The organism is Paenibacillus taichungensis, assembly GCF_013359905.1.
GTDB classification, from domain to species: Bacteria; Bacillota; Bacilli; order Paenibacillales; family Paenibacillaceae; genus Paenibacillus; species Paenibacillus taichungensis.
In genome coordinates this window covers 288,358-346,028 of the sequence record NZ_JABMCC010000111.1, presented here as the reverse complement: position 1 = coordinate 346,028, position 57,671 = coordinate 288,358, and the positions used below count along the sequence as shown (strand labels likewise).

Genomic DNA, 57,671 nt, shown 5'->3' with positions numbered 1-57,671 from the left:
TGATACATAATGGCGCTGTGCGGCAATCCCACATAGCGGAAATGCCATGGTTCGAATTGGATGCCGGTGATGTCCACTTTATCCTTCGGGTAACGCAAGATGAATCCGAATTTCCATGCATTCTTTTCAAGCCAGGCTCCTTCGGGTGCTTCACTCATAGCAGCCAGCGTAGAGCCAATATCCATGGACAAGCCCAGGTTATGTTCACTATGTCCCGCGGGAAGCGCATAGTCCGATCCCTTTTCCTCATACAGTTGCTCCTGTTTCGTAAAGTCCCGATAGCCACTGCTAATAATGAAGTATCGTACGTCATCTTTCCCAGCAGCTTCAACCATCTTCTGGAACGCTTGCGCTACGTACTTTGACAACATAATATTCTGATCCAGCAATCCGTATCCCCGGATTAGTTCATGTTGTTCAGCCAGATTGACAATATCGGTTCTAATCCCCTCCGCATGAACGGGATACTCCGAATTGACGAGCAATAAATTCCCTTTATGTACTTGATTCTGCATATCCACATGAATTGTTTTGGTATAGCCTGCACGAATTTCACCCGTATCCTGAACTTCCAGATTCGCCTCTTCCTTCTGTTCAAACAGGGCGGGTGACTTGGAAAAGATATATCCCAGTACAATGATACATATCAAAAATCCCCACTTTTTCATTCCATGCTCCTCCTTTACCTCGTCATTCAAGGATAGAGAAAACTAGTTAAAAAAAAGCAGGGCAATTCTAAAGTTTTTCTTAAATTCAGTCTTTTACTTCATTCTAGTGCTGGCAACCGCACTTCAAATACGGTTCGTACGATATCACTTTGGACCGAAATAGACCCATCATGCTGCTCCACAATATTTTTGGCGATAAATAGCCCCAGACCTGTTCCACCTTCCTGAGGTGTCCGTGCACGATCTCCGGTATAGTACATATCAAAAATATGAGGCAGATCATCCGGATGAATATGTCCCCCATAGTTCATGACCTGAATGATAACCTGTCCTGCATCACGGTGCCCATGGATATCCACATAAAGACCATCTGTACCATGACGCGCTGCATTGATCAACAGGTTCTCAAACACGCGGGCAAGCACCTCACCATCGCCGAAAATGGTTAACTCGGAATCGATATGCAGTCGGGTGACCAGGTGGTTCTTTTCAAAAACAGGGTACAGCTCTTCGTTCATCTGCCTTAGCAGTTCACTAAGATCAAGTTTCTTTTTTTCAATCGACAACATACCATAATTCATCCGTGTAATCTCAAACAAATCATCGATCAGTTTCTCAAGACGCTGGGATTTGGCAAAAGCAATCGCTGTAAAGTGTCTGACCTGCTCCTCCGTCAGCTGATCATCCTTCATCAACAGATCCAGATAACCCAATACTGATGTTAGCGGCGTACGTAAATCATGCGCCAAGTTTACAACCAGTTGGTCCTTGCTGCTCTCCGCAAAATCTCCCCGTTCTACCGCTTCCCTCAGTTTCAGGCTCGCCAGATTGATATCCTCAGCAATCGCGCCCAGCTCGTCCTTCGTCGAAATTTGCACACGGTGCTGGAAATCACCATTTGCGAGTTGCCGGATACCTGTGGAGATATTTTTGAAGTAGGTAACATACGGCTTGGTAAACCAGAAGAAAAACAGGATGGCAAGCGGTATAAACAAGATGAGGAAAAAGTAAATATCTCCTATACTTCTCATAAAGTGACGATATTCCGCTAACTGATCTTCCGCACGCACACCAGTGTAATAGTATTGCATCACTTTATATACTCCAAAGGTAATCGCACCAGATGCCAACATGCTTAAACCAAGCAACAGAATCATGGTCGTTCGAAAACTTCTGCGTTTATTCATTAAACGTGTACCCCACACCCCAGATCGTTTTGATAAACTTGTTCTTGCCCACATCTTCGCCCAGTTTCTTGCGAAGGGTCCGAATATGAACCATTACGGTATTGCCGCTCTCATAATAAGCCTCTCCCCACACTTGTTCAAAGATGCTCTCCGCACTAAATACCTGTTTGGGATGACTTGCGAGCAGATACAGGATGTCAAACTCCTTCGGTGTTAACTCTACTGGCTTGCCATAAAGAGTGACACTATGTTGATCTGGCGAAATAATGAGCCCGCCTTTCTCCAGAATGGAGCGCTGAATCGGTACAGACTGGCTGAATTGAAGTGAACGACGCAGCTGGGAATTGACCCGCGCAACCAGCTCCATCGGGTTAAATGGTTTCGTCATGTAATCGTCTGCGCCCAGCACGAGCCCGGTGATTTTGTCCATATCCGAGGTTTTGGCGCTTAGAAAAATGATAGGCAGGTGATACTGCTCCCGAATTTTGCGGGTTACCTCATATCCGTCCATACCAGGCATCATAATATCCAAGATGGCCAAATCTATTGCTTGTGTCTGAACGGCTTGGACCGCCGCTTTCCCATCAAATGCCTTGATGATGTGATAACCTTCTTTTTGCAAGTGCAATGCAACCAGATCAGCGATCTCAACTTCATCATCTGCGATCAAAATCGTAATACGCTTCATTGCTTATTCCACTCCTATATGTGATGCTCAACAATATAACATATCTGAATCCAACTTATAAATGATTGAAGGGAATCCAATATATGAAACTCGACCGTTTATTAGCCATTGTTGTGCTGTTAATCAATCGTGGCCGGGTACAGGCAAAGGATCTGGCTGATACGTTTGAAGTATCCATCCGTACTATCTACCGAGATATAGACACGCTGGGCCAGGCAGGTATTCCTGTCGTCACCTATCAGGGCGCAAGCGGTGGTATTGGCCTGGCAGAGGGCTACCGGCTTGATCGAAACGTACTGACCGACAAGGATCTGGCCTCTATTGTCACTGCGCTGCGCAGTGTCTCCACCTCCCATACGAATGTAGCACGGGATCTGTTAATGGAGAAACTCAGCAGTATCGTGCCTGAAGCCAAAAATGAGGATTTCCAGGCCAATACCAGCCGCTTTATTGTAGATTATTCGATGTGGACCCATCCCGAAGAACTGCAAATGAAACTTCAACTCATTGAACAGGGCATGGATCAACTGCGGCCCATTACATTTACCTATTGTAGTGCAGAAGGTACTCAAACTCATAGAACGACCGATCCGCATACCCTTGTGCTCAAAAAGCATTCCTGGTATCTCTATGCGTTCTGTCACGAACGCAACAATTTCCGCATGTTCAAGCTAGTCCGCATGCGAGATGTCGTCCTTGCCCAAGGAAGCTTCGAACGCAAGCCGATCAACCTGCAGGACAGGCCCTGGCAGCAAGAGTGGGCAACTCCAGATAATAAAGTGGCCCTGAGCCTGAGATTCCATGCTCGTATCCGTCACATCGCAGAGGAATGGTTTGGCATAGAGAACGTCATTTCTGATGGTGAGGGGTATTATATGAGCCAAGTCGCATTCCCGGAGGACAACTGGTTGTATGGGTTCATTCTTGGATTTGGCGCGGATGTCGAAGTGCTGGAGCCTCTGCATATTCGGGAAGAGATTCTTAGAATTGCTGAACAAATTGTACAAAATTATAAAGCCCCACCCCTAACCTGACAGACAGGTGTCCAGTTCCTCACGTTATACTTCTACTATATTCAAGTTGTACATAACGAGGAGGAATTGATGATGAACGTCACAGTATGCCAAAGCTGCGGAATGCCACTTACTACCCCTGCTCAATTCGGAACAGAAACGGATGGTACTACAACCCGCGAATACTGTATCTATTGTTATAAAGAAGGCAAGTTCGAGCAGCCCGATATTACGCTGGAGGGCATGATTGAAATGTGCACTGCCATCTTGAATCAGGAAGGTATGGACGAGGAATCAGCAAGGGCGATGCTACGTAACCAGCTTCCTTTTTTGAAAAGATGGAATGCCTCCGGCTCAGAACGGAACGTGACATTTGGGGCAGAAAATTCGGATGAGTCCGTTGAATTTAATCAAGAAACTCGTGACAATCGACTTTCCACAAAGCCCATTCGGTACGTCACATTGCCAGGAAAGCGCCTTGCAGGTGTGTCCGCCAGAACAACCAATGCCATTGAGATGAGTGGCAAAGGCTGTATTCAGGGACTCTGGAACAGCTACTTCGCCTCAGATCATCAGCCTGCCCCTGAAGCGAACCGCTATGGCTGTTACGCTAATTATACAGATGGCATAAATGGAGAATACACCATACTGGTGGGTCATGAGGTGGGTCTGGATGAAGCGTTGCCTGAGGGAGTGAGTTCCGTTGACCTGCCGCCTGCAACATATGCGGTGTTCACCTCCAGAAAGGGCCCGATGGGCGAGGTTGTAGGTGAGGCCTGGGGTGCGGTGTGGGCCTGGAACAATCAGGGGGAGCGCACGTTTACCGGAGATTTCGAATTGTATGATGAACGAAGCCTCGATCCTGAGAACGTACAAGTGGACTTGTATATCGCTGTTCGCCAAGAAAAATAAGAAAAAAAGTGATTATGGTCATTTCTTAATTCCAATTGGACCGTTTCGATCTATATCTCAGCAATGGAATAATGCTCACGGATTTATACAAAATGCTGTTAGGCTGTCAGGTTTTCCTGACGGCTTTTTGGCGTTTCACCTTTGTCTATCCATCGAAAAATGCCCTAATATGCACCCGACAACCGACCATGGTACCAAGTTAGCTAGCTTGCGCCGTACCTATACAACCAGACAATATGTCTTAATTTCGACACAATTGGCATTCCCAAAACTGGGTCTATTCACTTAACAACCGCTTCTATCCTCCCATACGAAACCTCACATATGCGGTCCTTTTCTCCTGAATTTACTTAAAAACGTTTACATCTCCTGAATACGGGGTAAAATCACTACAATCCAATTGGAATTACACCTTAAAGTTGCTTGATTCGTCTAACAAGTCACATATACCTATTTGCGTAACAGAGACGATAACCCGTCGGAATACATAACCTATTAATAATCACATATGCATATTCAAAAATGCATTAAAGGAGGAACCAAGATGATCCGCATGCCTATTCAGCAAATGATCCCGTACCACCATCAATATCCGCGCAACACGGCGACCACTGCTCCCAAAAAGGAGAATGAGAACACTCAAGGTCTATCCTTTCATGAAATTTTGCAACAAAAAATGGCTAAAAAGAATGCTGCCCCTTCTATGCGATAAATGAAATGACGTGCGAATTGAGAATCGCTTACGTGGTTTGCACCGTTCCTCTGCGAAGTTGTGGATGAACGGTTATTCGCGTTTTCACGATAAATGTTGCTACCTCCGTATTTTAAATATGTACAGTCTATTGTCACATCCCTATAATGGGTTAAATATCTGCGGAACTTATATGAGAGATAATCCATTTCAGGGGGCAAGTATGATGATGACCATTGGCTGTTTTCACGCTCACTATTCCAATATTGCACTAATTGAAGAAACTCTCGCTCCTTATGAGGTTGAACTTGTACATTATGTCGATCCGGGTCTGGATCGCCTCAAACATGATGCGGATTTCACCGAGGCAGTTACACATGAGAAAGTATCACAGACGCTGCAATGGATCGCACATTGTCATGCAGATGCCATCCTCGTCACCTGTACTCTGTTTGCGGCCGTACTTGAGCAGGAGGCACAGCATGTTCCCGTGCCCGTGATTGGAATTGATGATCCATTACTTCAGGAAATGCAGCAGAATCCTGGCAAGTACATCCTAGCGTTTACCAACCCCGCAACGATTGAAGGAACGATGGCGCGGGTGAATCTGGCTTTGCAGCAAGAGGATGCGGATGGGCAGCGACACGAGGCCGTGACCGTAGAGACTGAAGCAGTACTGATCCCGGGCACATTCGAGTTAATTATGCGAGGCGATAAGGAAGGTTATCTTGCAGCGGTGAGCACCGGATTACAGCAACTTGCTGAGCAGTATCCAGATAGCACTGTCGTAGCCGCTCAATTGTCGATGGCTCCCACAGCAGCACGGGTCAAATCAGATACAGGCATGGCGATCTATAGCCCGCTGGCATCGCTTGCGGCGTATTTGGAGAAGAAGTTGAGCTTGAAGCAGTGTTGAGTGTTGAACTCATGAAGCAAAATAAAAAGACTCTCGAATGAGAGACTTTCGAATGGTATAATTATTTTGTACAGCCAATTTGTGGTGGGAAATAGGTTGCCTCCGGTGGGAGGTGATTCTATGAACTTCTCTTTCAACGACGTAATCGTGTTCGCAATGTTAATTATTGCGCTCCTGACATACATCGACCGTAAAAAGAAGTGACCCGCCACAGGTTGACGGCCTGACGGGTCACTTCGTCCGAACTATGCTGCACTTGGAGGAATACCCACCGCAAATGCTGTGCAGGAGTAGCCATTGGCCTGGCTACTCTTATTTGTTTTTACTTATATTCATTTTATTAAACATCTGCGAGACAATCAACCTACAACTGATAAAATATGTTGTGTCGTTATCCTTGTCCTTCGAAGTTAAGTGTGCGCACCGCATACCAAGTAAGAGGCCGTTCCTCTCCGCAATCACGGAGAGGAACGGCTTTTCACCATGTCAGGCCGCCCAGATTACGCTGTAACGACGCCTAAGAGCGTGTCCGGTATTCCTCAGCCTTTTCCTGCATACCCGCTGCCACGGCCTCATTTTCGGACAAACCTTTGTCTGCGGCAAAAGCACGAATATCCTGCGTAATGCGCATGCTGCAAAATTTCGGCCCACACATGGAGCAGAAATGGGCTTCCTTGGCCCCTTCCGCCGGCAACGTCTCATCGTGGTAGGATAGCGCACGTTCCGGATCCAGCGAAAGGTTGAACTGATCGCGCCAGCGGAACTCAAAGCGTGCTTTGGACAGCGCATCGTCCCGCCGCTGGGCACGCGGGTGACCTTTCGCCAGATCAGCGGCATGAGCAGCGATCTTGTAGGCGATAACACCTTCCCGCACATCATCCTTATTGGGCAGGCCCAGATGTTCTTTTGGCGTAACATAACAGAGCATGGAGGTACCAAACCAACCGATCATCGCTGCTCCAATTGCCGAGGTAATATGGTCATATCCTGGTGCAATATCGGTCGTCAGCGGTCCCAGCGTATAGAACGGCGCCTCTTTACATATCTCCATTTGCAGATCGACATTCTCCTTGATCTTGTGCATCGGCACATGCCCTGGACCTTCAATCATCACCTGCACATCATACTTCCAGGCGATTTGTGTTAGTTCTCCAAGCGTAACCAGTTCAGCCATCTGAGCTTCATCATTGGCATCGTAGATGCTTCCTGGGCGAAGTCCGTCTCCGAGCGAGAACGCCACGTCATACTTTTTCATAATCTCGCAGATTTCTTCAAAATGGGTATACAAAAAATTCTCCTGATGATGTGCAAGGCACCATGCTGCCATGATGGACCCGCCCCGTGACACAATGCCTGTCATACGCTTGGCGGTGAGCGGAATATATCGGAGCAGCACGCCTGCATGGATCGTAAAGTAGTCCACACCCTGCTCTGCCTGCTCAATGAGCGTGTCACGATACAACTCCCAGGTTAGTGCTTCGGCTTCTCCATTGACCTTCTCCAGCGCCTGATAGAGCGGTACTGTTCCAATCGGTACAGGTGAATTGCGGATAATCCATTCGCGGGTCGTATGAATGTCCTTGCCTGTGGACAGATCCATCACCGTATCCGATCCCCAGCGTACGGCCCAAGTCATCTTCTCCACCTCTTCCTCGATGGAGGAGGATACCGCAGAGTTTCCGATGTTCGCATTGATCTTCACATGAAAATGACGCCCGATCAGCATTGGCTCACTCTCCGGGTGATTAATGTTCGACGGTAGGATGGCCCTGCCACTCGCCAGCTCCTGCCGTACAAATTCCGGTTCCACACCCTCACGAATGGCGGCGAACTCCATCTCCGGCGTGATGATTCCCTGCCGTGCATAATGCATCTGGGTCACGCAGCGCCCTGCCTGTGCCCGCAATGGTTTACCACGCAAGCCTGGATACTTCTCGGCTCCAGCTCGCTTTCCTCCAGGTTTCAATCCGTTATCCTCCGGTTTTACCGTTCGTCCCTGGTAGGCTTCAACATCTTCACGCTCCGTAATCCAGCGGGTACGCAGTGCTGGCAGCCCTGCCCGGATATCGGCATGAAATCCGGGGTCGGTCATCGGTCCGCTCGTATCGTAGACACGCAGCGGTTCGTTATACTCCACTCCTTGAGGAGTATTGGTGTCATGAAGGGCAATTTCACGCTCCGGTACTGCAATGTCAGGTCGTGAGCCATGAATGTAAATTTTGCGGCTGCCCGGGAAGGGCTGAACCCGTCCTGCCGTACCTTTTTCCTTTGCCAACTGCTGATCCTGCTTGTCCTGTCCCATCGTTCGGTTTCCTGTACTCATCGCTCTTGTCTCCTCCTCATTAGTGTTTGCCTGGATTGAAATACTTGCACACGGCTCCAAACCATCCACAACATAGAAAAAGAAAGAGCGACCCTACAACACAAAATAGAGACATACAATTCAAGTAATACAGACATACGAGGCAAAAGATATCGGAACCCAATGCTCGCCAATGCTCCCAGCTCTTTATCCAAAAGCAGCTCTGACACCAGCTTTCGCCTGTTTACTGTATAAAAAAAGCCGGTTCCCAAGGGAACCGGCTTATCTCCATCACCAATAACACACCTTATAGAGACTCCTTAGTGGAGCCTATCTATAGGTTAAATTATATGGTGTTCGTGATCGTATCGCCGATTACTTCCCTACGCTGGTATGATCCAGATCAGGTGCAAAGGGTCCGGAATCTCATGCGATTCCGTCTCAGTCCGGACAATTCGGACTCCCCCAGTAACGTTAACAAGTTGCAGCATCTAGGCCGCAGATTCATATTCAATTATGCTGACCCTGTTGGGCCATCCATTACAGAGTAGCGCAACCGAATCATAAAAACAACCTTTAAATTCCAGAAAATAAGATCAGGATAGCATAAGCCCCATCTGCGTAGCAGCTTCCTTCAACACAGGTGCGTATTCATGCAACGTTTCTTGCGAGAGACGGCTAACAGGCCCGGATACCGACAGGGCAGCAGCGATGTTGCCTTTCCGATCCATTATGGGTACAGATACTGCTGCGGCTCCCGGTTCACGTTCCTCATAACTTGTTGCGTAGCCGTATTCCAGAATGTCTTTCATCTGTGCCAAATATACTTTGGGATCGATAAATACCGGCCATTCCGGTCCATTCATCAGATCTTCGCGGTCCTCTTCGGTGGCAAAAGCCATCAGCACTTTGCTGGATGCTCCCACTGATAACGGAAGTCTGACGCCCACCGGAGCTACACGACGAATCGCCTGATCACTCTGCACGGCTTGAATTCGAATCCGCTCACTGCCATCACGCAGATATAAACTCACGGTTTCGCCCAGTCGATCTCTCAGCCGCTCCATCGCAGGAAGGAGCAAAATGGCAGGATCATCGCTGCGAGACATATGGGCAGACAGTTCCCAGATGCGTATGCCGAGTCGATACTTCTCAGTTGCAGCATCCCGGATTACGAACCCTTTGTCCTCCAAAGTAGCCATCAGACGATGGACTGTACTCTTGTGCAGACCGATCTGGCTGGCAATTTCCGTGAGTCCCAGATCACTGCGGGTTGTAAAACACAATAATATATCCAGCGCCCGTTCTACAGCCCGGACGGTTAACTTTCGGTCTTCCATGGCAAGTTGCCCTCCTCATGTTTCATCACATGAAACTTGGTTACATAAATTATATGAGAAACGGTCTCATCTGTAAACCAAAAAGCGCCATTTGGAATAGGGATATTTGTAAATATTTTCTTTTTATAAATTAGAATCCCCTGCATTTTGCACCCTAAGGAAATGTTACCCATATATCTTCAGAACTATATAACAATTGCGTAACAAATGGCCTCAATCAATTGACTTTGACTATATTGGAACATACGATAAAGATATATTAAATTAAGATTTTGCTTCATAAGTAGTCAGAAAAATCATTTATCCGCTCTGTTCGTCTCGTTGTTATCTTCATTTGATTTTTAAAGGAGGGGCAATCATGTATCCGACATCCCAGAGCGAAGCCCCGCTGCAAACGAAAGTGTCAGATCTGCCTTCTTCGTTATCACCGAGGCTGATCCGGTTCAAACATATTGTCGTGGCGTTGTTGCTCTCCGTTGTATTTTTTCTGCTCTTTTGTTTCATTGCACTACACGGTTATATTGCTTGGGTATTATCCAATCCAACTGTAGCGCCTGTATTCTCCAATCCCATGCAGGCGAAGAACATGAAGTATCAAGACATCACGTTTCCGGCAGCAGACGGCAGTCGAACGATGCAGGGTTGGTATATTCCGGCTGATGATAATGCAAACAAAACCATCATATTCAGCCATGGATATGGTGCGAATCGTGAAGAAACCTGGGTACCGATGTATGACCTGGCCCATTATGCTCATCAACTTGGCTTCAATGTGGTGATGTTCGATTACGGTTTCGCTTCACAGGTGAACAAAGCTGTCGCTACAGGCGGCAAAGCCGAGTCCCAGCAGTTGCTTGGTGCTATCCAGTTTGCGAAGCAGCGCGGAGCTCAGGAGCTTGTCGTATGGGGATTCTCCATGGGTGCAGGTACAGCCCTGCAAACTGGGCTGATTACCAAAGATGTGGATGCTATGATTCTGGACAGCACGTTCCTGCTTGAGCCGGATACGCTTTATCACAACATCCATAATCAGATTGATCTTCCGCGTCAGCCTACGCTGGAGATTATGAACCTGCTGTTCCCTATTCTGAACGGGACCGGATTGCAGCAGATTCCGTATCAAGAAGTGAAAAAAGAAGATTATCCTTTCCCGATTTTCTTCATCCATGGTACCGAGGATGAGAAAGCTCCTTACCCGATTGCTGAGCTGCTTGCCGGCAACCAAACCAATTCAAATTCCGATGAATGGATTGTGGACGGTGCGCATCATGAGCTGATCTTCCGGGAGCATCCGAAGGAATATCTGCGCCGTGTCTCCACATTCCTGAGTCATGTGACGAAGACGAGCAGCGATGATGTGGAAAATACCAATACCGGAGAATCGTGAAAATCCGATAATTCAAGAGCCCCTAGGGGGCTCTTTTTTTGTGTACATAGGACAACATACCTGAAGAATATACTTTTGGGATGTAATTAAAGACAGCTCTACCTTGTACATTACAAAATTGAGCGAACCGGGGAAACAAAATTCATTTCTGCTGCTGGATCTGAATTCAAATTCATCTGAACGGAGGTTTACCGCTTATGAATTGGTATGGATATGGGCATCTGCTTCCTCTGCGGATACTCGAAGAAGTCCGTTTCTGGAAAGAGCAAGAGAAGGAACATACGATTGTCATTCGTGCCTTGGTCCCTGATCTTGAACCCTCTTATGTTAAATGGCTTGCGGAATGGGAAGCGATCTTTGAGAATAGCGAACGAGTCGCGAATCAGCTGTTGAAGCAAATACTGCCTGGAACCCAGCCGCCTGCTCCTTACATCATCCGCTGCATTGAACAACTCGTAGCGGCTGCCTGCACACAATCGCGAGAGTTCATTAGACAGTTGTACGTCCTACTGGAGCAAAGTACTGCTGTTCAGCAAGTGCCGATTGCCAAAGTGGTTATTCTGCATTTTATACGTGAATCCGAGTATTTCCTGGGGGTACTTGAAACGCTGAAACAATCTGGAGCTTTGCGAGATTTGGTGTCTGATCCCAACGTACAAGTACAAGTTGCTTCAACGCCCGTTTCCGAACAGCCCTATCGTGAAGCTGTAGAAGAATCGTCCAATGTTGCGGGAAAAATCAATAACTCCACTCCAGCGTTACAGGCACAATCTTCAGCGACTGTACAGTCTCCCGATGCAAATGCAGAGGACACAACCAACTCTACAGCTGCGCCGGTCAAGGAGAAACCCGTGCCTATTGGAGGGCACACACTGCCACCCCTACCCTACGCCTACAATGCGCTGGAACCACATATTGACGAGATGACGATGCGCATACACCATGACAAGCACCATCAATCCTACGTGGACGGACTGAACACCGCGGAGAAAAAGCTGGCAGAATCGCGGAAAAAGAATAATTTTGAACTCGTCAAACATTGGGAACGCGAACTCGCATTTAATGGCGCAGGCCACTACCTGCATACGATCTTCTGGACGATCATGAACCCTAAAGGCGGAGGCAAGCCTTCCGGTATGCTCGCAGAGCAGATCAAGCGGGATTTTGGCAGCTATGAAGCGTTCAAGAATCAATTTACCGAAGCCGCCAACAAAGTAGAAGGCAGCGGATGGGCCATGCTGGTATGGAGCCCGCGGGCGCATAGATTGGAAATTTTACAAGCGGAGAAACACCAGAATTTATCTCAGTCCGACATTGTGCCTCTCCTGCCGCTTGATGTATGGGAGCATGCCTACTATCTGAAACACCAGAATGAACGCAAAAAATATATCGAGGACTGGTGGAAGGTTGTGTACTGGCCAGCTGTGGCGGAACGTTATGAAACTGCACGCAAGCTGTTATGGCCGCCTTATTGAAATTAGGATTGGAGTTATGCGAAAAAGAGATATCTCCAGTTTACAGACTGAAAGATATCTCTTGGATCGCAAAAAAAAAAAAAAGCAAGCCTCCTGATTCAAGAAGACTTGCGAGTAATAGGATAATCTACGGACCTCACGCCATTAAGAGGCGCAACCCTCACAGGCAACATAGTTGTCGCCAACCTGTTTGCTAATTGCGATCAGATCGCCCAGCTTGATATCTTCTTCACCTGTAAATTCAAGATCAGCGATACGCGCAACGATCAGGGCAGCTGCTTCTTCCTTGCTTGTAGCCATTTGGCTAAATTCAGACTTTTCGCCTGTTGAAATGACCTCATATAAGTACGTATATCTTAAAGTTTCCATGTAGACACTCTCCTTCCGAAATCACATCATATCATCTCTATTACCCAATTCCAAGTCCAAGCTTCTGAACCTAATCGTAACGCAGTTTCATCTGCTCAGCCGTCCGTCTAACGGCTTCCTGATCCACGCTCAACACACGGCTCGTCTGCGCCAGGGGAAAACGCTGACGCAGTGTACGTACCAGCGAGGCTGTATACGCCGCAGCAGAAGGGACACCTGCCAGTTCCTGCAAACTCGCCATCGTTCCGGGCCGAACATCCGGATAGCCTTCGCTGGCACCGTCTGCTGCATCCTGATAGAACTCACGCACGTCGGCTGCCAATTGGTCCCCTTGTCCTTCCACGATGATAAAGGCCGTAATGATATAAGCCTTGGCCTGTCTACGCTGGGCAATACCACAGAATTTCAGTCCACCCACACTGACATCATAATCGCCAGGACAGAAGGCGCCTTCGATCTCCCCCGTACGTGCCTGACTCGACCACGGTGTTAGCGATTCAGCAATCAGTGAGGCCATCTCCCGAAAATCATCGTGTATATTGATGGCTCGTCCAGGGTTGGGCAAAATTAAAGATACGTTAACCACCCCTGGATTCAGGGGAACTGCTGCACCACCGGATGGACGAACGCAGACCGCTGTTCCCTGGCTTCTAATGCGTTCCATTGCTTCCACCGCCTGTGGTAGCCTCCGATCCCGCAATCCTGCTACAAAGGCATCTGGATGCCGCCATATATGAGCAACGGGCAACTGGCCCTCTCCCACCCGGCGGCACATGACTTCTTCCCAAGCAAATGCTTCAAGCACACTGCTCCCGTGCCGCAGCAACGGTGTCTCCCAAATTTGCACACGCAATGAATGATCCAGCTGCATCTGCTGCTTTGCTCCCGGCGATCCGGGTTGATCTGAATTGGACGGTACACTCATATAAGATAGCCTCCGACTAAACTAATCTGGATGAATTGAAATAGTTACATGACCCTTATGTATCCTCATGAATGCAAAAATAATATATAAATAAGCCGGTTCCCCAGGGAACACGGCTTATTTAAGAAAGCTTCCATTGGCACAAGCATCTATACTGCCATTTCAGATTCAGCGAAATGCCGACTAAAATGGAAGCAACATGATGGTGCCAAAGAATCCGATGCTTCTGGCTTGTCCAACGTGTGGAATGAGCCCGAACTTTTAATCTTTTACCAGCGACAGGAACTCAGCACGCTGTGCCGGATTGTCACGGAAAGAACCACGTACAGCAGATGTAACCGTCTTACTGCCCGGCTTCTTCACGCCGCGGGAACACATGCACAAGTGCTCGCCTTCCACGACAACCATGACACCGTTCGGCTCTACCGCTTCAGTCAGAATATCGGCAATCTGTGAGGTGATTCGCTCCTGAACCTGCAGTCGGCGGGTAACTGCCTCCACCAGACGGGCCATTTTGCTCAATCCCACAATTTTGCCACTCGGTACATATCCAATGTGCACCTTACCGAAGAAAGGCGCCATATGGTGTTCACATTGGCTGTAATAGACAATGTCCTTCACAATGACCAGTTCTTCATGATTCTCGTCAAACGTCACACCAAGTACATCGCGCGGGTCCACTTCATACCCGCCAAAAATCTCTTCATACATCCGGGTTACGCGTGCAGGCGTTTCTAGCAGCCCTTCCCGCGTACTATCCTCACCGATCAATTGCAAGATCTGTTCAATGTGATACTCGATCTTCTCCCGATTGTCGGATACTTTTGAATTCAAATAATCTTTAACGCCAGCCACTGCCGAACGCCTCCTTTCGAACCACATACTGTAAGCAGCTATTCATTTCAGCATTATGCATAATGCTCGCTCACAGCTATTATTTTCGGCGGCCCGAGTTTTTACGCGCAGGATGTTGTTGCGGCTGAGGCATCTTCGCGCCTGGCTGCTGGTTCTTCATCATCTGCTGGGCGCGCTGCATTTGCTTGCCGTTCAGGTTATAACCCATTTGCTTCGCCATCTTCTGGAGCATGTCGGGATCGCTTTGCATTTTCTCAAGCTGTTTCCGCAAGTAGTATACCCCAATGAAAAATCCTCCGACCAGACCAACAATCAATGTAATAATCGGTATTGCTATTTCCATCTCTTAGACACCTCTGTATGCAATCTAAAAAGCCTGATGATCCGTGTCAGCACATGATGTTATACGCTCACGATGCAAACATGACACGCACCGGATTTCCTGAAAGTTATCATAGCATTTCCGCACGCCTTGAGCAAACGGATTTTCCAGCTATACGCTGAATTTAACATCCAGAAAACAGATCGAAAACATTCTGTAAATCTCTCAGGAGCATCCGTATAAGTTACATCAGTACCGCCTCTATGAAAACGGTTGTATGCTGAGCCAGATCCACTTCAATCACATCCAGATCATAACGTGTACTGCCACGTGCCACCCGAATGACCGGCCTACCAGGCAGACCCCGGTGCTGACGCACAATGACTCCGGTCTCTTTGGTAGACAATCGAACTGCTGTTCCATTCGGATAAACGGACACACTCCGGTTGAATTCGATCAGAATGTCACGATCCAGCTTCGTGCCAGACATCGCCATCATCTCTTCACAGGCTTCATGTGGCAGCATAATTCTACCCGAAAGGCCATTGATCAGATTATCATACGTGTTAGCTGCACTGACGATTTTAGCGAAAAGATGAATGTCTTTTCCCTGAATGCCCCTCGGTAGTCCCGTACCATCCACATGCTCATGATGCTGCAGAGCCGTATGTGCCACAAGCAGATTAAACTCCCGTTTGGACTTGATCAACTCGAACCCTTTCCACGTGTGATGCAGGGATGAGTTTGCTGCTGAACCGCTGCCAGGTGGCTCCCCCACTTTGCCGATGTCATGCAATAGAGCTCCGACGGCCAGATCCTTGAGCTGCACATAGTTAAGCCCCAGATTCAGACCAATGACAGAAGAAAGCAAACATACATTCATGGCGTGAACATACTGTGCGTTATCTTTGGTCCGAATGTCTGTGAGCTGAACAAGCAGTTCACGCCCGTTCAGAACATCGTTCAACAATTTATCTATGCTGATGGCGACCTTCTTCGGGCTCCAGTCTTTCCCGGAACGGATAGAATCGAGCGTAACACTCATTTCATTAATTACTGCCTTTTTCGTGGCTTCATCCAGAATGTCTTCTGTATCCACATCTTTATACGCTTCATCCTGGATGTACAGCATGGTCACGCCAATACGCTTCAGCGTATTAACCATAAATACGGTGAGCTGGACTCCGGCAGACAGCAACACCGTGCCGTTGCCGGAATATATGGTTTTGCCCAGAAGCTCCCCCGCCTCCACGCTCTCCACGTTAACATACTTCATGAACGTCCCCCGCTCTTACGATTGCTGCTCCAAGTTGAGCAATTGCTCTTTGGTTTGCAGCCCGCCTACATAACCCACCAGGGTTCCGTCTTTACCGCTGATGCGGTGACAGGGAATAATAATCGGAATCGGATTTTTACTAATAGCATCCAGAACTGCGCGAACAGCTTTGGGTCTGCCGATGATTTCCGCAACCTGTTGGTGTGTTGAGGCCTCTCCATAAGATATATCGGACAGGACTTGCCATACTTGTAGCTGGAATGGTGTTCCAAACAAATCGAGCTTCAGATCAAACGCTTTTCGTTCTCCTGCAAAATACTGCTTCAACTGTTGTGCAGCTTCGCTCAGCTTCTCTTCATTTTTCTCATATCGATATTCGCCAATCCATGTACGAGCCCATTGTTGCAAATGCGCCTCGCGCACATGGAATGCACCAAAATCAATGTGACACAGGCCTTTATCCGTCGCACAGAGCGTAAGTGTACCGATCGGCGTTAGCACCTCATCGTAATATACCGGCGTACCATGCAGACCTGTTACGGCTGATGGTTTCCATGCTGCAGCTTCTGGTTTGGCAGGCTCTGTCGTCTGCCCATTTTCCTGTTCGGGTGTCTTATTCTGTTCCTTCTGATCCTCAGGCTTATCGTTGCTCTTTGGCTCTGCCTGAGGCTTATCGGGTAAGGTCTCGGACGAACTCAGTCGTTCCTTGGCCTTCTGCAGCATGCTTAGCACGTTCCCATCTTGTTCGTTAGCGGCAGCTTCCCCAATGGCTCTCATTGCGTCTTCTCCTCCAATTCTGCTCAGCGCCCAAGCTGCAGTTCCCCGCAGCTCGGGACGCGGATCACGCTTCAGTACCTCCGTTAGTTTCGGTACAGCGGTTTTGTCTTTGAAATTGCCAAGGGCAATTACGGCGTTGCGCTGAATTGGCTTCTTGCCCCGCCAAGCGGCGGAACTTTGGCCGAAGCGCTCTTTGAATTCACGGTTACCGATGTCTAGCAACGGTATCAGCAAAGGTTTTACAATCTCCGGATCGGGATGAAACTCAGGATGGTGGTCCCAGTTTTTACCCCGATTCTTCGGGCAAACAATCTGACAGGTATCACAACCGTACAGACGGTTGCCAATTTTGAGCATAAACTCTTCATCCACGAAGCCTTTCGTTTGGGTCACAAACGAAATGCAGCGCTGTGCATTCAGTTGTCCCGGCCCGACCAGTGCTCCAGTTGGACAGGCATCAATACACTTCGTACATTCACCACAATCCTCGGTCACCGGGTTGTCTGGCTGAAACGGGATATTCGTGACCAGTTCGCCGAGAAAGATCCATGAACCGAATTTGGGCGATATAATGGCACAGTTCTTGGCACTGAATCCAATCCCCGCACGCTGGGAAACAGCACGGTCCACCAACGCCCCCGTGTCTACCATACTTTCAATCATGGCTTCAGGTACGCGTTCACGTATAAAATGAACCAGCTTGTCCATTGCTGCACGCAGGACTTGGTGATAATCCTGACCCCAGGCGGAACGAGCCAGAATACCACGGTATGCACCCGGCTCCGACTTCGGCGGATTAACCATCTTCGATGGATAAGCCACGGCAATCGCAATGAGCGAAGCAGGCTCGCCATCTTTCAACTCTGGACGTATCCTTTTCTCAATATCAGGCTCCTCAAATCCGGACTCGAATCCTTTCGCCCGATGTTGCTCCAGAATGGACTTCAAGGTCACGAATGGTTCTGCCGAAGCAAATCCTATATCATCAATACCCATCTCGGGAGCTGCTGCCTTAATCTCTTGTTTTAACTTCTCCCATACAGCTGCTGCCTTTGCTGCTCCGGTCTGTACACTCGTCATATCTATTCCCTCTCTTCTTCCACGCTAATTCCGCAAATAACGCCCGCCTCAGGTGGGAGGACAGGCGCTGATTTCGATATACAAGTCGGACATACCGGAGCTAAAAAGAAACCGAGTCTATATCGTTTAACGCAAAATGCAGCGTGAAGTTGTTGTCCTTGTCCTGCTAACATTTTACAATTTTTTAATTTCTGAGAACGGCCAAAAAATAAACTCCGCCCTGCCTACAATTTCACTGGAAGTAATGCTGCCAAACACACGGCTATCCTTGCTCTTGCCTTCATGACGATTATCTCCCATTACAAAGTAATGATCCGCTTCCAGCGTAATCGGTCCAAAATCAGGGTCCTGAACCTCCGTATCCGTGTACGTTTCGGCTTGCTGCTCCCCATTCACGAATAAATGATGGTCCCGTACTTCAACCGTGTCTCCGGGAAGCCCGACAATCCGTTTGACCAGAAAATCTTTTTTCTCCACACCTTCGCTTGGATCACGAAGCACAATAACATCTGATCGGGACGGTGTCCCAAAATCATATACAATTTTATTTACAAACAGACGATCCCGCTCAACCAGCGTCGGCTGCATCGATTGACCTTTGACCATCGAAAGATTGAATACAAACAGGTTCAACAGCATCATGATTACAAAAGCAATCACTATGGTTTTCACCCAGTCCCAAAGCTCTGCACCCCAGGATTTCTCCGGTGGATCAGGCACTCCCGGACCATTTCGTTCCTTAGAAGCTACATGCTCCGTTGAAAGATTATTGGAGTTCAAAGAGACACCTCGTTTATCCATTTTGTGAAAAAAACGTCGATCGACATACTTTCAAGGAAGACAGATCGCATATAGTGAACGTTTTTCTTAAACATATCAGGAAGCTGGCGTTCCGCGTTTATATGTTCTGATATTACCAAAATTGAGTGATCATAATCCTTTTAATTCTACTTCATTTGCAAGGGTGAAACAATTGGTTATGAGCACCAATACAACTTGAAGGGTGAATAACAACGAGATTAAAACAGTTGAACCAGGGATTAATTTAAATGGAATGGCATTCAGAAGTGGCGAAAAAAGGGGAATAATCGGTGAAAAGCACCCATATAAATAGAAAGGCATATCCCTCACGTTGTTACACGTTGAAAGATACGCCTAATATGAAATGAAAATCTGTTATATTTCTTTTTTAACCCTGCAAACTAAGCTTTGGACAAAATACTGAGTTTCTGGAAAGCGCTCATAATCTGATTGGCACCGTAACCCATTGCTTCATAAAGAGGCATGGCTACTTTGTTGTGCTCATCACCCGCCACCCATATTTGACTGACTTTACGCTGCTGGAACCTTTGTTCCATGGCCTCGACAAGTTTTTTGCCGACTCCGCGGCGACGATAGTCTGGATGGACCGCAATACGATAGATGCATCCCTGGTTGTGGTCAATCGTACCGATCAAAGCGCCGACGAGGTCTCCCTCTTCTTCCGCAACCATGATCAGGTCAGAATCCCATGACAATTGACGGGCAAACGGGCCCATCGTGTTCTCATAACACTCTTCCGATAGTGCAACCTGGAGAAGCTCTGTCATCTGGCTTGCATCACTCAACTGAAAGGAACGAACGTGCATGTCTTAAATCTCCCTTTTCGTTAGCTTAGATGAGGTTTTACAAAAAGGGGCTCCCCTTTTTACCAAAAACCCAATGTTCATATAATGACAAAAAACGAGAAAATACCGCTTCTCCGTCAATTAAACCATACTTTACGCCATAAAACACGCATTTTCTTTTGAAAGCGCTTAATTGTAACCGTTTACATCCGAATATTAAACTTTTCCTCTATTCAAAGCCCTAAAATCACATAAATAGTTTCATAATGGGTAAAATATGTTTGTTATCTCTGGCCCATGAATGGATTAACGTCTGGGGGGACTTAATAAACAAAAATGTTGCTTAATTAGCCCGAATGCGGTTTAATATTAGTGACAAGGGTATTATTACATAGGTACCTGAGCAATTTGCATAAATCCTGTGAGCGACTTTCACTCAGCAAGATATAGATCGAAGTGAACCTATTCGTCTAGAACTTGTACCGGAAGCGATTCGAATTGAATTATGCAAAATGCTGACCTTAACAAAAATCCAAAAATCTCAGGAGGTATTTCATTATGACTTTTCAATTACCAGCACTTCCTTACGCTAACGACGCACTGGAACCACATATTGATGCGCAAACGATGGAAATTCACCACGATCGCCATCACAATACTTACGTAACGAACTTGAACGCAGCTCTGGAAAGCGCTCCTGAACTGCAAGGTAAAAGCTTGGAAGATCTGATTGCTAACCTTGACAGCGTACCTGAAGGTATCCGCACAGCCGTTCGCAACAACGGTGGCGGACATGCTAACCACAGCCTGTTCTGGGAAATCATCGGACCTAACGGCGGCGGCGCTCCAACTGGCGACATCGCAGCAGCAATCGATAGCGAACTGGGTGGCTTTGACAAATTCAAAGAAGATTTTGCTAAAGCAGCTACAACTCGTTTCGGTTCTGGTTGGGCTTGGCTCGTAGTTGGTAAAGATGGCAAATTGTCCATCACTAGCACACCTAACCAAGACAGCCCTCTCTTCGAAGGTCTGACTCCGGTTCTGGGTCTGGATGTATGGGAGCACGCTTACTACCTGAAATATCAAAACAAACGCCCTGACTACATCGGTGCTTTCTGGAATGTAATCAACTGGGATGAAGTAAACAAACGTTACGCTGCAGCGAAATAAGACTGCCAGCATAATTAAAGAGCCTGATTCGGTCAAAGCGACCGGATCAGGCTCTTTTTTGTGTGCTTTTGTTTGTTGCACGTTGGTTGATTTAATATTGGTATGGCAGGCACCCATTACTCACTAACATCGTCATATGCTCCTGCAAAATAACTGCTGATGAGCTTCAGAAAAATGTTGGGGAATGCCATTTTGTCCATATCTTCCGGACCAATCCAGCGATAGATTTGGCCATCGCCTTTACCACTCATTACATCATGCGCCGGGTCACTTGCGGCAATTGCCGACAACGGCTCCCCCTGCTCATCAAATGAGCCTGAGATATTGGCTTCATCAATCATGCTTGGCTCCGATGCTTGGGCTGGAGCAGTGGTTTCCTTGGCAGCTGCCTGTGCATCGTAGGCGGCTCTGGCTTCCGCAGCGATCAGCGGAAGCTCGTTACTCTGGTCCTGCTCAGTGCACTTGTACACCTGCAGGCTCCAGACAATGTGGCTGAACACATGCTCCGCATGGGTAGCCAGCCCTTCCGGGCGGGCAGCGAAGCCTTCCGCCCACAGACTGCCGGCCAGCAAAGCCATGGCCGGCTCATCTGCCAGCGGCCCCGCCTTCTTGCCGGCTGTGGCGGGCGCCGCCAGCACATGCGGCAGCTCCCACATGCGGGCCAATAGGCCCGTTGCTGGGCGCTGGCGCACAAGTACACGGCCGCGATGAGCACCGCGGCCCTCCACAATGGCAACCAGCCGCTGCTCTGGGCGCGGCGGCTTCGCCTTGGTCTTGACCGGCAACGTGAGCTCCCGTCCGGCAATGCGGCCGGAACATTGCTCCATGACCGGGCAAGTCAGGCAGTGCGGCGCTTTGGGCGTGCACACCAGCGCGCCAAGTTCCATCAGCGCCTGATTGAAATCACGCGCACGCCCTTCCGGAATGAGCTCTCCTGCGAGCTCTTCCATCAACACCCGGGTGCTGCCCTTCATAATGTCCTCATCAATGAGGAAGTATCGGGACAGAACCCGCATCACATTGCCATCCACCGCTGGCTGCGGCTGGTTGAAGGCAATGCTGAGAATGGCCCCGGCTGTATACGGGCCCACCCCTTTTAACGCAAAGACCGCTTGCTTGTCCTGAGGCATCTCCCCACCGTGCAGCTCCATGACTTGTCTGGCAGCCGCCTGAAGATTGCGGGCACGCGAATAATATCCGAGTCCCTCCCAATTTTTCAAAACCTCTTCTTCCGGTGCTTCAGCCAGAGCCTGTACGGTCGGAAAATTCCCGATAAAACGATTGAAATACGGAATCACCGTATCCACCCGAGTCTGTTGAAGCATAATTTCCGATACCCACGTAAAATAAGGATTGTTGTGGCGACGCCACGGCAAATCCCGTCTGTTGACCATATACCAATCCAGCAAATTCACGCTGAAATGTCGTTTCTGTTCCAATAAACCCATATTCCCGTCCTCTCCTGTTACCATGCTTACGTTCTTCACACGTTCTCCCACATTGTTACTATTCAGATCCGGGTACCGTCTTCCCCATCTGCTCTACTATAGCAAAGGCCGCAGCCAGCTCCGTCTGGTGCGTAATACTCAAATGAATATCATACTGTTTGCCGTACGGCAGCTGCAGTCGTTCCCATGCTTCAGCAGAAAGTGTGGCAACGGGACGCCCTTTCGCGTCAGGCAGCACTTCAATGTCGGTAAAACTCATCATGCTTCCAATGCCGCAGCCAAACGCCTTGGACACCGCTTCCTTTGCTGCGAATCGACCGGATACAAACTCTACCATCCGTTTGCCCCGATGATCCGCAATCTCTCGCTCTGCATGCGTTAAAATCCGCTTCATAAACGCTTCGGCGTGTTGACCTGACAACAGCCTGCGCATACGCCCAATCTCCAGCACGTCGTTTCCAATGCCATATATCATCAACGCTTCACCCGCTTAACCTTTTATGCTGTAAACGATCTCCATTCGGTCATCTGATCCGTAACTTATCCGAACACGTATTCTATTGTAGCAGGAGGCGCGCACGGATGCGAGTACCTTCGTCCACATTACCATTTATGTTAAAATATGAATCAGAAATAGATGAAACTTTAGGAGGAATAAGATATGTCCACAGCATTTGAACTGCCTGTTGGCAGAGATGCCGTCATTCGCGGAAATATATTCACCGCACGGCGACCCGCCCAAGGAATCATTATCCTGGCTCACGGTTACAAAGGCTTCAAAGACTGGGGCATGTTCCCCTACACTGCATCCCAGCTAAGCGAGAACTATCACGTCCTGACCTTCAATTTCTCTCACAACGGAGTTGGAGTAGATCTGGAGCAATTTTCTGAACTTGAAAAGTTTGCAATCAATACGTACAGCCGAGAGCTTGCCGACTTGGCAACACTGCTTGATTATGTGTTCACACAGCCAGAATTTAGCGAACTGCCGGTATTTCTACTTGGACATAGCCGCGGTGCAGGCGTAAGCCTGGTGTACGCACTGGATCATCCCGAACAGATTGCAGGCGTACTCTCCTGGAACGGTGTAACCAACTTGGATCTCTTTACCCCTGAACAAAAAGAAGAAATGCGCACACAGGGCCGCAGCCATGTCACGAACGGGCGAACCGGCCAGCAGATGCCTCTGGACGTGTCCATTCTGGAAGATCTGGACAAGCATAAGGATCGTTACGCCATCATTGATCGTTTGGCTTCTTCCCCTCTGCGTGTGGCACTTATTCAGGGGACAGAGGACGGCACACGGCTGCGTAACGGCTCGGCCGCACTGGTTCAGGCTCGCCCGGATATCCCGTGGCACCAGATTCCCGGCGGAAATCATACTTTTAACACTGTGCATCCATTCAAGGAATCGACGCCGCAGCTTGAGCAGGCGATCGCCGAAACACTTCGTCAGATCGCAACTTGGATTAACTAATCTTGCATAACAAAAAGAGTCGCTGCCTTATGCAGTGACTCTTTGCTGTTCAGATGCTTGCATTGTCCATACCACATGGCATGCTTGCAATCCATATTAGATGCCAGGAATGGCATTACGTTTGTGATGGGTACGTGTGTAGAATGCTTCAAGACGCTCTTGTGCAGCCGGATCAATCTGTTTGCCTTCCAGATAGTCACTGTTCGCTTCGTACGAAATGCCCAGTTCATCTTCATCGGTCTGGCCTTCCCAGAGTCCTGCTGATGGAGCCTTGTCCAAAATGGCCTGTGGCACGTTCAAATACGCAGCCAGCTGACGCACTTGACGTTTGTTCAGGGTGCTCAGTGGTGTAATATCCACGGCTCCGTCGCCCCATTTGGTGTAAAAGCCCGTGATGGCTTCAGAGGCATGGTCTGTTCCGACAACCAACAGGTTTTCCTCAAAGGACAGAGCATATTGCATCACCATACGGGTTCTCGCTTTCACGTTCCCTTTGCCTTGGTGAGTCATATGACGCGGGCTGCCCATGGATTTGAAACCTTGCTCCACTTCCAGTGCGATTTCGTTAACTGCATCTTCGATGTTGGTTTCTACGACATGCTTCAGGTCATAAGCTTTGGCCACAGCATAGCTATGGTCAATGTCCGATTGCTCACCGTAAGGCTGGAATACACCCAGCGTTTTGTATTCCTTATTCTCTTCTGCTGTAAGCTCGTCCGTTGCTTTTTTGCAAAGCGCCGTTGCTACAGCACTGTCAATCCCGCCACTGATTGCAATTAACAATCCTTTGGAATTGGCATTTTTCACATAGGTTTTAAGAAAGTCAACGCGCTTGCGCACTTCCTCTTCTTCATTAATGCTTGGTTTAACCTTCAATTCAGCGATGATCTGTTGTTGCAAACTCATCGTTCACACACCCCGTTTCTAAATTAATGAAATTTGATGTCCATTTTGAAAGGTCCGAATGGTTCAATAACCCTATTTGCTCAAAATGAAACGCCCCGGCATCGGTCATCCGAAAGGCGGGGCGTTGCTTGAGCTAATTAACGGCAGTAACGGTCAAACACACTTGTGAGCTCAGCCGCAATTTCCTCCGCAGAACGGTCTTCCACTTGATGACGCTCAATAAAGTGAACGAGTTCTCCGTCTTTCATCAGAGCGATGGAAGGTGAAGATGGAGGATACGGTGCAAAGTATTCACGTGCTTTCGCTGTAGCTTCTTTGTCCTGACCAGCAAATACCGTGTACAGGTGGTCTGGTGTAATATCATGCTGAAGTGCTTGGGATACACCTGGGCGGCATTGACCTGCGGCACATCCACAGACCGAGTTAATAACAACCAGAGCAGTACCTTTGGCATCCGGCAAACTTGCTTCAACTTCTTCTGGAGTACGCAACTCCTGAATTCCCAAACGAGTCAGATCATCCCGCATCGGTTGAACCATATCTTTCATGTATTGATCAAATGACATAGACATTCGGTTTCACTCCTTAAACATGTGAGTTCTATTATTTAAAAAATTAAATGCTTTTGTGCTATTCCTATTATACATCCCTAATCAATGAAAGCAAGGTTCAAACACCGCCTGCGGAAAGGCTTCTCCTTCAATATTATGTCTCATTCCTTGGCAAAACATGCTTGAAGTTCAACGTTGAAATGCAACTTTGAAAGTTGTACCCTGTCCTTCCTCCGATTCAATGGTAATAGTTCCGTTATGCCGTTCGACAATGCTCAGACACATGGATAACCCCAGTCCGGTTCCTTTGGCCTTGGTCGTAAAAAAAGGTTCGAACAGCTTCTCCTGCTTCACTCTAGGAATACCCGGGCCAGTATCTCGCACACACAGCTCCACGGTGTCATCCACCAACCGGGTCTCAAGTGTAAGTACCCCTTTTTCATTCATGGCTTCCATCCCGTTACGAGCCAGATTAAGCACCACTTGTTTAATTTCCTTTGAATTCAGATGCAGCTTCGGCACATTGTGAGCCAGCATAAATTCAATACTCTGACCTCGCAGGTTTGCATCAGCCCATAACAAAGGACTTAGTTCATGGATGATATCATGCAGCTGGGATTCTTCCTTCTCGGCAATTCGATTCTGAGCCAATGATAGAAAATCATTAATAATGCTGTTCGCCCGATCAAGCTCCTCCAGAACGATCCGGTAATAGTGATCCAGGGACTCCGGACTCTTTTCCTGCATTAATTGAAGAAAACCACGCACAACCGCCATCGGATTCCGTACTTCATGGGTAATACTTGCGGCCATTTGCCCTACAAGACTAAGGCGATCCACATTATCGAGCTCGCTTCGCAGCATTTCAAGCTCAGTAATATCCTGAATGATCAACATGGCTCCGATAGCTTCTCTTGGCAGTTCTGCCGAGTACGCGTAGATGGGAACGGTCCGGGATTGAAATACGTTTGAACCGTAACGCACCGTAAGTCCACTCACTTCTCCATGAACAATGGCTTTACGAATACTGCTCTCCATCTTGTCTGCCTGGGCTTGTTCGACAAACTGACTCGCAGGTTGCCCAATCAAATCTGGTGTTGTCGTGCAAGGCAATTGATCCCGCGCCGTTTGCTCCATCGTATCGTTGACGAACTGCACGGTCCCCTCTTTATCTACGGTTGCGATAGATAAAGGAACAGCATTCAGAATTTGGTTAAGCTTTTCCGTTTCGGCTATGTATCTATGATGAACTTCGGACAAATGTTGCTCAAGCCCCCGGTGATGTTGTATCTGTTCAATCCAGAGCATACTAAGACTTCCAGCAAGAACTGCACCGATTGTATATCCCAGCGCTAGTAATACCCACTGTACTATTGAGAATGTTGGTTGGCTTTCCATCAATGGAATATACAGAACATTGGACACAACCAGTTCTGCCGTTATTAAGGCGATAACTGTCCCCATTTTGCGTGAACGTGTATAATGCTTGAATCGTTTGGCTGACAACCATACAATAGGATAGAGAAGAATGCCCGTTTGAAGTAGAAATCCGTACAGATTATAGGGATGCGCAAAGAGAAAATAGAAGAGTATCTGGAGAAGAGACAGCGTTAGGCCTATGCGAGGCCTGCAATACAATATGACGAGCGTCAGGGGCACAATGCCCAAGGAGATAGGGACTGCTACCGGGCTGCCATAGTGGGCAAAAAGCAGACATAGCAACATACTCACCACACTGGTCGCGGCAAAACTGGTCTGTACCATCCTATGATATCCTGCCTTGGCGACTGCTTGCCTGGAAAGCCCCAAGTGCAATAATGGAATCAGGAATACTGCAGCTCCTGCAAGCAGTATTTGTAAAAGAATGTCCTTTAACGCAACCACAATGCCATCTCCCTCCTCTGCCTGCACATTCCCTCATGTATTTCTGATTAAAACATAGGCGACAGTATATTACAATATATCCCTTAAGACAGCATAATAGAACTGCTAATACATTTGTATTGTTTCATAAACAGGCAGGAGTAGACAGGGTTTTCGGAAAACAGACAAAATCAATGAAAAAAGAGGGTAATAACGCATGTATGATGTCATTGTAATTGGCGGTGGATCTGCGGGCCTCATGGCCTGTGTCGCCGCTGCTGAGCATGGAGCCTCGGTGCTACTGCTGGATAAAGGAGATCAACTCGGCCGTAAACTCGGGATCTCTGGCGGCGGTCGCTGCAATGTGACCAATGCCAAGGAGACGGATGAACTGATCCGGCATATTCCGGGTAATGGACGTTTTTTATATAGTTCATTTCAGAATCTGGATAATCAGGGAATTATGCGTTTTTTTGAAAATCTCGGTATTGCCCTGAAAGAGGAGGATAACGGGAGAATGTTCCCGGTAACCGATAAAGCCAAAACAGTCGTTGATGCGTTGGTAGGCAAAATTGTTTCCCTTGGGGTAGAGATTCGCACCAAACAGCCGGTTAAGGAATTAATACAGAACGGTCAACACGTGCAGGGTGTAAAGCTGGCTTCTGGCACAACGATACTTGCACGCTCTGTTATTATCGCTACCGGGGGTAAATCAGTCCCACAAACCGGATCAACCGGGGATGGATATCCTTGGGCTGAAGCAGCTGGACATACGATTACAGAGCTGTATCCGACGGAAGTGCCGATTGTATCTGGTGAGAGCTGGATTCAATCCAAAGAACTGCAAGGCTTGTCCCTGCGGGATGTCGGGTTATCTGTTCTAGATGCCAAAGGCAAATCGGTTATCTCCCATCGCGGAGATATGATCTTCACCCATTTCGGTGTATCAGGACCGATCGCGCTTCGTTGCAGCCAGTTTATTCGTAAGGTTCAAATGAAATCTGGGAATCCTCAGGTCATGATGAGTATTGATCTGTTCCCGGATCTGTCCCCCGGTGCTTTGGAAGCCCAGGTTCAGCAGGTGCTGGAGCAAGAATCTCGAAAGGCCGTCAAAAACATACTCAAAACATGGGTTCCTGAGCGCATGATTCCATTGATGATGAAGCGTGCAGAGATCAGCGAAGATCTTACTTTCCACCATTTCCCCAAAGGTATGTTAAATACATTAGTGGGGTTAATGAAGGATTTTACCTTCCGCGTAGACGGAACTCGTTCTCTCAAAGAAGCCTTTGTTACTGGCGGGGGAATCCACTTAAAGGAAATATACCCCAAAACAATGGAATCCAAGCTGCTGCCAGGACTATTCTTTTGCGGTGAAGTTTTGGATATTCATGGCTACACGGGAGGCTATAATATTACCGCTGCCTTCTCTACGGGGTACACAGCTGGCATGCATGCAGCAGAGTATAAAAACGCTCGCTCATGATTTGAACATTGGATCTTCTTGGACCGATTCCGGTTCCACATCACGTATGGTTATTAAGAGCATGAAAAAACCTCGACATCCCGCTATCGGCAGGGTATCGAGGTTTTTTTGAGATGTATGCAATCCAGAATCACTGTCACCAACAAGGCAAGCAGCTTCATTGCCCCTGTTGCATTTACGCCTTCACACTGCCCGAGAAACCATCCACTGAATCATCGAATGTCGGATCTTCATCCCGGTTAGACATCTCCTGTTCGGGATTGCTCCCTTGGCCGCCGCTCACATAACCTTCATTCCAATCTTCATTCACAAGATGAGCCGGAATGGATATATTCTGAAACTGATCCAATCCATCTGTTTCGGAGAGAAACACCGCACTTCCACCATGTGACTGTACGATTTCCACTGCAGATTGCGTATCCTGGCGATCTGTAGGAATGTACAATTCAAGCGGTCCTGACTGGTATGGCTTATACCCCAGTTCCTCCAGTGTTGCCTGCGCCGCCAGCAGCGCTGCATTGTCTGCGAAATGTACCTGAAGTTCACTATCATCCATCATAATTTTTTTCCTCCTTGCGAGAGCTGATCCCTTACCTTCAAAATCATAAGATCCGTCTCCTATAGCATGGTCAGTTACTTCATCTGATATGCTACTGTACAAGGAAGAATATCAACTAGGCGGATCGGATGTACCGAATCCAGCCTGTTATAGACAGGACGAACAGCCCGAATGCTACGACAGCCGCAGCCGTCACGATACCTTCCAACCAGCCTAGCCAAGCTGCCCCCAGTGAGAACCCCATTAAAATCCCCAGCGGAACAAACAACATCCGTACCATGGTCACACCTGCACGATTTAACGCCTCCGAATCGTAGGATACGAGCTGAACATAGTCCGAGGTTGCAATTACCTCCCAGGAACGATAGAAAAGTACGCTCAACATGATGACCAACAAACCACAGACGATTACATTGACCGGGAAAGGCGGTAAAGCAACAGCAGCAATCGAAAGGCCGCCAAGCTGCAAGTACAATTTCATGGTCGAAGAGTTACGAAAAAATGCTTTGAACGCCGTCTCAGCTGTCCGATTAGAGATCGTTCGATGACGCAGCAACTTGCGCTGCTTGCGGAATATGATCGTCCGGGTGCGCGGCGCTTTCGGCTTGTTCACGGATCGACTCAGTAAAAGGGCTGTGAACTTTAGCCTTTCTCTTAAATCTTCACGCACATCGCCCTCAAAGGTTCCCTTCATCTCCAGCCTCATTCGGCCAACCATAATGAGAAGAAGGATTGCGGCCACAATGCCTGCAAGCAGTGTCCAGATGTGTCCATGCATCCAGGATGTTACCCCAATCGTGATAATGCCCATGGCAACTGCTAAAGGGATCATGCGAATCCAGCGTCTCCATCCGATATAACGTACTTTCGTCATATGGAGTACAATGACCTGGAATGAAGCTACTGCGCCAAACCAAATCGCTATTAGTGCGATATGGATAAATGACATGTCATACACACGGGACCATAGTGGTGAGGTCAACGCCGTAATTGCAATCATTTTACCCAAATGCTGCAAACTAGCCCGATAGATCCCCTGTCTCATCAATGTACGCATCCACAGCGACCTTGATTTCAGGAACAACACATCCGCTTCCTCTATAAATATAAGAATTCCACCTGTAAGCATAATGATGTCGATCAGCCCTGTCAGCGTAGGCAGCGTTAATCCGGTCGCCCAGGAGGGCAGTGGTTTGGACCATAAACTCACGTACCATCCGCTGAAATACAGCAGACCCGGAATAAGCAGGTATACCCATACCGTCCAGTCTACTACCAGTTTCAGGTTTTTTAACTGTTCATTGAAGTGCTCCTTGCGTCTGCGTCTATATAAACCAAGTGGCGTATATGCACGAGAGGTCTCCATCTTTCTCCCCCCCTTCCCGGTTAGGATGTCAGTGTGTCAAAACAATCAAACAACGAGGCGTCCGGCAAATCTGCGGCTGCTCGGATTTCGTCCAGTGTTCCTTCGGCAGCTGAGCGCCCGGATTGAATGAGTATAAACCGATCACAGATTCGCTCAGCGGTATCCAGTACATGCGTTGACATAAGAACACCCGCACCACGGCGGCGCTCATCGTCCAACAACTTCAGAAAATCCTTGGTTGCGCGTGGGTCCAGTCCGATGAAAGGCTCGTCCACAATATATACATCTGGCGAGGACAGGAAGCCGATCATCAGCATCATTTTCTGCCGCATCCCCTTGGAGAAACTAGCCGGAAGATCATTACGAACGTGGTCCATGCCGAAACGAACCAACATCTCCTCCGCCCTGGCAACAAAGACCTCTTCCTCCATCTCATAGGCAGCCGCTGCCAGATCGAGATGTTCCCACAGGGTCATGTATTCGTAAAAAACAGGTTGTTCCGGGATATAGGCATAACGTCCGTCTCCCCCAATGGTTACTTCATACTTTGCATGTTCAAGCAGACCAAGTAATGTTTTGATGGTCGTGCTTTTGCCAGCCCCATTCGGTCCGATAATACCCACCAGTTCCCCTGGCGCCACGTGTAATCGGATGTTCCTAATGGTGGATTGCCCCGCCTCATATCCTGCTTCCGTAATATGTACGTCCAATATGGACTCCTGTGCGCCTGTATCTTCGTTTTCGATTTCCATATCATTCACTCCCTGTCCTGTCAGGTGCTTGTTCGGTTCTTTATTGATATTGTAATCGAGTTCGTGAGGAAATGTTTGATCATTTTATGCTTTTGTATAATGATAAAATCACTGCTCTCATAATGGAAATAAACGGACAGCTTATCTCGTAACCAAATCGTTTTTGATGCTGAATGGTTACCATCTCCAAATGGAACGTCAATATGCAGTAGAGTTCATGGTCAATATTGCAGAGGGCAAGCACTCATTTGAAAGCATAGCAAATATATTAAAGTACCATTCAGTCGTGCGGTAACATAATTTTATAATAAACGAAAAAAGCAGGGGTTCCAGAACCCCTGCTACTTTGTATTACAGTGAAAATGTCATATTACCGATTTTACTCACCTGTAATCATGGAGTTTGCTGTAAGACTCCCGTCCATATCGTTCTTTTTTTGCCTGCGAATCACTACATAAATCACGCCAAGGAGCGTTAGCAAAATGCCTGAACTGATAAAAGCCGGAATAACTCCGAATGAGGTCACCAAAAAGCCACCTACCACCGGACCCATGATGTTACTGGCTGTCATGATGCTACCAACCGTTCCAAACACACGCCCCGTCATGGATTCAGGCGTTTGCTCCTGAAGTAAAATTTGGAACGGAACAATGGCAAACCCAACCCCTACACCCGCCAGAGCAAATAACGATATCAGCAGCAAATTGGCGCCAAGACCAGCATGTGGCCATACTCCTACGATCATTCCTACCCCACCAATGACAAGACCCATCAATGATGTTCCAAGACCCATTTTGATTACATGCCCTGCCTTTTTCCACTTCTGAACACTCATCGCTGCAATTAACGTTCCAACACCGCTAGCTGCGACGCACCATCCGAGCAGATCACTTGAAATACCAGGAAGCTGCCTGAACAGGACTACTGTCTGGGAATCCGCAAATTGTAGAAACAGAAGGGCTGAAGCAAGCAGGACCAGCGAGGTTCCCACATGAGGAAGAGATGCAAGCATGCGGATGCCTTCCATTGTATCTTTCAAAAACGTAGTTTTTTTACCTGCTGGAGTAACACCTGCTCTCTCTTCCCTTACTTGTTCTACGTTCTGATTCACAGATTGGAACACTCGCACTCCAGGAATCCATAGCAAAATAATGCCTGAGATCAGAAAGGACGCGGAATCCAACACGAAGCACCAGGTAATTCCAAAAGCAGCCACCAACAGCCCGCCAAGGGCCGGACCGATGATTTTGGACATCTGTTCAATCACCGAGCTGATGGACACCGCCTGCCCCAATTGCTCCTGCGGCACAATCTCCTTAAGCTTGCCGTTCTTGGCTGGTGAGAACACCACATCGAATAAAGACTTGAGAATAAGCAATACATACACATGCCAGATTTGATCGGCAAAAATGAGCCCTCCCACGATCACAATTCGCGCACCGTCTGCACCGATCATCAGCCACTTCCGATTGACCCGGTCCGCCAGAGCCCCTGCAAATGGACCTGTAAGTAAGACAGGCAATGCTGCACAGAGCGTGGTAAACGTAATCTCCCACGGTGTAGCATCCCAGCGAATGCCCACCAGTGTAAGGATCGCCAGCAGGTGCAGCCAGTCCCCCAAATTGGAGATAGCCTGCGCAGCCATTAAAGTGATAAAAGATCGATTATACTTCAGGGGTCTTCGTAACTGCATCGTTACTCCACTTGTCATCATTCTTCTCCTCCGCCCTCAACCCATTCATGATATGAATTTATTATAGAGAGCAGGCTGAGCTCCCACCTCCTGCCAGAGACGGATAGGACGCGGCGCCTTCAGGATGATTTTTCCATAACTTATTAAAAAATGAAAAACTTATTATCTACTTTCTATGTACACTGACAAATCGAAAAATGATTAAATTTTAATTGCTAAAAATGCAAATCTTGTGACATATCGCATGTTTTTCGTGCAAACAGATGCTTACAATAGAAATATGGCGAACCTCTGAATCGTCAAATGTAAATTCATCAACTCCAATAAATCTGAAAAGGCGGGATCAGTATGCTGGAATTACAGGAAATCGGAACCGAACGTTCTCTTCATCTGTACCGCACCTTGGCCCAGACATTTAAGAGCGTGAATGAACACGCTGTATCCGGAAGCAAAGTGCATGGCTTCAACCCCACCGCTTACGGGGTGCTCGAAGTGTTATATATGAAAGGAGCACAGCCCATTCAACAAGTCGGTGCACAGCTTCTGCTGCAGAGCGGGAATGTCACTTATGTCATTGACAAGCTGGAGCAAAAGGGGCTTTTACATCGGAAACACTGTCCGCAGGATAGACGCATCATTTTCGTAGAATTGACTGAGGAAGGCCAGCGTACGATGGATGAGATCTATCCAGGCTACGCACACAAAATAGATCGTGCTGTCAGCGGTCTGAGCGAAGATGATAAGACATTGCTCTCTGAGCTGTTGGAAAGGCTTGCACTCGGTGCGGATCGTTTATCCGCAAACGGCTAAGGGCAGCGCCATATCACCTGATCCAAACTAAAAATAACCGGTTCGCCTTAATAGGCGGTACCGGTTATTCGAATTTGTTTATTAATCTAATCAAAGGTACAGAATCCACATCAACACCGTGAGGACAGCGACAACCAATCCACCTGCAATCAGCAAATCGACAATGTAGCTGGACAGACCTGAGCGGCTGTGACCCTCAATCTCCCTCTGAGTCTCTTCGTACTTTCTTTTGGCTTCATCTTCCTTGGACGAATTCAGATTATTGGGAAACATCATCCTCACCCCTACTCCAAATGAGATAACTATATTATCCTGTGCTGGTCTGCTGGTTCTGCTTACGGAATTTATTAAAGATCCATCCCAGACCTGATTGCCACAGTAAAAAAACAAACGTTGTTGTTACTACGTATTGATAAGGGCCAGCATTCTGAAAGGCATGCATTCTGTACACAAAGATGGAGAACAACAGCGCACTACCTACACCAAGAAGAAAATAAGCTACGATTGCACTTATCACCTTGGATATAGGTCTGTTCATTTTCAGAGAAGCAAGCACTTGGTCCACAAATAAGGATAGAGGCAGGGTCAAAAATAGAAGAAGAGCCAAGTTGATAAGAATGCTTATGATCAATGTATACCAGAAGGGATAGTAATATGTATGTTCCGCTCGTTCTGCCAAGGGAACATATTTCATGAGTCCGACAACGATGGAAAGCGAAATGCAGGTCATAAGGACTGCCAGCAGCTTGATTGTAAAGGATATTAACCAGAACGATTGCAGTGATTGCTTGCTCATCTTCACTCGCCTCCCATTCCATTATTGTAAATTATAGATAATCCCATCTAGAAAATAATAACAAAAAAGCAGCTGAGAAACAGCTGCTTTAATCCAATGATTACTCTTTTCACTTCGTTTAATTCCCTGAAGTTTGTGCTTGCGGCGGAGCATCTGCATCTTCGGGAACGATTAGCCGTTTGCGCAAGGCCAGTGTCGTCACCCATGAGATAATGGCAATAACAAACATGATGACAAACAAGGAATGCAGACTTCCTTCCAAAACGTTACGCAGTAGAGCCCATTTGTCATCCGACAGAGCGGCTTCCGTATGCGGAGCAAGCAGTTGATTCAGGTCCCCATCCGAGATCCCCGCCTCTGCCAGATGCTGTTCGCTCGACAACGTTGATATCCGGTAGTTCAACCATGTGCCGAAGGCTGCTGCGCCAATGGTTTGTCCAAGCGTACGCATAAAGGTATGTAACGCCGTGGAAGATCCACGTTCTTTATACCCAACAGATGACTGTGAAATGATCGTGAAGATGGTAAAAGCAAATCCGAAGCCGAGTCCGTAAATAAAGGTCAAAATAAACAGTACGGCTTGGGGGGATGTTCCACCAACCAAGAAGAGTCCACCCGACCCGATGGCAATCCCGGTTAATCCAATCACCGCTGTTAAGCGTGATCCAATTTTCATTAACAGACGGCCAGCAAGTACACTACCAATCAGCCAGCCAACAGACATCGGTGCAAGCAGTAATCCCGATTCAGTCGCGTTACCGCCCCGAACCCCCTGCACCCATAGTGGCAAATAACTGGTTAGGCCAATCATCAGGGTACTTGTCAGTAGTCCGGCGATATTCGCCACCCGGATGTCCCGAATACGGAATAGATGAAGAGGTACCATCGGGGCCTGGGCTCTTTTTTCCACCACAAAAAATAAAATCATAAACAAAATAGCCACGATACTCAGTCCCACAATAATAGGAGAACTCCATGCATAATACTGTCCACCTGCGGACAATACAAAGAGCAACGCTGTGATACCAACGGTAAAAGTCAACGCACCCAAATAGTCAATTTTCGCGGTACGCGGAGACATTTCTTCCTTCAAATAACGGAACACAAACCACATCGCCAGCAGTCCGAACGGCAAATTGAACCCAAAGATCCACTGCCAGCCCAGATTGTCTACGAAATACCCGCCAAGCAGCGGTCCGGCCAGAGATGAAATGCCCCACACGGAGCTGATCCATCCCTGTATTTTGCCCCGTTCTTCAAGACGGTAGATGTCACCAATAATCGTAAACGTAACAGGCACAACCGCACCTGCGCCAATCCCTTGAATCGCACGAAAAATAATCAGTTGCTCCATGTTCTGCGAAAGGCAGCACAGAAGCGAGCCTAGTAAGAATAAGGCACAGCCAATAAGGAATACTGGCTTTCTTCCGTATAGATCACTGACTTTGCCGAAAATCGGCGTGCTCACAGCCATCGTTAACAGATAGGCAGTGAAAATCCAGCTCAACAGCTGCACACTTCCCAGCTCACTGACAATGGTTGGCCCTGCCGGACCGATGACTGTACCTTCAATTGCAGACAAAAAAGTCGCCAGCAGCAATCCCGCCAGGATGAAACTGCGGTTCAAACCTCCGGTTGTATTCACACAAACCCTTCTCTCTTCAATTCTCTATATAATTGGAACATTGATGTACACAGCCCACTACGAACCAGAACAACCTTTCGATCCCTGTTATCCCCAGATTTTTTCCATTCTCTCTCTATTTATCTCTCTTACGTAAAAACTCATCGTACAACAGGGAATACATCACCATATCCTTATATCCGGTAGACGTATGTTGAACTTGACGCAGCAGGCCTTCCCGTGTGAAACCGCGGTTCGTCAGAAACTCTCCCGAAGCGAGATTGCGCGGATCAACCAGCGCTTCAATCCGATTGAGACCCATCGTCTCATACCCAAACGGTAACATAACCGAAAATGCTTCCGTCATATAACCGTGACGCCAGTAATCGCGCCCCAGTTCATAACCGATCTCACCACGGAATGCGCCTTCAAGTTGCCAAGTGTTATATCCACAACTTCCGATGAGCCTGCCCGTTTCCTTGAGTTCAATACCCCAGCGAATCGCCTCCTCTTCTCCTGCCATATGATTTAACAGCCCAATCATATCCGCAGCCTCACTTGTCCCGATCATGGGCGCCAAATTCATATAACGGGTCACTTCCCGGTCGGACCAGCAAGTGAACATCTGGGCCGCATCCCGGCGGCGCATTTTGCGCAGTCGCAGCCGCCCTGTCTCTAGTTCGGGAATTCTCCCTTTGCATTTATACATGAAAAGACACTCCGATCCGATCTATCCCACAGACCTCATATTCAATAGCCATCTAACCATAACCTGCACCGAATGGCAACTGTTCAGTCATCATGATCACGTCAAAAAACCGGGCCACTTCCGCTCCCGGTCTTGTTGTACATATGGATCAACTCAAGTTTGCATCCTATTTCGGGATACATACCTTATCCAAATTTAAGTTCAGGCTGTAGACGTCTTCTTGCCTGTCCCCAGCAATTCCTCACTAACCCGGCCGAACACGGCTATGATTTCCTTAAACTCCTCAATGCCAGTCCCGGTAAGGCTCCATTGATCTCCATGGGCGGTCAGGAAGTTTTCCTGTGTCAGATGCTCGAGCTCCTGCTTGATCTCCCGTTCTCCAACGCGATACCCCCGTTCTTCCAATAGAGGCAATGCGTCGCTAACAGTTAAATCCTGATTTTGAGCTAAATATAGAAGATGAATTCGTACAAAAAGATTCTGTACCTCTGCATGCATAAGCCAAGCTCCTTCCCGGGTTGTAGCCCGCCGTGGTTGCTAAGTATTTACCCCACCCAGGAAGATGAGAAACAGGAGGAATATTCATGCCTGACCTACCCTTTCCGAAATCCTCCGCTTGACTAACCGCAGGCTCTGCACTATCTTGAAAATAAGTACCATTTTTGCTCGGGAGGGTGATTCATCATGTTTCAAGCTGTTTCTTATGAAGGAACACGAAGCGAGCAGCAAACCGCCGTCCTGGGACAGTTAAGTGCTCTGATCCGCGATGAACCTAGCGCTATTGCCAATCTGGCAAACGCTGCGGCGTTGCTCAATGTATTTATGACCGACACCAATTGGGTCGGATTCTATCTGTATGATGGAAAAGAACTTGTACTCGGTCCATTCCAGGGACTGCCTGCCTGCATCCGTATTCAACTTGGACGCGGTGTATGCGGCACTTCTGCTGCGGAACGACGTACGATGGTCGTTGAAGATGTTCATGCCTTTCCAGGCCATATCGCCTGTGATGCCGCATCGAACAGTGAGATCGTTGTACCCATTATCAAAAACGGCGAATTGTACGGGGTTCTCGACATTGATAGCCCGCTCAAAAACCGTTTTGACGATGAAGACCGCATCTTCCTAGAAAAGGCGGTAAGCCTGATTACAGAGCAACTGGAATTATCCTAACTGCCTGAAGTACCGTCTTAAGTCGATGCAGAGTTCATCGGCCTTACGATGATATGCAATAACAAAGAGCGCACTCCTCCTAGAGGACCTGCGCTCTTTGTTATGATTATTTTTCTTCACACCCATGTTCTGCTCGCCCAAGATACTTTATGCATCTAGGATAAATCCTGTTCCGCTTTAATCATCATCCCGTCTCGCAAAAACTCGGCCAGCTTGGGGTGGTAGCCATCATACATCTGGCGAAAATTTTTGTGCTCGACGTACAGATTGCCCAGATCCCGGTAAATCTCTGCTGTTGGGGTGTAATAGTCCTTGATCCAATCGAGATGTCTGCCAATAATCTGCTGTACTTCCGTGCTGCCGGGTTCTAACCCTTCCTCAATAGCGCCCTGCAAGTCCAAGTGAATCCGGTCAATCTTCGCCTGTGAATCAAGAAAATCTTCCTTCGACTTCATCGCCTGACCATCAGGCATTGTGGATTGCTCCGGTGAATTGGCGTTGTACTTCTGACTGTCCTCTGTCTTCAACTGTTCAGAATAGTCATTCTTTGACGCATGGTCAGAAATCGGTTCATTCAGAAGCTGGTGACGCCCCTTACTAGAAAACCCGGCGTAAAGTTCATATTCATCCAGTTCCTGCTCACCACGTAAGTAGGAGATGGTTTTGTCCAGTGTCTGAATCATTCCATGCAAATGAAGTGCCTTCTCAAGCATCTCGATCCGATGCTGCTGCATAATACGAATCATATCCCGGGGAGTGTCCCTGAGCATGGGGCCGATCTCTTCCTCCTCCATGCCTACTTCTTTACAGAAGAGTATCTGCTGTAGTCTCAGCAGCTCTGGCTTCTCGTAGTAGATATCTTCATCTTGACCTACGAAGGCTGGATTCAGCAGACCTGTCTCCGCGTACTGTCCCAATTCACTCAGACTTACACCGGACATCCCGGATAGATCAACCATGGAATATGCCATTTGAATACACCTCCTGTCTGGCCTGTAACTCCAAGGTTCAGGCTTGTTCATACTGCATTTTATTTAAATTTAAGTGAGATATTATAAGACTTCCAACAATTCTGTACCCCAGTAATCCGTTCATTTCTCTGGATGGATACACAATGCTTCGGTGATATGAACGGCATCTAATTGGTAGATTTGCGGTATGATAAGTATTTATACCCTTCTCATCAGATGTGAACCCGAGGTTAATAAAGAAAGGCTATGTATTTTTTTACGGTAAGGGCTGAATGTAAAAAAGAAAAAAATCCCGCACCCCCTAACTCGGGCACAGGATCATCTTGTTCTATTTTATTTCGAATATCCGCTCGTCTTAGGAGTGAATAATTAGTTCTTATTAAACATGACAAACTTCAATTCCGTCATTTCCTCTACAGCATATTTAACACCTTCACGTCCCATCCCGCTCTGCTTCACACCACCATAAGGCATATGATCCACACGGAAAGTTGGAATATCGTTAATCATCACGCCGCCTGCTTCAATGTGGTCCGCTGCATGCAATGCAGTATGAATATCATTGGTGAACACACCCGCCTGAAGCCCATAGACGGAATCATTCACATGCTCAATGCCTTTTTCAACCGATTCTACCGTATTAATGACAACGATCGGGGCAAAGACTTCCTGACAAGACACCTTGGCATCACGCGGAACGTTAACAAGCACGGTTGGACGCAATACGCCTCCCTCGGCTTCGCCGCCTGTTGCCACCTCAGCGCCTGCCTGCTTCGCTTCATCGATCCAGTCCAGCGTACGCTGTACATCTTTGGATGTGATGAGCGCAGAGACAACGGTATCCGGATTCAACGGGTCTCCAACTACGACTTTTTGGGCTGCTTCTGCAAAACGACGAATGAACTCATCCGCAATCGCGCTATGCACATAGATTCGCTGCAGTGAAATACATACCTGACCTTGGTAAGTAAAAGCCCCGGTCACACATCTCGGTACCACCTTATCCAAATTGGCATCCGCATCTATAATGACGGCTGCATTGGACCCCAGCTCCAATGTTACGCGTTTCAGTCCGGCTTTGCTGCGTATGCTGGTACCTACAGCAGGGCTGCCTGTAAACGTAATATGGGCCACGTCAGGATGTTCTACAAGTACATCACCGATCGTTTTGCCGTCACCGCTCACCACATTCAATGCGCCATCCGGTAATCCCGCTTCCTGAAGCAAATTGGCAATATAATACGAAGACAACGGTGTCTGCTCCGCAGGTTTCAACACAATCGTATTACCTGCTGCCAGCGCCGGTCCTACTTTGTGAGCCACCAGGTTCATCGGAAAATTAAACGGCGTAATGGCTCCAATAACGCCCAAAGGCTGCCGCATCGTGTAGCCTACGCGTCCTTCGCCGCCTTTGGCTGCATCCATAGGAACTGTCTCTCCGGTAAGCCGCTTGGCTTCTTCTGCGGCGAAACGATACGTTTCCACCGTACGATCAACCTCGGCGAGCGCCGCAGTAATCGGCTTCGCTGCCTCCAGCGCAATGATCCGTGCTGCTTCTTCCTTCCGTTCTTCCAGCAGGGTGGACAGCTTGTAAAGGATGTCTGCACGCTGATGGGCAGGCATTCTGCGCATCTCTTTGCCTGCCTGAACTGCGGCCGCAATCGCGGCTTCCACTTCCTCCGCTGTCGCCGAGGATACGTCTGCCAGTGTTTCTTTCGAGTACGGTGCCTGAAGTGCTATATAGTCTACTGATTCGGTGGGCTTGCCCCCGATGAACAGATGTTGTTTTTTCATTGTTGTATCCTCCATTCATGTTTAACGCAGCGTTATCCCATACCTATTTATACACCACTTTAGCATCATCAACACAAGAAAGTCATACCACTATTTTACAGTCATTACCGGACATCCTGCATGTTTCAAGACGCCGTGGCTGACACTGCCCACCACGATTTCAGCGAGCATGCTTTTCCCGGCCGTCCCCATCACAATGAGATCACAGTCTTTATCCTTTGCTACACGACAGATCTCATTCACGGGATCACCAGCAATCAGCAAAGTTTCATAATGAACAGAACGAGCGGCTAACAATTCATTAACAGGTTGTATAATATGCTGTCCTTCTTCTGCGATCCGCGCTTCAAGATCCACACCCAGCGCGGGTTCATTTAGCGAGATCGAAGGATTAACATGTACGATAATCAAAGAAGCCGGTTGTTTCAGACTTTCTGCCAGAACAACAGCTTGCTCCAGACCTTTGTGTGCATGAACCGACCCATCGACAGCAACCAATATTCGTTTCAGCATTTTCCATTCCTCCTGTTCATTAATGCGTAATGGCAGCATCGATATCGCGCAGATGTCTGCGGCGTACCAGAAGCACAACGACCCCGATCAGAACCATCAATGCGCCAAAATAAAACGGTGTCTCCGGCAGGAACCACTCGGACAATTTACCAGCAAGCCAAGGTGCCAGCGCACCTCCAAGGAACCGGACAAAGCTATATGCAGCCGATGCCACAGAACGTTCCACTGGGGCAGCTTCCATAACTGCCGTCGTAATTAATGTGTTGTTGATCCCGAGGAAAATCCCGGCAACGATAACGGCCACAATAACCGTTGCGGATGATCCCATTACCGTACCTACAGCCATTACCAGCAAATCAATGGCGAACAGGGTCAGCATAACGCTCATGGAAGGAACCGATCCGAATCGACGTTGCAATCTTGGTGCAACAAATACAGACGTAATTGCCAGCATCAAACCCCAACCAAAGAATACATAACCGAGTCCGTGCTCATCCAGATTCATGACATAAGGTGAATAAGCCATCAAGGTAAAGAAACCAAAGTTATACAGAAAGGCCGTAATCGCCAATGTTTTCAGTGAAGGATAACCCAGAGCCTTGAACGGATCGGACAAGGAACTACGCGTTTTCGGTTTGGCCATCTTAGGCAGCATAAACGTAATACTGATAAAAGCAATCGCCATCAGAACAGCTACACCATAGAACGGGCCACGCCATGAGATGGAACCCAGTTCACCACCGAGCAATGGACCAACGGCAATCCCCAGACCAAGCGCTGCTTCGTATAAAATAATCGCTTTGGCTGTCCCCGAAGTGGACAGTCCTACAATAGCGGATAATGCAGTTGCGATGAACAGGGCATTCCCCAGTCCCCAACCACCACGGTAACCGACGAGCGCACCTACAGTGTCAGAGGTCCCGCCGAGGAAAGAGAAAACAATGATCAGCAAAATCCCGCTGAGCAGTGTCCACTTCACACCAATCCGGCTGGATACAACACCTGTAATCAGCATAGCTACCCCGGTAACCGCGTTATAACTTGTAAACAATAAAGATACCTGGCTTTTGGAAGCATGCAGCTGATCTGCAATCGCAGGTAAAATTGGATCAACCAATCCTAGCCCCATAAAGGAGATGATACAGGCGAAGGCTACTGCCCATACCGCTCTAGGCTGGGATAACAGACCTCCACGGGATGACGGCAATTCGTCAGGTAATGAGGGTTCTCTTTTCATACGTAATTCCTCCTGGTTCGTGATTTATGTTGTGAAACAAATTGTGAAAAAGAATGAAAATACCATCTTCATTTTCAGAAATATAGGAAAGAAAACGGCACAAATGACACCGGATCTCCCGGTGCTTATCGTGAAATACTAATTTAGCATTTTGCATAATTCGATGCATTCATCAGTTATGTGTCATTCTCGTGCCCTTCTAATCGTCGAATGCCGTTCTGAACCCGTTCACGTAATTCCTCAAGTTCCTCCTGAACGGCGTGAATACTCTGAAGTTTCTGCTCGATCAATTGCAGCTGGTCATTCAATGTCGTTTCCATCTTGGTGAGCTTCTCGATCCGTTCTCTCACTTCAGTGGTCTGCTGGTAGTCAAAACGCTGTTCGTTCAGCGCATCCGCCGTTGCCACATAGGTATGTAGCTCCTGAAGCGAGAAACCAAGAACTTCCTTCGCCCGAACCACCTTTTTGAGATAATCGATATCTTCCCGAGTGTATAATCGTGTGCCACCGTCCGTCCGCTGAGGTGAAGGCATAACACCGATCTCTTCGTAATACCGAATGGTACGCTTGGTCAAACCACATTCCTTGGCTGCGTCATCGATTTTATATAAACTCATTTCCTTCACCTCACTTTCATATGTCTATAATGTTATGTACATAATTATATATATTATTAACGTTAACGTCAACGTTAGATTTTGGACTTGAATATGTAGTATGGCTCAAACAAGAATAAATTATTGCAGTTTTAATTTTTACAACACGTTGTTAAAAGCAGATCTCTGTTATCCTTCGCCTCTATAAGATGCAAAAAAGATCCGCTCTCGCGGATCTTCGTTCAGGTGCAATTTCACATTGTGCCTCTAAGCGCCTTGCTCCTTCTGCTCCTGTTGCTGGACACGCTGCATTTGCTTCAAACGGCCTTCGACTCTGGTAAACAGCCTGAATGTATAGAATCCTGTAGCCACAAGACTTAGAACCAAAGCTCGTACATCCGTAAGCCAAAAACCGATTATGCCGAATACCGTAATAATCACACCAAACTGCATCATTAGATTGGCGCTATAACGTTGCGCTTCTTCCCATAACTCGGGATGACTCATTGCTCGTGGAGTACGATAACCATATATGCCGTTAATCCTTTTCGGCGGCTTTTTGTACACCATTAATCCCAGAATGAAATAGCACACTCCGCATATAATCCCAACTACTGCTCCTGCCACAATGTTCTCCCCTAACTCCATTAAAAATACACCACAGATATTAAAACAAAAAAACGGCTCTACGTATATACGAAGAGCCGTCCGGATCGTTTCGTAAAACTTAGATGTCCTTCACCCGCAGTACACGCATGGCGTTCAGGACAGCCAGTACGGTCACCCCTACATCAGAGAATACCGCTTCCCACATGGTGGCAATTCCGAACACACCCAGCAGCAGGAAGATCGCTTTGACACCCAACGCAAAACCGATATTTTGCCAGACAATGGTTCGTGTCCGTTTTGCAATCCGGATTGCACTTGCCAGTCTGGATGGTTCATCCGTCATGATGACAACGTCTGCTGCCTCAATCGCAGCATCCGAACCGAGTCCCCCCATCGCTACACCTACATCGGCACGCGCGAGCACAGGTGTATCGTTAATGCCATCACCGACAAACACCATTTTCTCCTTCGGCGATTTGGCAGCTTCGAGACGCTCCAACTGTTCGACTTTATGCTGTGGCAGCAGCTCAGCGTATACTTCATCGACACCCAGCTCACGCCCTACAGCTTCACCAACAGCCTTGGCATCGCCGGTCAGCATCACTGTTTTGCGAATACCGAGCTTCTTGAGTGCCTGAATGGCTGCCGCTGCGTCATCCTTCACCTCATCGGCAATGATCAGGTGACCGACATACGAACCCGATTCGGCAACGTGCACCACTGTGCCTACGGTTTGTGGAGTCGTGTAGGATATACCTGCCTGTTCCATTAATTTGGCGTTACCCGCAAGCACTTCACGTCCATCCACACTGACCTTGATGCCATGCCCCGCAACCTCATCGTAATCATCCACACCCTGAGTCCGGATATCCTTTGCCCAGGCTGCGCGAATGGATTCAGCAATCGGATGATTGGAATGGGCCTCGGCAATTGCGGCAAGCTCCATCAATTCATCTTCGTTACGCCCACCTTCAGGGCGAATAGCTGTTACTTTGAAAACACCTTTGGTTAGTGTACCTGTTTTATCAAAAACAACAACTTTAACATCGTTCAATGCTTCAAGGTAGTTACTTCCTTTGATGAGAATCCCGTTACGTGATGCAGCTCCGATGCCGCCGAAAAAACCAAGCGGAATGGACACGACCAGCGCACACGGACAAGAGATCACGAGGAAGACCAGTGCACGATAGATCCAATCAGCGAATGTCGCACCACTGAGCACCAGTGGCGGAACGAGCGCAATCAAAGCGGCAAGAATGACGACAACCGGCGTATAATAACGAGCAAATTTGCTAATAAAATGTTCCGTTTTGGCTTTGCGGCTGCTCGCATTCTGCACCAGGTCAAGAATTTTGGATACCGTGGATTCACCAAAAGTTTTTGTTACTTCAATAGTTAACATTCCGTTTTTGTTCACAAATCCACTCAGTACATCACTACCGGGTTCCAGTTCACGCGGAACTGACTCACCTGTCAGAGCGGAAGTGTCCACCATGGAACGACCTGCCTTAACGATCCCGTCCAGGGGTACTCGCTCACCCGCTTTAACCACGATCCGATCTCCAATACGTACCTCGTCCGGCGACACTCGCTTGGTCTCTTCTCCCGCGCCAATCAGCATATTGGCATAGTCCGGGCGAATATCCATAAGCGACTGGATCGACTTCCTTGAGCGATTAACCGCCAGCCCCTGAAACAGCTCACCTAGCTGATAGAAGAGCATAACCGCAACACCTTCGGGATATTGGCCAATGGCAAAAGCACCGATGGTAGCGACAGACATCAGGAAGTATTCATCGAATACCTGACCTCGAATTATATTTTTGAACGCCTGGAGAACGATATCTCCCCCTGCGATCAGATAAGCGACAACATAAAGTGCAAGTTGTGCCCATCCTTCCAATGGAGACCAGATCGCGGTTGCCACCAAAATGGAACCTGCCGCCAAACGTGCCAGCAGCACCTTCGTCTGCCCAGCGCCATGTTCATGCGAGTGTCCGGCATGCGCATCATGATCATGACCGTCTGCATGACCGTGATCATGTCCGGCATGACTTCCATGATCATGCGTGTGATCTTGGGCTCCGTGATGATGACCGTGGTCATGTGCATGATCATGGGCATAGGAGTAACCAGCATGATCGTGACCACTCGGCGTATGCTCATGCGTGTGAGCTCCGCTACCTGCATGGGCGTGCACATGATCATTAGTGTGGTTTATTGAATCAGCAGAACTGCGACTGCCTTGCGATGATTTACCTTTTTCCGAAATACGAATATGCGGCTCCAGCCGAAGCACTTTGCGTTTCGCTTCTTCCACCACCTGCTCATCCATATCGGATGTGGTGTGCATGGATAAGGTTTTGGTCACAAAATTGACCGAGCAATCGGAAATGCCTTTAATTTTTTTGACGCCATTCTCAATCTTCAATGCGCAGTTCGCGCAATCCAATCCATCCAGCAGCAGTTCCCTTTTCACCTGTTCCTGTCCGGTTCCCATGTGAACTCTCCCCCTTGCAGTACGTAAAACAAAGTTATCCGTAATTTTTTTGATTTTAAATCAATATATGAGCAATCATTCATATGTTTTGTTAACCCTATTATATGCACGCTTAAACATGAGTGTCAACAATTCCGGTTGATTTTTCATACAGAATATGCTAATAGTAATCATTTCGCTTTAGACGTTTTTTGGATATAATAGGCTTAACGAAGAACATTTGATCAAATCAAAGGTTGAGTTAATATAGGTGGTGATAGGAAATGGAACAACCGGTTAAAGCTCCAGCCGAATGCGACGCGGCCTGCTCTGGAACAGAGGCTGACGTGCAGACCATTCGTGCTTCTCTCATGGATCGCGAGACCTCTTCCGAGATGGCTGATTGGTTCAAGGCTTTCAGCGACCCGACACGGCTTCGTATTATTGATGCGCTGTTACAGAAGGAATTATGTGTGCACGATCTGACAGTGCTGCTCGATATGGGACAGTCGGCCATTTCGCACCAGCTGCGGTCACTCCGCAACATGCGGATTGTCAAGCGGCGCAAAGAAGGCAAGACCGTGTATTATTCTCTGGATGATGCACACATTGAGCAGATCTTCCTGCAGACGCTCCAGCATATTAAACATAGCTAGGCATTAGCCTGCCTGTTCACACAACAGAACCCCCGTCTCTCGGTTATTAGCCGATGGACGGGGGTTCTGTTGTATAAGGGCACCGTTTTGCCTGAAAAGAGGTTTATCAGGGATCAAACAACGGATATGCCCGCTATAGTTACAGTAGATTGTTATTCTTCGGATCATACAGGCCGGATCTTTCCTTGAACCAGTTGAAGATATGCGACACACACACTTTCAACACCGCGTATCCTGGAACGGCTAACAGAATGCCCACTACACCGAACAGATTACCTGAGGTCAGAATGACAAAGATAATCGTGATGGGGTGAATCTTGAGCGTTTTGCCCATAATCTGAGGTGAGATGAATTTACCCTCAATTAATTGCACGATTGTCCACACCGCTACCATCTTCAGCAGCATCACCGGGGAAGTCACCAGAGCCACAATCAACGCAGGCGTGATCGCGATTGCAGGTCCCAGGTACGGTACAACACTCGTGAAAGATGCGATAATCGCAAGAATCAGCGCATAATCCAGACCAATAATCATATAACCGATGTAGAGCAGAATGCCGATGCAGAAGCTGACGATAATCTGTCCACGAATGAACGAACTGATCTGGTGATTGATATCTTCCAGCACATGCATTGCACCTGTACGGCTCTTGATTGGCAGGAAAGACAGGATTTTGGACGGAAGCTTCTTGCCGTCTTTCAACAGATAGAACAGAATAAAAGGAACCGTTACAATGGACAGCACCGTCTCGGTGAACGCTCCAAGGAATCCGCCCAATTTGTTCCAGGTCGAGTTCAGAATTTCAGTGGCTTTCTGGGAAATCGTACCCCACCAGTCCTGAGAATTCAGATTCACTGTCTCCTGGAACTGACCGAACAGCTTGCTGCCCGTAAGCTGCTCAAACTGCTGTTTGACCGTCTCACTGTACGTTGGGAAATTTTCAATCAGCCCCACAATCTGGTTACGTACGACCGGAATGACCGCCAGCACAACGACTGTCAGAATCCCCCCGATAGCGAGATATAAGATCAAAATGGACCAGCCGCGCTTGATCTTCCACTTTTCCATAACATCCACAATCGGATTCAGCAGGTAATAGAGAATACCCGACAGAATAATCGGCAGCACAATCGTCTTGATCAGCACCGCCAGCGGGTGCAAAACAAAGGATACTTTGGTAAGAACCATCACGTTCAGTCCTACCAGCAGCAGAATTAACAGAAAAAGGACAAACTTATTATTCAAAAAAAATCGTTTAAACCGATCCGGCCAAATGCGGGGTTGCTCAGGTTGCTCCATAGGCGTGTCTTCCTCTCTTATGTATCCTTTATCAAAAGCATAAGCTGTAAACCTGCATGTTTTTTGACTGCGCATAAAGTTGCTTGTACAAGCCAACTTATGTATAACACACTGAGTTTATACGTATGGCGCTGTTTAACCGTTTCAAATTAGACCAGTAAGTTCATTTTACCCTAAAAAGAACCTTCTGCCCCATACGTCTCCTTTGAAAAATATCCCTACCAAAAAACGGCTCGCCTCCGAAGAGACAAACCGTTAATATCTCAGCAACATTCGAGCCTTAAGTTCACGTCCGCTGCTGCATTTTTGCTTTTTTATTTATGCTTTTCCCGCAAGTTGAGCAATCAGCTCATACGAGTGTAAGCGTGCCTGATGATCATAGATCATCGACGTAATAATCAGTTCATCCGCTTGGGTCTGAGCAATAAATGATTCCAGTTGACCACGCACAGTCTCTGGAGAACCGTTCACAGCTGCTTTCAGCGTCTGCTCTACACCCGCTTTCTCACGATCTGTCCACTTGCCCTCCATATCCGCTGGTGGCTGCACCAATCCGGTTGTCCCACGAATAATGTTCAGGAACTGCTGCTGCATCGTTGTACCAAGCCATGCTGCTTCTTCGTCGGTATCCGCCACGACAGCATTTACACCCACAATAACATGGGGCTCTTTCAAGTGATCGGATGGCTGGAAGCTGCTCCGATACGTTTCAAGTGCAATCCGGGTGTAATCCGGTGAGAAATGGCTGGCAAAAGCAAACGGCAATCCCAGCTGTCCGGCGAGACGAGCACTGAAATCACTGGAGCCGAGCAGGTAAATCGGGATGTTCAATCCTTCACCCGGTACAGCACGAACAGGTGCATGGTACGATGTAGCAGAAGCATCGAAGAATGCTCTAAGCTCAGCCAGCAATTCAGGGAAATCTTCACCACTGTTCAGGTCTTTACGCAAAGCAAGAGACGTACGTCGGTCACTCCCCGGTGCACGGCCCAGCCCAAGGTCAATACGGCCTGGATACAGAGATTCCAGTGTACCAAACTGCTCGGCTATAACAAGCGGCGCATGGTTAGGCAGCATGATTCCGCCTGATCCGAGACGAATGGTCTTCGTTCCACCTGCAAGGTAACCAATGACAACCGAGGTCGCGGAAGAAGCGATGCCTGGCATGTTGTGGTGTTCCGCTACCCAGTAACGGTGATATCCCCAACGCTCTGCGTGCTGAGCAAGATCCAGACTGTTGCGAAGCGCATCCGCAGGCGTGGCACCCACAACGACAGGAGCCAAATCCAGAATGGACAATTTAACGTCGTTAATATGTTTTTTATAGGATGAAGCTGTGTTTTCGGTAGACATAATAGAAAGTTCTCCTCTGTGATTATATTTTTATTTTTGTATATCCAGATATATAGATGTAAAAGCACAAAAAAATGATGTGGCAGAGCTGCTCCTCTAGCCGTTTACATCCGGACGGAATACCCGCCTGCACCTGCATTCTTGCTTCCGTCTCGGCGTCCGGCTTATAGCTCGTGCTGTACGTACTCGGCAAATTGACGAATGGTTTCTTCGTTGCGGCGATAATACGTCCACTGTCCCCTACGCTCGGAGATCAGCAACCCGGCTTTGAGCATGGTCAGCAGATAGCTGGATATGACGGATTGAGCCAGTCCGGCCTTCACCTGAATCGTTCCAACACATATGCCGCTCTTTCCAGCATCCGGATGCTGGGATAACTCCAGCGGTGGAAAGTGTTGCTCCGGGTTTTTGAGCCACAACAGAATCTGTCGACGTGTCTCGTTGGATAATGCTTTGAATATGAGTATAGGTTCCATGGGTAAGATTATACCGCCTTTCTTTCATTTTGCAAACCAAACAGACCGATTCGACGAAGGAACCGGCCTGCCAATAAATACATGTGTATACGTTTAGAACTTGGTGCTGACCGTTTCTTTTACTTGTTCCAGCATGGACTGATAAGCTTAATCAATCCACTGCGTGATTTTATCCAAAGGCTGACGGGATTTCTCACGTGGAGGATCTTCCGCCCGATAACCAAAGGCTGCCATGACGGAAACATCCCATAGTCCATCCTCCAGCAAACCTTCCTCTTCCAGAATACGATGTACGTCTTCATATCTAAACCCTTCGATTGGGCAGGAATCGATACCAATCAGCGCTGCCGCAGTCATCATATTACCGAGAGCGATGTAGGTCTGTTTGGACGCCCAGTCAAATAAAGTACGCGGGTTCTCAAGCATTCGTTGGTTCTTTTGAAATTTGCCGTAAGCTTCACGGGTCAGCTCAAATACGTCATCCGGCATGCCCTTGATTTCTTTCAGCATATATTCCGCGTAAGCCGAGTTATAACTAGCATCAGACCGCGCCAGAATAACAATAAAATGGCTGGCCTTCGCCAATTGTTTCTGAGCCCCGGAAGAAACTTCGGACAGACGCTTGCGCAAGTCCGGGTTCTGCACAATCAGAAATTTCCAAGGTTCCAAACCAATTGAGCTTGGCGACAACCGTCCCGTTTCTAGAATAAACTCAAAATCTTCTGGCGAAATGATACGTAAAGCATCAAACTGTTTGGTTGCATGCCGAAAATAGTAAGCGTTCAAGATGTTTTCTTTCGAAATGGCTTTTGCCGAGGATTCCATATGATCTGCACATCCTTTTCTTGTTTATGTTCATATTTATGGTCTGAACCTGAATACCTGAGTATTATTTTAGAGTTTATAATCAAAATATAAAAGTACGCACAATAATGTTTCTTAGTTCATAAAAGTAACTATTGTTATCTAACAAGGTTTTCAATGATTAAGGGTACTCCATTGTAACAAAAAACAAGTCGCCATGGACCTGCTGCTCCCCAAGGCGACTTACCTGTGATTCGTGTCAGAGATAATTATAATTACAACAATTAGAGCTGTTCCATGAACTCATTTTCCGAGATAACCGTAAATCCCTCTTGCCTCAGCAAAGCAGAAGTAACCCCTTCGCCCACGACTTTGTGGTTGGCAAAGTTGCCATCGTAGATCATCTGTGTACCGCAGGAAGGACTGAATTCTTTGAGCACCACACAGGTGACATCCAGTTTTTGCGCCCATTCAAGTGTCTGATAGGCCCCTTTAATGTACAGATCCGTGACGTCCTTGCCACTCTTCTCAATCACCTTGGCTGTACCTGACAGCACATCCTTGCCCGTACCGCCGATAATTTCAGCTGGCTCCCGCGGGGTGGAAAATCCTCCAAGCAGCTCCGGGCAGACCATCTTTGCCTGTTCCTGCTCCACAAGCTCCTGAATCTTTGCATCCAGACTCGCTGTTCCGTTGTAACGGCAGGCTACGCCAGCTAGACATGAACTCACCAAATATTTCATCGTTATGCTCCTTATGCTCCAATCATCTATTAAATTGATTGTACCATATGGAATCAAGTCTAGAGGTTGGCATCCCTTGTGATCATCGTAATACGAGCATCCTCATTATATCGAACTTGAAAAACATCCCCTGTCGATTCCAGTTCAAATGTAACGATTCCCGGGGTTTCGGTATTTCGATGGAGTTTATATATTTGAAGATCAACTTTGAATAATTTTTTAATTACAGGTTCTAACTTTTCCCTGAGGGTCGATTCTTTTACTTGAAGAAGCTTCTCATGGTAAGCCTCCACTTCTTCCCAGGTAGTATAGTCTTTTTGATAAGAATTCGCATCTATAACGGCATAATTAATACCTAAAGTAACTTCACTCGTCTGAACATAATAGTTATTTTCAAAGCTAAAAGTAATGATATCTCTACCATTCTCATCATCTTTTGTCCGGTGTGTGCTAATCAAATCAAGATCAGCGTTGCCAGTAAACGCCTCAATGGAATCCTCTGCATACGCCAAAGCAGTTTGAGAAACTTGTTTAAGATCGAGATCACCGGAAACAGAGATCGCTTCATCCTGCAACCAAATAATCTCTCCATAGCTTTTTTCATTCTCTAACATTAGAGTAGTATACGATTTCGGTTCCAATTCACCCTGCTTCATTCCCACATATCGCTTGGCTGATACTGGTTTGAGCGCAGGGTCCCCACCAATATTCTGTAGCAGTGACGGTACTTGACGCAAATAACGATGCTCCAGCTCACTAGCTGCCATCTCCCGTCTCATCTGCACCTCACGTAGATTGCCTGTTGCGGCATCAAGCCAGATCAACGCATATTCTTCGTCACCTTCTTTTCCAGCCTCGACATATACTCTTCCAGAAACAGGAAGGTCCTGCACTTTGGTTATACGTAATTGTTTGCCAAGATAGTCTCGCATCGTGACAGCTACATTCTTTTTCATCTTGTCTGTGAGCAGGCTCATGCCCGCATCATCCGTATATTGCAGCGCTGCTGTGGGATACACTGTTTCAATCACAGGCTCCACAATCTGTCCGTTCCAGAGAATGACCGCCGCTGCCACGGCTGCAATCGTCGTGTACGCCATAACGGCTCTGCGGGAGCGAAAACGACGTCTGTGTGGATTGGGCAGTTTTTTTGGCTCGGCAGATTTAACCCCAGCATTACTCATTTCCTGTGCAGATCCCGATTTAAGCCAGGCTACCTGGCGAAGTACGTTCTGCTTATGCTCCTCGGTAAAAGGAGACGCCGCAAACGGCTCCTGTCTGACTAATTTTTCCCATTCGTCATCCTTATGTTTCATTCGCTCCGCTCCTCCCACTGTTTCCGTACTTTGGCCTTCGCCCTGGACAGTCTCGATTTGACCGTTCCCGCGCTGATGCCCAGCATTTCCGCAATTTCACTCGTCGTAAGCTCATACTTCAGATGCAGCAAAAGCAATTCCCGGAATTTGTCCGGCAGAGCCATGATGATGTCCCAGATTTCATGAACGTGCTCCCTGCTGATTGCCTCGGCTTCGGCAGAGGGGTGAACATATTTTTCAGGCTTCATTTCACCTTGTCTCGCATTAACCTGCTCTGTTTCAAATGAATGCGTCTCTCCCCATAAGCTGCTGCGAAAAAATCTGGACTTCCGGTATGTAAATGTCGTGTTTCTAGTAATGGTCAGCAGCCATGTCTTCAATGAGCATTCTCCTCGAAAATTGGCGATCCCGGAATACGCCCGGATAAACACCTCTTGTGATAATTCATCCGCCTGCTCGGTACTTTTGGTCAGAAAGTACGCGTAGTTCCATACGTCGTTCCCGTACTCATCCATCATGCTGCTAAGTGTGTAATTGTCGATCGTCTGAGCGTGTGCCAGATATTGATAGTCCAACTGATGTTCACCTCACTTAATAAGACTGCATCCAATCGGGTTTAGTTCCCAAACGGTTTATTTCTTCTCCCTATCCTGCAAAATAAATTAAACCAGCAAGGTCCAGATGTACTGAACGCGCTGGTCTATCGAGTATAAAACCTATAAACTTCATTTTGATGCCGAAGCTGCTGCTCAAGCTTTAACCGCGGCAATCATCAGAAACATCGGTCGACGATTCTCGTCTCGCATACCTGGAACCTGCTCCATCATCTCAGGGGATGGTTTGGACTCGGCTACCTGTTGAACGACAAACCCAGCTTGAATCAATTCATTCAGATGAGTCGCCATCGTCCGATGATATTTCACCACGTCCTGGTTCAGAAAGTTCGCTACCCGCTGCCCTTCCTCTTGATAATGATCCAAAGGCCAATGCAGTATTTCACCCTGAGGTCCATAATGCCAGTCCTGCTCCGCCCGTGCCGTGAAAATGGGATGTTCCGCAGACAAGACAAACGTACCTCCTTGTACGAGACATGCATTGATTTTGGCGTATACCTGATCAAGACGCTCGATATAGTGCAAAGCCAGTGAGCTGATCACCACATCAAATTGTCCGGGTGCAAAATCAATATCCTCAATCGCCATACGCTGGTACTCGATATGAGGATCATCCGTCATCTCGCGTGCACGTTGCAACATATTTTCAGATAAATCCACGCCAACCACAGAACTCGCCTGTTGCTCACGTGCATATCGACAGTGCCAACCAAAGCCGCACCCCAGATCCAGTACGTTCTTACCCTTTAATTCAGGCAGCATCGTTTGCAGTTCATGCCACTCGCCAGCAGCCTCCAGCCCTTGGGTTGATCGGGCCATCTGACTGTAATTGCCGAAAAACTCGGCTTCATCGTATTTGTTTTGCTTCATAAAGAGATTCCTCCCGTAACATAAAAGATGCTCTATTAACTCTACCATATAAACGGTCATCTTTTGGAAAAGTTGCCAACCAAATTCTCGGCATGTTATTATACAGAACGAACGTTCAGTATAATAACATATAGAACGAACATTCAGTATACTAACGGAGGTCATCATGAACACAAATTGGACGCATCCATTAGAAAGGCAATCTGTAGGTAAGGCATTTGTAAGCTACCTCGTGCCTTCCATATTAGGGATGCTCGTTATCGCTTTCAACTTTATTATCGATGGCATTATGGTTGGACACAAACTAGGTTCTACAGCGCTAGCCGGAATCGGGATTGCTTCTCCTGTCTATACACTTTTTGTAGCTATGTCGCTATGGATTGGAATGGGCGGGGCAACCTTGTATTCCACTTATATGGGTAAGAAGGATCTCACGACAGCGAGACAACTCTTCACCAAATCCATTACGATTATTTTGCTGATTACGATGGTTATTGGATATACCGCATATACTTTCAAAGATAAGCTTGTCTTTGCCCTTGGTGCCAATCCTGAAACATTCCCGTTTGCTGCGGACTATATGAACATTATGCTGTTGTTCGGTTTTGTCTTCACCATTGAGAATGCACTCACGATTTTTGTTCGTAACGACGGAAATCCCAATACTTCCATGTATGCTCAGATTACGTTTGCGGTAGCCAATATTGTGCTCAACTATATAACGTTATACGTGCTGGAATGGGGCGTTCGTGGCGTCGCGATGGGTACAATTGTATCGGCATCTCTGGCACTTCTTGTGTTGCTAACTCACTTTTTCAGGAAAGATAATAATCTCAAATTCACCCGCTTCAAATGGAATACCAAACTATTGGCTTCCATTGTACTCATTGGTTTTCCCAGCTTCCTGGCTGAACTGGGCATGTCCGTCTTCTCCATCTCTCACAACATTTCACTGGATCGGATTGCGGGCACGGATGGCGTAGCATCCTTTACAGTCTTGAACTATATTCATGGTGTTGTTCTCCTGGCATTCCTCGGTCTGGCCTCCGCTGCCCAACCTTTGGTCAGTTATTATCACGGAGCCAAACAGATGGATCGGGAAAAACAAACCATTCGTTTAGCCTCCAGAACGGCTCTGGCATGTGGGGTCCTGCTGTTACTCGTTGTACAACTAGGGGCACCTTATTTTGTGCAAATCTTCGGGAACTTCAGTGCCAGCGTGACGGATAACGCCGTGTACGGTCTGCGAATATTTACTTTTGCATACTTATTCATGGGTATTAACTTTGTCATGAGTACGTACTTCCAATCTGTCGGAAATGCCAAAATGGCCATCTGGATTACAGCTGCACGCGAGATGATTATTATGGTTGCTCTGATTGCGATCCTCCCTTCATTCTTCGGTGTCACCGGCGTATGGCTTGCCGTTCCGCTATCCGAGATGGTGGTTCTGGTGACTATCGGCATGTACTATAAAAAAAGATCCATCTCTGAACGGATAAACAGTTTAACGCTTGAATAAAGCATGTACATGTAAAAACCAAAAGCCCTGCTTGATCTATAGAGATCAGGCAGGGCTTTTGGTTAAGCTAATCAGCTATAACTTATCGATTAGCTCGTTCGTTTAATACATTTTATATTAAGTTTTGTATTAAGTTCTGTATTCCCTCTTATACCCGTATATCAAAACGACCGTTGCTGTCCGTCGTTGCATTTGCAATTTCTTGAGGGGACGCTGCTTGTATGCCATTGGTTGGTGGTTTGGTTGGCGGTGCTTCTTTGGTGGCGGTTGCCCCGCTGCTCTGGGAGCTTTGCTGCGAGATTTGAGCTTCGATTTGCTTGATTTGCTGCTGCAGCTGCTTCGTTTTGGTCTCCTTGGTTTTATCATCGTCCTTGCTGGATTGCACTTTCTCCAATTCGGCCTCAAGCTTCGTCTTTTGTTTCTCCAACTCGCTTGTGCTGTTCGAACTCGATGAAGACGTGGATATGTAGGATGTCGTGGAACTTGCTGCTGAAGAAATATTCATTGTTGATCTCCTCCTCTTTCTTGGTTCCACTATACCCAATCCAGACGAAAGGAACGTTAAAATCAACTGAAAGGTTGCTGAATGATTGGCTGCAGGCCATTTCTAGTTTTTCGAACAAAGCCACCAAGTCCTTTCGTGAAAATTTCTTCCAAGAAATTTTGTGAATTTCGGATGACTGGAATATACATCCAAAGCTATCTATATCAGCCTTTTACGAGGCGTTTTGACAGAACTTACGAAGCTTCAACGAAGGTAGCGCTTACAAACATCCAAAAAAAGGGTTGATAATTGAGAAACCATCCACTATGATAATCTCATCAGTCCGGATAATAAAGTTAAAGCACTTTAACTTTCAACTACATAACATCATATGAAACCTTTTTATTACGGGAAAACTTAACTCTGAAAGTTAAAGCGTTATAACTTTATATCATTTAGAAAGGTTGGTGTTTATGTGACCCATCGCGAAAGCCGGCGGCAGACATTTTACATGTACCTCTTCATCTCTCCATGGCTTATCGGTTTCTTTGTGTTTGCCTTGTATCCGATTCTGTCATCCCTTTATTACAGCTTTACGGACTATGACATTATCCACCCGCCGAAATATGTCGGACTCGCGAATTACAAAGAAATGTTTCAAAATGACCTGTTTTGGAAATCTGTTGTCGTAACGGTGCGCTATACCTTTATCAGTGTACCGATCCAGCTGCTGCTGGCACTTGGATTTGCTCTCCTGCTCAATGCGAAAATACCGTTCCGCGGATTTTTCCGCACGGCCATGTATTTTCCGAGCATGGTATCCGGCGTTGCCATGTCCTTGCTGTGGTACTGGATTTTCAACCCATCGATCGGTCTGTTCAATTACGTGCTGTCCTGGTTCGGCATTAGCGGCCCAGCCTGGCTCATGAGCCCCGATTATGCGCTTTACGCTCTGATGATTATGTCCTTCTGGACGGTGGGCTCAGGCATGATTTTGTTCCTTGCGGGACTTCAGGGCGTTCCTTCAAGCCTCGTGGAAGCCGCCAGACTTGACGGTGCGGGACGCTTCCGAATTTTCCTGAACGTGACGTTGCCCATGATTTCACCCGTACTTTTGTTCCAGTTGATTATGGGCGTCATTGATTCCTTCCAGGTATTTAC

Annotated in this window: 57 protein-coding genes, 1 pseudogene and 1 riboswitch (1 of these 59 running past the window's edge); of the genes and pseudogenes, 14 read left to right on the top strand and 44 right to left on the bottom strand. The window is 47.5% G+C overall.

Annotation, left to right across the window (positions count from 1 at the left end; translation table 11 throughout):
- Window positions 1–7: 7 nt before the first annotated feature.
- The 3 genes and pseudogenes from HP548_RS34125 to HP548_RS15845 all read right to left on the bottom strand — a co-directional run.
- Window positions 8–335: pseudogene (locus HP548_RS34125) on the bottom strand (M15 family metallopeptidase); the annotation flags it as partial.
- A 431-nt stretch (window positions 336–766) separates the two neighbouring features.
- A complete protein-coding gene (locus HP548_RS15850) occupies window positions 767–1,855 on the bottom strand; it encodes a HAMP domain-containing sensor histidine kinase (protein WP_099858745.1) in 1,089 nt (362 codons plus the stop codon).
- A complete protein-coding gene (locus HP548_RS15845) occupies window positions 1,848–2,543 on the bottom strand; it encodes a response regulator transcription factor (protein ID WP_076290482.1) in 696 nt (231 codons plus the stop codon). Before HP548_RS15845 ends, HP548_RS15850 begins: the two co-directional genes overlap by 8 nt.
- An 83-nt stretch (window positions 2,544–2,626) precedes the next feature.
- On the opposite strand from HP548_RS15845, the gene HP548_RS15840 reads away from it, so the two are divergent.
- From HP548_RS15840 to HP548_RS15825, 4 genes are all read left to right on the top strand, one after another.
- On the top strand, window positions 2,627–3,577 hold the full coding sequence (locus HP548_RS15840; protein WP_175382185.1) for a helix-turn-helix transcriptional regulator: 951 nt from the start codon (window positions 2,627–2,629) through the stop codon (window positions 3,575–3,577).
- 69 nt (window positions 3,578–3,646) lie between these two features.
- Complete coding sequence (locus HP548_RS15835; RefSeq protein ID WP_343054854.1) at window positions 3,647–4,468, top strand: zinc ribbon domain-containing protein; 822 nt, start codon at window positions 3,647–3,649, stop codon at window positions 4,466–4,468.
- Between the two features lie 544 nt (window positions 4,469–5,012).
- Complete coding sequence (locus HP548_RS15830) at window positions 5,013–5,180, top strand: hypothetical protein (RefSeq protein ID WP_161490662.1); 168 nt, start codon at window positions 5,013–5,015, stop codon at window positions 5,178–5,180.
- Between the two features lie 205 nt (window positions 5,181–5,385).
- Window positions 5,386–6,075, top strand: a complete 690-nt coding sequence (locus HP548_RS15825) for an aspartate/glutamate racemase family protein (protein WP_175382183.1) — start codon at window positions 5,386–5,388, stop codon at window positions 6,073–6,075.
- Between the two features lie 163 nt (window positions 6,076–6,238).
- On the opposite strand, the gene HP548_RS33745 is transcribed toward HP548_RS15825, so the two are convergent.
- The 3 genes from HP548_RS33745 to HP548_RS15815 form a co-directional block, all read right to left on the bottom strand.
- On the bottom strand, window positions 6,239–6,373 hold the full coding sequence (locus tag HP548_RS33745) for a hypothetical protein (RefSeq protein ID WP_281364870.1): 135 nt from the start codon (window positions 6,371–6,373) through the stop codon (window positions 6,239–6,241).
- A 219-nt stretch (window positions 6,374–6,592) separates the two neighbouring features.
- Complete coding sequence (thiC, locus tag HP548_RS15820) at window positions 6,593–8,377, bottom strand: phosphomethylpyrimidine synthase ThiC (protein WP_246318091.1); 1,785 nt, start codon at window positions 8,375–8,377, stop codon at window positions 6,593–6,595.
- Between the two features lie 363 nt (window positions 8,378–8,740).
- A riboswitch (TPP riboswitch) is annotated at window positions 8,741–8,854 on the bottom strand.
- 119 nt (window positions 8,855–8,973) lie between these two features.
- Entirely contained in the window at window positions 8,974–9,717 is a 744-nt protein-coding gene (locus HP548_RS15815) for an IclR family transcriptional regulator (protein WP_063568040.1), read from the bottom strand.
- Window positions 9,718–10,075: 358 nt separating this feature from the next.
- Between HP548_RS15815 and HP548_RS15810 the strand changes: the two genes are divergently transcribed.
- Complete coding sequence (locus HP548_RS15810) at window positions 10,076–11,104, top strand: alpha/beta hydrolase (RefSeq protein ID WP_076290486.1); 1,029 nt, start codon at window positions 10,076–10,078, stop codon at window positions 11,102–11,104.
- 197 nt (window positions 11,105–11,301) lie between these two features.
- Window positions 11,302–12,579, top strand: coding sequence for a Fe-Mn family superoxide dismutase (locus HP548_RS15805; RefSeq protein ID WP_099858749.1), 1,278 nt, complete (start codon window positions 11,302–11,304; stop codon window positions 12,577–12,579).
- Window positions 12,580–12,723: 144 nt separating this feature from the next.
- On the opposite strand, the gene HP548_RS15800 is transcribed toward HP548_RS15805, so the two are convergent.
- From HP548_RS15800 to HP548_RS15765, 8 genes are all read right to left on the bottom strand, one after another.
- Complete coding sequence (locus HP548_RS15800) at window positions 12,724–12,948, bottom strand: hypothetical protein (protein ID WP_053779639.1); 225 nt, start codon at window positions 12,946–12,948, stop codon at window positions 12,724–12,726.
- 70 nt (window positions 12,949–13,018) lie between these two features.
- Complete coding sequence (locus tag HP548_RS15795) at window positions 13,019–13,873, bottom strand: lipoate--protein ligase family protein (protein ID WP_175382182.1); 855 nt, start codon at window positions 13,871–13,873, stop codon at window positions 13,019–13,021.
- Window positions 13,874–14,134: 261 nt separating this feature from the next.
- The gene (gene folE / locus HP548_RS15790) at window positions 14,135–14,728 is read right to left on the bottom strand and encodes a GTP cyclohydrolase I FolE (protein ID WP_076290489.1); all 594 of its coding nucleotides are present in this window, start codon (window positions 14,726–14,728) and stop codon (window positions 14,135–14,137) included.
- 79 nt (window positions 14,729–14,807) lie between these two features.
- Complete coding sequence (locus HP548_RS15785; protein WP_076290490.1) at window positions 14,808–15,071, bottom strand: YneF family protein; 264 nt, start codon at window positions 15,069–15,071, stop codon at window positions 14,808–14,810.
- A gap of 223 nt (window positions 15,072–15,294) precedes the next feature.
- Window positions 15,295–16,326, bottom strand: coding sequence for an HD-GYP domain-containing protein (locus HP548_RS15780; protein ID WP_076290491.1), 1,032 nt, complete (start codon window positions 16,324–16,326; stop codon window positions 15,295–15,297).
- Between the two features lie 15 nt (window positions 16,327–16,341).
- Window positions 16,342–18,183 carry a tRNA epoxyqueuosine(34) reductase QueG gene (gene queG / locus HP548_RS15775; protein ID WP_099858753.1) on the bottom strand — a complete coding sequence of 614 codons (1,842 nt, stop codon included), beginning with the start codon at window positions 18,181–18,183 and terminating at the stop codon, window positions 16,342–16,344.
- 174 nt (window positions 18,184–18,357) lie between these two features.
- Window positions 18,358–18,963, bottom strand: a complete 606-nt coding sequence (lepB, locus tag HP548_RS15770; protein ID WP_246318079.1) for a signal peptidase I — start codon at window positions 18,961–18,963, stop codon at window positions 18,358–18,360.
- 422 nt (window positions 18,964–19,385) lie between these two features.
- Window positions 19,386–19,811, bottom strand: coding sequence for a GNAT family N-acetyltransferase (locus HP548_RS15765; protein ID WP_024632996.1), 426 nt, complete (start codon window positions 19,809–19,811; stop codon window positions 19,386–19,388).
- Between the two features lie 537 nt (window positions 19,812–20,348).
- Between HP548_RS15765 and HP548_RS15760 the strand changes: the two genes are divergently transcribed.
- A complete protein-coding gene (locus HP548_RS15760; protein WP_024632995.1) occupies window positions 20,349–20,960 on the top strand; it encodes a superoxide dismutase in 612 nt (203 codons plus the stop codon).
- 116 nt (window positions 20,961–21,076) lie between these two features.
- Here HP548_RS15760 and mutY read toward each other — a convergent pair whose 3' ends face one another.
- Both mutY and acpS read right to left on the bottom strand, forming a co-directional pair.
- The gene (gene mutY, locus HP548_RS15755) at window positions 21,077–22,408 is read right to left on the bottom strand and encodes an A/G-specific adenine glycosylase (protein ID WP_175382215.1); all 1,332 of its coding nucleotides are present in this window, start codon (window positions 22,406–22,408) and stop codon (window positions 21,077–21,079) included.
- A gap of 58 nt (window positions 22,409–22,466) precedes the next feature.
- Window positions 22,467–22,883: a holo-ACP synthase gene (gene acpS, locus HP548_RS15750; protein WP_076290494.1), complete on the bottom strand. Its 417-nt coding sequence runs from the start codon at window positions 22,881–22,883 to the stop codon at window positions 22,467–22,469.
- Window positions 22,884–23,069: 186 nt separating this feature from the next.
- Here acpS and HP548_RS15745 point away from each other — a divergent pair, with 186 nt between their 5' ends.
- Complete coding sequence (locus HP548_RS15745) at window positions 23,070–23,885, top strand: alpha/beta hydrolase family protein (RefSeq protein ID WP_175382181.1); 816 nt, start codon at window positions 23,070–23,072, stop codon at window positions 23,883–23,885.
- A gap of 96 nt (window positions 23,886–23,981) precedes the next feature.
- Here the strand turns inward: HP548_RS15745 and nadE are convergent, their stop codons facing one another.
- The 3 genes from nadE to HP548_RS15730 all read right to left on the bottom strand — a co-directional run bounded on the left by nadE (window position 23,982) and on the right by HP548_RS15730 (window position 27,226).
- Window positions 23,982–24,791 carry an ammonia-dependent NAD(+) synthetase gene (gene nadE / locus HP548_RS15740; protein ID WP_076290496.1) on the bottom strand — a complete coding sequence of 270 codons (810 nt, stop codon included), beginning with the start codon at window positions 24,789–24,791 and terminating at the stop codon, window positions 23,982–23,984.
- A gap of 137 nt (window positions 24,792–24,928) precedes the next feature.
- On the bottom strand, window positions 24,929–25,363 hold the full coding sequence (locus tag HP548_RS15735) for a BrxA/BrxB family bacilliredoxin (RefSeq protein WP_053779648.1): 435 nt from the start codon (window positions 25,361–25,363) through the stop codon (window positions 24,929–24,931).
- Between the two features lie 168 nt (window positions 25,364–25,531).
- A complete protein-coding gene (locus HP548_RS15730) occupies window positions 25,532–27,226 on the bottom strand; it encodes an ATP-binding protein (RefSeq protein ID WP_175382180.1) in 1,695 nt (564 codons plus the stop codon).
- A gap of 196 nt (window positions 27,227–27,422) precedes the next feature.
- Here HP548_RS15730 and HP548_RS15725 point away from each other — a divergent pair, with 196 nt between their 5' ends.
- Window positions 27,423–28,691, top strand: coding sequence for a BaiN/RdsA family NAD(P)/FAD-dependent oxidoreductase (locus tag HP548_RS15725; RefSeq protein WP_175382179.1), 1,269 nt, complete (start codon window positions 27,423–27,425; stop codon window positions 28,689–28,691).
- 175 nt (window positions 28,692–28,866) lie between these two features.
- On the opposite strand, the gene HP548_RS15720 is transcribed toward HP548_RS15725, so the two are convergent.
- The 4 genes from HP548_RS15720 to HP548_RS15705 form a co-directional block, all read right to left on the bottom strand.
- Window positions 28,867–29,250, bottom strand: a complete 384-nt coding sequence (locus HP548_RS15720; protein ID WP_175382178.1) for a hypothetical protein — start codon at window positions 29,248–29,250, stop codon at window positions 28,867–28,869.
- A 115-nt stretch (window positions 29,251–29,365) separates the two neighbouring features.
- Entirely contained in the window at window positions 29,366–30,616 is a 1,251-nt protein-coding gene (locus HP548_RS15715) for an ABC transporter permease (protein ID WP_175382177.1), read from the bottom strand.
- A gap of 20 nt (window positions 30,617–30,636) precedes the next feature.
- A complete protein-coding gene (locus HP548_RS15710; protein ID WP_076290499.1) occupies window positions 30,637–31,368 on the bottom strand; it encodes an ABC transporter ATP-binding protein in 732 nt (243 codons plus the stop codon).
- 379 nt (window positions 31,369–31,747) lie between these two features.
- Window positions 31,748–33,079, bottom strand: coding sequence for an MFS transporter (locus HP548_RS15705; RefSeq protein WP_175382176.1), 1,332 nt, complete (start codon window positions 33,077–33,079; stop codon window positions 31,748–31,750).
- A 330-nt stretch (window positions 33,080–33,409) separates the two neighbouring features.
- Here HP548_RS15705 and HP548_RS15700 point away from each other — a divergent pair, with 330 nt between their 5' ends.
- Window positions 33,410–33,871, top strand: a complete 462-nt coding sequence (locus HP548_RS15700; RefSeq protein ID WP_024632985.1) for a MarR family winged helix-turn-helix transcriptional regulator — start codon at window positions 33,410–33,412, stop codon at window positions 33,869–33,871.
- 90 nt (window positions 33,872–33,961) lie between these two features.
- Here HP548_RS15700 and HP548_RS15695 read toward each other — a convergent pair whose 3' ends face one another.
- From HP548_RS15695 to HP548_RS15675, 5 genes are all read right to left on the bottom strand, one after another.
- Window positions 33,962–34,144, bottom strand: coding sequence for a hypothetical protein (locus HP548_RS15695; RefSeq protein ID WP_063567815.1), 183 nt, complete (start codon window positions 34,142–34,144; stop codon window positions 33,962–33,964).
- A gap of 34 nt (window positions 34,145–34,178) precedes the next feature.
- The gene (locus HP548_RS15690) at window positions 34,179–34,667 is read right to left on the bottom strand and encodes a hypothetical protein (RefSeq protein WP_175382175.1); all 489 of its coding nucleotides are present in this window, start codon (window positions 34,665–34,667) and stop codon (window positions 34,179–34,181) included.
- A gap of 118 nt (window positions 34,668–34,785) precedes the next feature.
- The gene (locus HP548_RS15685) at window positions 34,786–36,294 is read right to left on the bottom strand and encodes an MDR family MFS transporter (RefSeq protein WP_217504736.1); all 1,509 of its coding nucleotides are present in this window, start codon (window positions 36,292–36,294) and stop codon (window positions 34,786–34,788) included.
- Between the two features lie 133 nt (window positions 36,295–36,427).
- The gene (locus tag HP548_RS15680; protein ID WP_076290503.1) at window positions 36,428–37,000 is read right to left on the bottom strand and encodes a GNAT family N-acetyltransferase; all 573 of its coding nucleotides are present in this window, start codon (window positions 36,998–37,000) and stop codon (window positions 36,428–36,430) included.
- A gap of 201 nt (window positions 37,001–37,201) precedes the next feature.
- On the bottom strand, window positions 37,202–37,498 hold the full coding sequence (locus tag HP548_RS15675) for a hypothetical protein (RefSeq protein ID WP_063567811.1): 297 nt from the start codon (window positions 37,496–37,498) through the stop codon (window positions 37,202–37,204).
- Between the two features lie 186 nt (window positions 37,499–37,684).
- Here HP548_RS15675 and HP548_RS15670 point away from each other — a divergent pair, with 186 nt between their 5' ends.
- Window positions 37,685–38,173: a GAF domain-containing protein gene (locus tag HP548_RS15670; protein ID WP_175382173.1), complete on the top strand. Its 489-nt coding sequence runs from the start codon at window positions 37,685–37,687 to the stop codon at window positions 38,171–38,173.
- Between the two features lie 155 nt (window positions 38,174–38,328).
- Here the strand turns inward: HP548_RS15670 and HP548_RS15665 are convergent, their stop codons facing one another.
- From HP548_RS15665 to HP548_RS15635, 7 genes are all read right to left on the bottom strand, one after another.
- Window positions 38,329–39,144 (bottom strand): MerR family transcriptional regulator, encoded by an 816-nt coding sequence (locus HP548_RS15665; protein WP_076290505.1) that lies wholly within the window; start codon window positions 39,142–39,144, stop codon window positions 38,329–38,331.
- A gap of 369 nt (window positions 39,145–39,513) precedes the next feature.
- Window positions 39,514–40,938: an aldehyde dehydrogenase family protein gene (locus HP548_RS15660; RefSeq protein WP_175382172.1), complete on the bottom strand. Its 1,425-nt coding sequence runs from the start codon at window positions 40,936–40,938 to the stop codon at window positions 39,514–39,516.
- Between the two features lie 90 nt (window positions 40,939–41,028).
- The gene (locus tag HP548_RS15655; RefSeq protein ID WP_076290507.1) at window positions 41,029–41,451 is read right to left on the bottom strand and encodes a universal stress protein; all 423 of its coding nucleotides are present in this window, start codon (window positions 41,449–41,451) and stop codon (window positions 41,029–41,031) included.
- Between the two features lie 19 nt (window positions 41,452–41,470).
- Window positions 41,471–42,688, bottom strand: coding sequence for an MFS transporter (locus tag HP548_RS15650; RefSeq protein ID WP_175382171.1), 1,218 nt, complete (start codon window positions 42,686–42,688; stop codon window positions 41,471–41,473).
- A gap of 176 nt (window positions 42,689–42,864) precedes the next feature.
- Window positions 42,865–43,305: a MerR family transcriptional regulator gene (locus HP548_RS15645; protein ID WP_175382170.1), complete on the bottom strand. Its 441-nt coding sequence runs from the start codon at window positions 43,303–43,305 to the stop codon at window positions 42,865–42,867.
- A gap of 246 nt (window positions 43,306–43,551) precedes the next feature.
- Window positions 43,552–43,911 carry an SdpI family protein gene (locus HP548_RS15640; RefSeq protein WP_163758849.1) on the bottom strand — a complete coding sequence of 120 codons (360 nt, stop codon included), beginning with the start codon at window positions 43,909–43,911 and terminating at the stop codon, window positions 43,552–43,554.
- Window positions 43,912–44,011: 100 nt separating this feature from the next.
- Window positions 44,012–46,393, bottom strand: coding sequence for a heavy metal translocating P-type ATPase (locus HP548_RS15635; RefSeq protein ID WP_175382169.1), 2,382 nt, complete (start codon window positions 46,391–46,393; stop codon window positions 44,012–44,014).
- A gap of 263 nt (window positions 46,394–46,656) precedes the next feature.
- Here HP548_RS15635 and HP548_RS15630 point away from each other — a divergent pair, with 263 nt between their 5' ends.
- Entirely contained in the window at window positions 46,657–47,028 is a 372-nt protein-coding gene (locus HP548_RS15630; protein WP_076290511.1) for an ArsR/SmtB family transcription factor, read from the top strand.
- Window positions 47,029–47,167: 139 nt separating this feature from the next.
- On the opposite strand, the gene HP548_RS15625 is transcribed toward HP548_RS15630, so the two are convergent.
- The 8 genes from HP548_RS15625 to HP548_RS15590 all read right to left on the bottom strand — a co-directional run bounded on the left by HP548_RS15625 (window position 47,168) and on the right by HP548_RS15590 (window position 54,504).
- Window positions 47,168–48,328, bottom strand: coding sequence for an AI-2E family transporter (locus tag HP548_RS15625; protein ID WP_175382168.1), 1,161 nt, complete (start codon window positions 48,326–48,328; stop codon window positions 47,168–47,170).
- Window positions 48,329–48,646: 318 nt separating this feature from the next.
- Complete coding sequence (locus tag HP548_RS15620) at window positions 48,647–49,681, bottom strand: LLM class flavin-dependent oxidoreductase (protein ID WP_076290513.1); 1,035 nt, start codon at window positions 49,679–49,681, stop codon at window positions 48,647–48,649.
- A gap of 164 nt (window positions 49,682–49,845) precedes the next feature.
- The gene (locus HP548_RS15615) at window positions 49,846–50,157 is read right to left on the bottom strand and encodes an ArsR/SmtB family transcription factor (protein ID WP_063567799.1); all 312 of its coding nucleotides are present in this window, start codon (window positions 50,155–50,157) and stop codon (window positions 49,846–49,848) included.
- Window positions 50,158–50,304: 147 nt separating this feature from the next.
- The gene (locus tag HP548_RS15610) at window positions 50,305–50,982 is read right to left on the bottom strand and encodes an NAD(P)H-dependent oxidoreductase (protein ID WP_175382167.1); all 678 of its coding nucleotides are present in this window, start codon (window positions 50,980–50,982) and stop codon (window positions 50,305–50,307) included.
- 263 nt (window positions 50,983–51,245) lie between these two features.
- Window positions 51,246–51,704, bottom strand: coding sequence for a 2-thiouracil desulfurase family protein (locus tag HP548_RS15605; protein WP_076290515.1), 459 nt, complete (start codon window positions 51,702–51,704; stop codon window positions 51,246–51,248).
- A 59-nt stretch (window positions 51,705–51,763) separates the two neighbouring features.
- Entirely contained in the window at window positions 51,764–53,020 is a 1,257-nt protein-coding gene (locus tag HP548_RS15600) for a hypothetical protein (RefSeq protein ID WP_175382166.1), read from the bottom strand.
- Window positions 53,017–53,595: an RNA polymerase sigma factor gene (locus HP548_RS15595; RefSeq protein ID WP_246318078.1), complete on the bottom strand. Its 579-nt coding sequence runs from the start codon at window positions 53,593–53,595 to the stop codon at window positions 53,017–53,019. Before HP548_RS15595 ends, HP548_RS15600 begins: the two co-directional genes overlap by 4 nt.
- 174 nt (window positions 53,596–53,769) lie before the next feature.
- A complete protein-coding gene (locus HP548_RS15590) occupies window positions 53,770–54,504 on the bottom strand; it encodes a class I SAM-dependent methyltransferase (protein WP_175382165.1) in 735 nt (244 codons plus the stop codon).
- Between the two features lie 166 nt (window positions 54,505–54,670).
- Between HP548_RS15590 and HP548_RS15585 the strand changes: the two genes are divergently transcribed.
- Window positions 54,671–56,026: an MATE family efflux transporter gene (locus HP548_RS15585; protein WP_175382164.1), complete on the top strand. Its 1,356-nt coding sequence runs from the start codon at window positions 54,671–54,673 to the stop codon at window positions 56,024–56,026.
- 148 nt (window positions 56,027–56,174) lie between these two features.
- Here the strand turns inward: HP548_RS15585 and HP548_RS15580 are convergent, their stop codons facing one another.
- Window positions 56,175–56,531, bottom strand: coding sequence for a FlxA-like family protein (locus HP548_RS15580; protein ID WP_175382163.1), 357 nt, complete (start codon window positions 56,529–56,531; stop codon window positions 56,175–56,177).
- A 490-nt stretch (window positions 56,532–57,021) separates the two neighbouring features.
- On the opposite strand from HP548_RS15580, the gene HP548_RS15575 reads away from it, so the two are divergent.
- On the top strand, window positions 57,022–57,671 hold the 5' portion of the coding sequence (locus HP548_RS15575) for a carbohydrate ABC transporter permease (RefSeq protein ID WP_053779693.1). It continues 208 nt past the right edge of the window; 650 of the gene's 858 nt are visible here — the first part of the coding sequence; the start codon lies at window positions 57,022–57,024; the stop codon falls past the right edge of the window.

Coding starts and splice junctions, on each gene's coding strand:
- HP548_RS15600 (WP_175382166.1), bottom strand. CDS start 53,020: ATGAAACATAAGGATGACGAATGGGAAAAATTAGTCAGACAGGAGCCG.
- HP548_RS15635 (WP_175382169.1), bottom strand. CDS start 46,393: ATGGGAACCGGACAGGAACAGGTGAAAAGGGAACTGCTGCTGGATGGA.
- HP548_RS15835 (WP_343054854.1), top strand. CDS start 3,647: ATGATGAACGTCACAGTATGCCAAAGCTGCGGAATGCCACTTACTACC.
- HP548_RS15680 (WP_076290503.1), bottom strand. CDS start 37,000: ATGTATAAATGCAAAGGGAGAATTCCCGAACTAGAGACAGGGCGGCTG.
- HP548_RS15810 (WP_076290486.1), top strand. CDS start 10,076: ATGTATCCGACATCCCAGAGCGAAGCCCCGCTGCAAACGAAAGTGTCA.
- HP548_RS15745 (WP_175382181.1), top strand. CDS start 23,070: ATGTCCACAGCATTTGAACTGCCTGTTGGCAGAGATGCCGTCATTCGC.
- HP548_RS15785 (WP_076290490.1), bottom strand. CDS start 15,071: ATGGAAATAGCAATACCGATTATTACATTGATTGTTGGTCTGGTCGGA.
- HP548_RS15800 (WP_053779639.1), bottom strand. CDS start 12,948: ATGGAAACTTTAAGATATACGTACTTATATGAGGTCATTTCAACAGGC.
- HP548_RS15610 (WP_175382167.1), bottom strand. CDS start 50,982: ATGGAATCCTCGGCAAAAGCCATTTCGAAAGAAAACATCTTGAACGCT.
- HP548_RS15590 (WP_175382165.1), bottom strand. CDS start 54,504: ATGAAGCAAAACAAATACGATGAAGCCGAGTTTTTCGGCAATTACAGT.
- HP548_RS15630 (WP_076290511.1), top strand. CDS start 46,657: ATGGAACAACCGGTTAAAGCTCCAGCCGAATGCGACGCGGCCTGCTCT.
- HP548_RS15805 (WP_099858749.1), top strand. CDS start 11,302: ATGAATTGGTATGGATATGGGCATCTGCTTCCTCTGCGGATACTCGAA.
- HP548_RS15760 (WP_024632995.1), top strand. CDS start 20,349: ATGACTTTTCAATTACCAGCACTTCCTTACGCTAACGACGCACTGGAA.
- HP548_RS15715 (WP_175382177.1), bottom strand. CDS start 30,616: ATGGAGACCTCTCGTGCATATACGCCACTTGGTTTATATAGACGCAGA.
- HP548_RS15620 (WP_076290513.1), bottom strand. CDS start 49,681: ATGTCTACCGAAAACACAGCTTCATCCTATAAAAAACATATTAACGAC.
- HP548_RS15765 (WP_024632996.1), bottom strand. CDS start 19,811: ATGCACGTTCGTTCCTTTCAGTTGAGTGATGCAAGCCAGATGACAGAG.
- HP548_RS15650 (WP_175382171.1), bottom strand. CDS start 42,688: ATGAAAAGAGAACCCTCATTACCTGACGAATTGCCGTCATCCCGTGGA.
- HP548_RS15665 (WP_076290505.1), bottom strand. CDS start 39,144: ATGGCATATTCCATGGTTGATCTATCCGGGATGTCCGGTGTAAGTCTG.
- HP548_RS15675 (WP_063567811.1), bottom strand. CDS start 37,498: ATGCATGCAGAGGTACAGAATCTTTTTGTACGAATTCATCTTCTATAT.
- HP548_RS15710 (WP_076290499.1), bottom strand. CDS start 31,368: ATGGAAATCGAAAACGAAGATACAGGCGCACAGGAGTCCATATTGGAC.
- HP548_RS15585 (WP_175382164.1), top strand. CDS start 54,671: ATGAACACAAATTGGACGCATCCATTAGAAAGGCAATCTGTAGGTAAG.
- HP548_RS15695 (WP_063567815.1), bottom strand. CDS start 34,144: ATGTTTCCCAATAATCTGAATTCGTCCAAGGAAGATGAAGCCAAAAGA.
- HP548_RS15825 (WP_175382183.1), top strand. CDS start 5,386: ATGATGACCATTGGCTGTTTTCACGCTCACTATTCCAATATTGCACTA.
- HP548_RS15795 (WP_175382182.1), bottom strand. CDS start 13,873: ATGAGTGTACCGTCCAATTCAGATCAACCCGGATCGCCGGGAGCAAAG.
- HP548_RS15845 (WP_076290482.1), bottom strand. CDS start 2,543: ATGAAGCGTATTACGATTTTGATCGCAGATGATGAAGTTGAGATCGCT.
- HP548_RS15830 (WP_161490662.1), top strand. CDS start 5,013: ATGATCCGCATGCCTATTCAGCAAATGATCCCGTACCACCATCAATAT.
- HP548_RS15705 (WP_175382176.1), bottom strand. CDS start 33,079: ATGACAAGTGGAGTAACGATGCAGTTACGAAGACCCCTGAAGTATAAT.
- HP548_RS15725 (WP_175382179.1), top strand. CDS start 27,423: ATGTATGATGTCATTGTAATTGGCGGTGGATCTGCGGGCCTCATGGCC.
- HP548_RS15625 (WP_175382168.1), bottom strand. CDS start 48,328: ATGGAGCAACCTGAGCAACCCCGCATTTGGCCGGATCGGTTTAAACGA.
- HP548_RS15660 (WP_175382172.1), bottom strand. CDS start 40,938: ATGAAAAAACAACATCTGTTCATCGGGGGCAAGCCCACCGAATCAGTA.
- queG (WP_099858753.1), bottom strand. CDS start 18,183: ATGACGAGTGTACAGACCGGAGCAGCAAAGGCAGCAGCTGTATGGGAG.
- HP548_RS15735 (WP_053779648.1), bottom strand. CDS start 25,363: ATGTCTATGTCATTTGATCAATACATGAAAGATATGGTTCAACCGATG.
- HP548_RS15580 (WP_175382163.1), bottom strand. CDS start 56,531: ATGAATATTTCTTCAGCAGCAAGTTCCACGACATCCTACATATCCACG.
- mutY (WP_175382215.1), bottom strand. CDS start 22,408: ATGGGTTTATTGGAACAGAAACGACATTTCAGCGTGAATTTGCTGGAT.
- HP548_RS33745 (WP_281364870.1), bottom strand. CDS start 6,373: ATGGCTACTCCTGCACAGCATTTGCGGTGGGTATTCCTCCAAGTGCAG.
- thiC (WP_246318091.1), bottom strand. CDS start 8,377: ATGGGACAGGACAAGCAGGATCAGCAGTTGGCAAAGGAAAAAGGTACG.
- HP548_RS15655 (WP_076290507.1), bottom strand. CDS start 41,451: ATGCTGAAACGAATATTGGTTGCTGTCGATGGGTCGGTTCATGCACAC.
- nadE (WP_076290496.1), bottom strand. CDS start 24,791: ATGAGTTTGCAACAACAGATCATCGCTGAATTGAAGGTTAAACCAAGC.
- HP548_RS15605 (WP_076290515.1), bottom strand. CDS start 51,704: ATGAAATATTTGGTGAGTTCATGTCTAGCTGGCGTAGCCTGCCGTTAC.
- HP548_RS15840 (WP_175382185.1), top strand. CDS start 2,627: ATGAAACTCGACCGTTTATTAGCCATTGTTGTGCTGTTAATCAATCGT.
- HP548_RS15615 (WP_063567799.1), bottom strand. CDS start 50,157: ATGGAACCTATACTCATATTCAAAGCATTATCCAACGAGACACGTCGA.
- HP548_RS15780 (WP_076290491.1), bottom strand. CDS start 16,326: ATGAAGTATGTTAACGTGGAGAGCGTGGAGGCGGGGGAGCTTCTGGGC.
- HP548_RS15645 (WP_175382170.1), bottom strand. CDS start 43,305: ATGAGTTTATATAAAATCGATGACGCAGCCAAGGAATGTGGTTTGACC.
- HP548_RS15815 (WP_063568040.1), bottom strand. CDS start 9,717: ATGGAAGACCGAAAGTTAACCGTCCGGGCTGTAGAACGGGCGCTGGAT.
- HP548_RS15720 (WP_175382178.1), bottom strand. CDS start 29,250: ATGATGGATGATAGTGAACTTCAGGTACATTTCGCAGACAATGCAGCG.
- HP548_RS15670 (WP_175382173.1), top strand. CDS start 37,685: ATGTTTCAAGCTGTTTCTTATGAAGGAACACGAAGCGAGCAGCAAACC.
- HP548_RS15690 (WP_175382175.1), bottom strand. CDS start 34,667: ATGAGCAAGCAATCACTGCAATCGTTCTGGTTAATATCCTTTACAATC.
- acpS (WP_076290494.1), bottom strand. CDS start 22,883: ATGATATATGGCATTGGAAACGACGTGCTGGAGATTGGGCGTATGCGC.
- HP548_RS15850 (WP_099858745.1), bottom strand. CDS start 1,855: ATGAATAAACGCAGAAGTTTTCGAACGACCATGATTCTGTTGCTTGGT.
- HP548_RS15700 (WP_024632985.1), top strand. CDS start 33,410: ATGCTGGAATTACAGGAAATCGGAACCGAACGTTCTCTTCATCTGTAC.